Genomic DNA, 56,570 nt, shown 5'->3' with positions numbered 1-56,570 from the left:
TCGCCTTTGCCTGGTTCTGGCTCATGCCGCGTCTCAACCAGTTCAGCGCCGATCATCCGGACATCGATCTCCGGGTTCTGGCAAGCGACACGCCGGTCCTGCCGGGGCATGGCGAGGTCGACGTTGCCATCCTGTTCGGATCAGGACAGTGGGTGGGCGTCACCGCGCGGCTGCTGTTCCGGGAGCGGGTCTACCCGGTGTGCAGTGCCGCGTTCCTGAGGGAGCACCCGGGGCTGCTTGGCGCGGAGGACCTGCTCAGACAGACATTGCTGCATCTGGACATCGACCGCGCGGCCCCCGATCCGGTGGACTGGCAGAGGTGGCTGGCTAGCCAGGGCGTTGCGGGACAGCCGGTTCTTCCGGGGCTGCGCTTCAATTCATATCCCATGGTTCTGCAGGCTGCCGAGGCCGGACGTGGCGTGGCGCTGGGCTGGAGCTACATCGTCGACCCCATCGTGGCCAGCGGGCGGCTGGTCCGGCCCGTGTCGGGAAGCATGGAAACCCGCAACGGCTATTACCTCAGCACATCGAAACAGGGGGCAGCGAGCCCTGAACTCGAGGAATTCCTTCGCTGGATCGCCAATCAGGCTACGGAAGCGGCGGCCCTCGCATGAGGGAGGGGAATGCGTCGCATTCGCAAAGACGATTTGCAGTGGACCTGCGAAGCGCCTTAGCTGAGCCCCTGCTTCCCAGAGGTCGTCCATGTCCGAACTCGCCTCGCGCCGCCCCGGCCGCCGCAACCGCGACACCGCAGCGGCCAACCCCGCGGCCTCGCCGATTTCTCCCGGCATGGTCGGAGGCCGCTACAAGCCGCTCACCGACGCCGAGGTTCTCCGCGTTCATGCGCTTGCCCTTCAACTCCTTTCTGACCTCGGCCTCTCACAGGTGACGCCGAGCCTCGAAGCCCGCGCCGTCGCGGCCGGCTGCCGGGTGGATGAGGCAGGCCGCCTGAGGTTTCCTGCAGCCCTGGTGGAGGATGTGATTGCCAGGTCACGCCGCAGCTTCACCCTTCACGGGGTGGACCCCGCACACGACATCGAGATCGGCGGGCGCCGGGTTCACACCGGGACCGGGGGGGCCGCACCGACCATCATGGATTTCGAGACCGGCAGGTATCGCGAGAGCACTGTCGCCGATCTCTACGACATCGCCCGCCTTGTCGACCGGCTCGACAACATCCACTGGTATCACCGCTCGATCGTGGCGCGTGACGCGCCGACGATCCTCGACCTCGACATGAACACCACCTATGCCTGCCTGTCCGGCACGTCGAAGTCGATCGCCGTCAGCTATACCGACGGCAATTCGGTCCGGGCGGTGCAGCCGATGCTCGACGCGGTGGCGGGGGGAGAGGGCAGGCATCGGAAGCGGCCCTTCTGCACGGCGGTGTGCTGCCATGTCGTGCCGCCGATGCGCTTTGCCACGGAAAGCTGTGACGCACTGGAGGCCGCCGTGCTGGCCGGCATGCCAATCCTGCTCGTCTCGGCGGGACAGGCGGGCGCCACGGCTCCCGCCGCGCTGGCAGGAGCCGTGGCGCAGGCCTGCGCCGAAGTGCTGGCGGGCCTGGTGCTCTGCCACATCATCGATCCCGATTGCCGCGGCATCTTTGCGGCCTGGCCTTTCGTCAGCGACCTGCGGACAGGCGCCATGTCGGGCGGGTCGGGTGAACAGGCGCTGCTTTCGGCAGCCTGTGCCCAGATGGCCAATTTCTACGACCTGCCGAATTCGGTTCCCGCCGGAATGACCGACAGCAAGCTGCCCGACGCCCAGAGCGGCGGGGAGAAGGGCTACACCATTTCGCTTGCCGCGCAGGCCGGAGCGACCATGATCCATGAATGTGCGGGCATGCAGGGTTCCCTGATGGGCACCAGCTTCGAAGGCTATGTGCTCGACAACGACCTGCTCGGCGCCATCCTGCGCACGGTCAAGGGCATCGACGTCAGTGAAGATGCGCTGAGCTTCGAGGTGATCCGTGACACCGTCATGGGGCCCGGCCACTATCTCGGCCACCCGCAGACATTCGACCGGATGCGGTCCGACTACGTCTATCCGGAGATCGCCGATCGCCGCAGCATCGGTGAATGGGAGAAGGCGGGTTCCGCCGATGCGCGTGAACGCGCCCGGGAGCGCACGCGCGCCATCCTTGCGAAGCATTATCCGCGGCATGTCAGTGAGGCGACCGATGCGGCGATCCGCTCCCGCTACAACATCATTCTCCCCCGTGCGCGTATGGAAGCCGGACATGGTGCCTGGTAAGGCAGACCCCAGCCGCCGCGGGACGCTGCCGCAGGCGGAGGACCGCCGATGACTGCCACAGCACCTGGACGGCTTGCAGCGGCCAATGGCGAGCCGACGATGAAGGCCATCGTGACGCTGGGAAACGGCGGCTATGACCGTCTGCTTCACTGTGACGTCCTCCGCCCCGTGCCAGGGCCGGACGAGGTACTGATCCGGGTGCTTGCCGCTGGCGTCAACAATACCGAGATCAACACAAGGCTAGGCTGGTATTCATCCTCCGTCAGGACGGGCACGGAGGATGCGGCCGCGGCCGAGCAAGCCGCACCCACGCAGAAGGCGGATGGCGGCTGGAATGCGGCCACGCCCTTTCCCTTCATCCAGGGCACGGATTGCTGCGGCGTGGTCATCGAGGCCGGAAGGGCAGCGGACCGCCAGCTTCTTGGCCGCCGCGTGCTGGTGCGCGCCTGCATGCGGCCGGATGGGTTCTCCTCCCACGAGACCATCTGGATGGGCTCGGACTTCGACGGGGCTTTCGCGGAATTCGTCAAGGTTCCGGCCTCGGAAGCCTTTGCGGTGAACTGCGACTGGAGCGACGCCGAACTCGCCACCATTCCCTGCGCCTATGGAACGGCGGAGAACATGCTTCACCGCGCCGCTCTTCGCGCCGGGGAACGGGTGCTGGTCACGGGCGCATCGGGCGGCGTCGGCTCGGCGGCGATCCAGCTCGCCAGGCACCGGGGCGCCCGCGTCGTGGCCGTGACGAGCCACGACAAGGCCGAGGCCGTGAGGCAGCTCGGGTGCGAAACGGTTCTCGACCGCAGCGCCGATCTGCCCGCCGTGCTCGGCGAGGGCAGCATCGACCTCGTTGTCGACAATGTGGCCGGCCCGCACTTCGGTGTGATGCCGAAGCTCCTGCGGCGTGGCGGCCGCTACGTGTCCTCGGGGGCCATTGGCGGACCCATCGTCAGCTTCGACATCCGCGACGTCTACCTGAAGGACCTGACGCTCATCGGCTGCACCGCATGGGATGAGCCGGTGTTCCCGAACCTGGTCTCCTGCATCGAAGCAGGCGCCATCAGGCCGCTGCTGGCCGGTACCTTCCCCCTCGCGCGGATTGCCGATGCGCAGCGCGAATTCCTGCGCAAGCAGCATGTCGGCAACTTCGTGCTCATCCCGTGATGAAGGCCGCGGGGCATTTCAGCTCTTAGGTCCCTTCATCCGGCTTCAGAAGCCATTCTCCGGCCTGCCAGGGCCAAGGTGAGAAGCATCATTCCCGCCGCGACGATGAAGGTGAGCCGCAGGCCGGCCTCGATGGCCGGTGCCGCGGCCCGGGCAAAGTCATCCGAACCAACGCCCATGGCAAACACGGCACCCATGGCAGAGGCCCCGGCGACAAGCCCGATGTTGCGTGACAGGCTCAGCAGGCCGGAGACCGTGCCGCGCCGGTCGGGCGCGACGTCTGCCAAGGCCGCCGTGTTGTTGGCGGCCTGGAACAGCTGATAGCCCGGCGTGAGCGCGGTGACGGCGAACAGGAACCCCGCAAGGCCCATGAAGCCGGGGAGCACTGCCATGAACATTGCGCCCGAAGCCAGGAGGAGGAGGCCGAGGAGAATGACGCGGTCACTGCCCAGGCGGTCCACCAGGTGGCCGGAGGGAACGCCGCTCACCATCGAGATCACCGGGCCGACAGCCATGACGATGCCCACCACAGCGGGCTTCAGGCCCAAGGCCAGGGTGAGATAGAAGGGCCCGACGACCAGGGATGCCATCATGATGGCGGCCACCATGACATTGGCGAAGAGCGCGGGCAGCAGTACCCCGTCCAGCACCGGCCATAGGCGGACAGGGCGGCGCGCGCCACGGGCGACATCACCCGGCAGCGCCACCGCCACCAGCACGAGGGTGAGCACCGCCAGCGGCACCTGCACCCAGAACACGCCACGCCAGCCGGTGAGCGGGATCAGCACGCCCCCCAGTGTGGGGCCGAGTGCCGTACCGATGGCTGACACGGTGCCGAGCAGGCCCATGGCACGGCCCATGCCGGCGGGGCTCGCGGTCTGGCGCATCAAGGCCATGGCGAGGGTCATCAGAAAGGCAGCCCCGATGCCCTGCAAGGCGCGCGCCGCAACCAGCAGCACGAGGCTGGGGGCCAGCGCGCAGAGCAGCGAGGACAGGGAGAACAGCGCAAGGCCGGTGACCAGCATGGGCTTCAGCCCCCGGCTGTCGCCCAGCCGGCCGGCGAAGACCACCGCAGCCGTGAGGGCCGCGAGATAGGCAACGACAACCGCCTGCACCGCGTGGAAAGGTGCTTCGAAGGCCTGCGCCAGCGACGGCAGCGCGATGTTGGCGATGCTGGTTCCCAGCGCGGCCAGCAGCATGGCGAGTGAGAGGGCCAGCGTGGTGACCGGTGTCGCGGGTGTCTGATCTCGATCCTTCGGCGTCGTCATGGCGCGCTCCTCTTGCATGGAATGGAAACTGCGCGCAGGGTGCCACTTCAAGTTCACTTGAGGTCAAGCATGAAATTGCTGGATATCGGGGAGGTGGCGAAGAGGAGCGGCCTGCAACCTTCCGCCCTGCGCCACTACGAAGACGCGGGGCTGATCAGCGCCGTGACACGGCATGGCCTGCGCCGGCAGTTCGACCCGCAGGTGCTGATGCAGCTGAAGCTGATCGCCATGGGAAAATCGGCGGGATTCACGCTCGACGAGATTGCCGGGATGTTCGGGGGCGACGGGCTGCAACTGCCGCGCTCTGCCATGCACCAGCGGGCCGACGACATCGACCGGCAGATCCGGGAGCTAACGACACTCAGCATCCTGCTGCGCCACGTGGCGCAGTGCCGGGCGCCTTCGCACCTGGAGTGCCCGACCTTCAGGCGGCTGATGGAGCTTGCCGGAAGGCGCGCCAGGCGCCGGGCCAGGGTGAAGAGGCGCGGCCGCAGTCCTCCCGCTTCATGAGCCGTGATGGGGCCGATGCAGGGCGCGCCTGAGGAACGGGCTGCCGGCATTCAGCAGATAGGCATACATGCTGTAGCCGGGCGCCAAGAAGGCCAGCGCGCAGGATAGCAGCGCCGTGACGATCAGCACCGTGAGGTCGAGCCTGGCATCCAGCGGCTTCGGCTCCTGCTCCTCCTTTGCGAGGAGGTCTGCCGCGCGCATCGAGGACAGCGCGGTCAGGATGGTGTTGGCGGCATAGAGGCAGACGGCCGGCCAGAACTCGCCATAAAGGCCCACCAGCTTGGTCGAGAAGGGAATGAGCGTGACGAAGAACAGGTGGATGATCACCGCCCAGGCATAGCCGTAGCTGCACCAGGTCTCTGAGCCATGATCCTTCGCATTGCGGATCCAGCGCGCGCCGAGGACCACGAAGGAGATGACATAGACGAGGAGCGTGTCCTGCAACTGCGCAAGCAGGCCAAGGAGCTGGCCCGCATTCGTCACCTGCGCATCGGAGGGAAGGTCGAGGCTGATGACGAGAAGCGTCATGGCGAAGGCGAAGACGCCGTCGGTCAAGGCATCCAGCCTCTGCTTCGGCACGCCCTTCAACCTGTGTCCGGTCTCCACTTCGCTGGCCTCCTTGCCTCGCTCCCGCGGAGGCTAGCAGACAGCGGGGCCACGGCGCCAGCGGGTGCAGGCGCCATGGATCATCGCGGTCAGGGCTTGTAGAGCAGCGACCAGGACTTGGTCATCACCACGCCCGTCTTGAGGCCACCGTCGCCAGCGTCACACCAGCCCTGGTTCCAGACGCCGCACTCATACTCCTGTTGCGTGACACCATTGTTCAGGAGGCGGTAGGCGTAGGTATAGCCGGAGCCGGAGTTGACAAGTTCAATCCTGACGCTGTTCGCACCTGTCACCATCCATGAGTTCAAGTTGTAGGTGCAGCCTGTCACGCCGGTTGCAAAGGCACAGGTCGCGCGGAGCGTGCCATTGACATAGACGTTCAGGTTATCGTCGACATTGTAGACCTTGAGGCTCCAGTTGCTGCTCGTGTAGTCCGCCGGTCCGTTGCTGCAGAGAATGTTGCCATCGGCATAGAATCCTACGATGTTGCCGCCAGATGCACAGCGGCTGGCCTGGGATTGCGACAGGCCCGCCGGGCCGGCGGGGCCGGTGGCGCCTGCAGCGCCGGGTGAGCCCTGTGCACCCGTGGCGCCAGCAGCGCCCATGGCGCCGGCAGCGCCCGTCGCACCTGCAGGCCCCGCTGGGCCCGCCGGGCCCTGTTCGCCCGCCGGTCCCTGAGGACCTGTTGCACCCGCCGGGCCTTGCAAGCCACCCGTCGCGGATGTGCACTCGAGGATGTAGCCGCTGTTGCCGCCGCCGCCGATCGAGGAGATCGCATCGCCGTAGATGGCGGTGACATAGGGCCGGTAGTAATTGTTGATGGCGCCGCCGTGATGATCGGCGCGGGCTTCCCGGCGATAGATGGCATTGGGATCCCAGCCGGGGAAGTTGTTGCCGACGGCACTGCCATTGCGCCAGAAGACGGTGCCCTTCTCCGGGCCGAATGCCCATGACCACTCGTCGGTGGTGCCCTGCGTCTTCTCGCTTCCGATGTAGATGTTCGGAAGACTGGACACGAGCGCGCCGGACGGTGCCGTCAGGCCCTCGATGAGATCGAGTTCGGCCTGGGTCGTGATGGTGGCGAGATAGCACTGCGCGGTGGCGGTGCTCCTGGCCAGCGCGCGATTGCTGGCTTCGACCCAGCTGATGCCGGGATCATAGACATACTCATAGCTGTGCGTCACAGACACCGACGAACAGGCCAGTTCGCCGCCGGTTCCAAAGCCAGTGACGAAGGCACCGTCGCTGCAGGCCTGGCCTTCAAGACCGATGATGCCGGCTGCGCCCGTACTGCCGGCGGGACCCGTGTCCCCCGCCGGTCCCGTCATGCCCTGCGGCCCTTCCGGACCCGTGTCTCCCTGCGTGCCAGGCAGGCCCTGTGTACCCGCCGGACCGGCCGGGCCTGTGTCCCCAGCCGCTCCGGTTGCTCCGGTTGCTCCGGTGGCACCTTGGGGGCCCGTCGCCCCCTCGGGGCCCGCAGCACCAGTGACGCCCGTGGCGCCCGCCGCCCCCATGGATCCCGTTGCGCCCGCTGCACCTGTCGCGCCGGTGTCTCCCTTGGCGCCGACAGGTCCTTCTGGCCCGGTTGCACCCACTGCGCCCGTATCGCCCTTGGGACCGGCCGGACCTGCCGCACCTGCGGCACCTGCGGAGCCCGTGTCGCCTCTGGCACCGGTCGGGCCGGCCGCACCGATTGCTCCGGTTGCACCTGCTGGGCCGGTGGCGCCCGTATTGCCCTTCGCACCAGTTGCCCCTGCGGGCCCGGTCGAGCCGCCAGCCCCAGTGGGACCTACCGGGCCTGCAGCGCCCGCGGCACCGGTTGCTCCTGTCTCACCTCTGGCACCCGTCTGCCCAACTGTGCCGGCCGCACCCGTTGCCCCGGCAGGACCGGTGGCACCCGTATTTCCCTTGGCACCCGTTGCTCCTTCCGGTCCAGCAACGCCAGGGGCGCCCGTGGAGCCCATTGCGCCGGCTGCACCCGTGGCACCTGCTAGACCGGTTGCTCCGGCGTCTCCCTTGGCGCCGGTCGGCCCCGCTGGACCCGTTGCACCCGTATTGCCCTTGGGGCCTGTTGCTCCAGCGACACCGCTGGCCCCCGTCGGCCCGACCGGACCGGCAACCCCGTTCAGGCCCGTCGCGCCTGCCGGTCCGGTGTTGCCCTTGGCACCCGTCGCACCGGCGGCGCCCGTGCTGCCCGGCGCGCCCGTCGCACCCGCGGGACCCGTCGAACCCTTCGCGCCCTGGGGACCGATCATCGAGGTTCCCAGCAGCGGCCATCCGGAAGCTGTCTTGGGGCCATAGACAACCTTGCTGGTGGTATCGATCCAGAAATCGCCCACGGCACCTTGGGTCGAGAGCGGAGCTCCGGCACCGGACTTGATGGTGTTTCCGTTGGTTCCGACAAGGACCCAGTAGGCCGTCTGCACGGTCGGGTTCTGATTGATGTTGTTGGCGAGCAGTGAATAGTAGTTTTGCCCGCTATAGCTGACCACCGAGCCAACCTGATATGCCGTCGTGCCGTTCCAGGCGCCCTTGAAGTCCATGCCGTTTCGGCCGATGAGCCGCCAGGCCGGGGAATCGGGTGACGGCGGCACGTTCAGGCTGGGCGCGACCGCGTAGTAGACTTCGTTGCTTCGAATGACGACGGAGCCCTTGGCATAACTCGTCGTGCTGAGCCAAGTGTCCAGATAGTTCATCGTGGTGGCATTGGCACCGGCAACAGTAAACAGGAGAGCCGATCCGGCGAGGAGAGACCTGCAAGGCATGCGCATTTTTCAGTATCCGGCACTTACGAAGTATCGAAAGTTCATTGCACAATTTTTGAGTCAATAACCTTCGTAAATATCCTTAGTCTCACACTCTCCCATGAGGCATCGAAACGGCAACTTGCGGGTGGCCTCACGACCCGGAAGCAGGCGGCGCGAAGGGAACCGGCTCCGATCGACCTCGCCGACCCGTGCCGGGCCAGAAGCGATCCGGGCTGCAACTGCGCTCCAGGGTTTCGAAAAGCATTTGGACGCGTCCGCGGCATCTGCCATTCTGCGGTCACGTCGGATCAGCGACAGGATAGATGTGATGCGAATGTCATGCCGTGGAACCGTGAGCCGTGCGGCGGGGCCTGGCGTGTGATGCGGGTTGCCGATGGCCCATGGTATGAACTTCGCCCTGCGGGTCCTGGCCTCAGCCACATCGTGGAACGGCACGTGGCGCCCTGGATGAGGTGCAACATGTGGCTCATCCATGGCCGCGACACCAACCTGCTGATCGACACCGGCATGGGCCTGCGACCCATCAAGCCCGAGATCGCCGCGCTGGGCGAAAAGCCTGTCACCGCCGTCTGCACCCATTGCCACTTCGACCACATCGGCTGCGCGCATGAGTTCGACCACCGGCTTGGCCACGCCGCGGAAGCGATGGACTATGCCACACCGGACCTCGTGCGCAGCTGCGCCAGCAGCTGGATCGGCGCCGAACTGCTGACGGCACTTCCGCATGAAGGTTACGAGCTCAAGAATTTCCGCCTCACGCCCGCGCCCCTCACGGGACATCTGGACGAGGGAGACGTGCTGGACACCGGCGACCGGGTGTTCAGCGTGCTGCACCTGCCCGGCCATTCACCGGGCTCCATCGCACTTTACGAGAAGGCGACGCGGACCCTGTTCAGCGGCGATGTGATCTATGACGGCATGCTGATCGACAATGCCTGGCATTCCGATGCCCCAGCCTACGAGGACTCGCTGCGCCGCCTGAAGGAGCTGGCAGTGGAACAGGTTCATGCCGGCCACGAAAACTCCTTCGGGCGCGAGCGCCTGCACGAGCTGATCGACTGCTATCTCGCCGGCGGCCAGCGGCTTGGCGACCCCGCGGCCTGGGTGGCAGAACAGGCGCCCTGAGCAGGCGGCACGTTTCCTCGCGGGGTCACGCCGGCAACTGCGAATCGACGAAGCTTTCGATCGCAGCGATCGCCCTCGCAGCGTCCACGGTGTCGCCTGGCTTGGTGTGGCGCAGCCAGTAGCCATCGATCAGCACGGCGATGTAGGAGGCGATGCGCCGGGCCTCGTCACGGCTGACCAGCTGTACCAGCGCATGCAAGAGATTGCTGGCGAGGCGCGCATCGACGGCCCTCTGCATCCGGTCAAGGTCGTCGCGCCGGCCGAGTGCTGCATAATAGCTGACCCAGGCCCGGGCAATCTCGCGGGTGAAGAGATCGGGCGGGAAGTTGCCGGCGATGACGGCGCTCACCCGCTGCCGCGCCGAGCGCGCCGCACGCAGCCGCCTCGCTGTGTCCTGCATGATCAGGAAATTGGCCTTGCGCACGACGGCCGAGACCAGCTCATCCTTCGACTTGAAATAATAGTTGACGATACCGTGCGACATGCCCGCACGCTCGCCGATGCGCACCACCGTCATGCCGGTGAAGCCATGTTCCAGGAACGTCTGGTAGGCCGCCTCGATCAGGTCCTGACGGCGGATCTTTTCGATGCTGGTGCGTGTGGCGGCCACGTCAGTCACCCATGGTCAGGGTCACCTTGCCGATGGCGTCGCCGGACTCGAGGAAGGTCTGCGCCTTGCCGGCATCCGCCAGCGGGAAGCTTTCCGACAGGCGCAGCCTGAGCCGGCCTTCCGCCACCAGGGCCAGGGCCTGCGCCACGATCTCCGCCTGGTGCTGCAGGCCCGCGGCGAGCCCCTTCCACATCGGGGTGAGCATCATGACGTTGTGGAGCGTGAGGTTGAGATTATAGGCATTGAGATCGGCGTCGTCAGGTGCCACGCCCATCAGCGTGACGACGCGGCCATAGGGCGCCATGGCACGATAGGTCTTCTGCATCACCTCGGCGCCGGCATTGTCGAAGGCAACGTGGAGTCCGCCGGACCAGTGCAACGCCGCTTCGGCGAAGTCGACCTCGCGGTAATTGATGGGCAATTCGGCGCCGAGGCCAGAGACGATGTCGGCCTTCCGGGCCGAACTGACGGTGGCGGCGACGCGCGCACCACGCAAGGCGGCGAGCTGCACCGCGACATGCCCGGTGCCGCCCGCCCCGCCATGGACGAGAACGAATTCGCCGGGCTCGACCGCCGCACGCTCGTAGAGGGATTCCCAGCAGGTGATGGCGACGAGCGGAAGGGCCGCGGCCGTGACATCGTCCACCGCGTCCGGCACCCGGGCGAGCTGCCACTCGGGCACCACCGCGGCTTCGGCATAGGTGCCGTAGGTGCCGCCGATGCCGCCGTTGCAGAAGCAGACACGGTCACCCGGCTTCACCAGCGTGACCTCCGGCCCGACCGCCGTGACCACGCCCATGCCATCATGCCCCGGCACGAAGGGGAGCGGACCCGCGACGTAGCCGCCGAGTTCGCGGAAGAAGATATCGGCCGGATTGAGCGCGGCAGCGCGCAGTTCCACCAGCACGTCCCGCGGGCCCTGCGGCCAGGCGAGCTCGACCTCGGTGAGCTTGAGCACTTCGGCTCCGCCCTTTTGCGTAGCAACGACAGCCTTGATTTTCATCGGGCAACCTTTCGGAGCTGGCGCACATACCACAGCATGATGATGGTGAGGCAGGCGAAGACGGTGAGGGCGAGGATCACCGAGGCGACGGCGAGGCGCGGCGTGCCCGCCGAGCGCAGGCTCAGCCACATGAGCACCGGCAGGGTCTGCGTGTCGCGGTCGGTGAGGAACAGCGCCATGACGAATTCATTGAGCGAGATGACGAAGGCGAAGAGCAGCGACGACACGATGCCGGTCGACACCATCGGCAGCACCACTTCGAAGAAGGTGCGAAGGGGTCCGCCGCCGAGATCATGCGAGGCCTCGACAACGCGGTAGTCGAGTGTCTTGAACGTGGCCTCCATGAGCATGAAGACCAGCGGCATGGCCCACAGCGAATGCGAGATCATCACCAGCTCCCGCGAGCCGTAAAGTGCATAGCCGCCGAAGGAGATGCCGCCGAAGGCAATGGCCACACCCAGCCCCAGCACCACGCCCGGCATGAACAGCGGCATCATGATCAGGATGTACCAGCCGTCGCGGAAGGGAATGTGGAAACGCTGGAAGGCCCAGGCGCAGAGCACCCCCGCAGTGGTGGAAATGGCGGCGGTGCCGAAGGCGATGAGGATGCTGTTCTTCAGCGCATCCATCCACTGCGGGCTGCCGAGGAAATCGGCATACCAGCGCGTCGACCATGCGGTGATCGGAAAACGGATCATCGCCGCGCCGTTGAACGACATGACAACGGTGACGAGGATCGGCACCAGGATGTAGCCGATGATGAAGATGGTGAAGGCCAGCGCCAGCGCCTTCAGCAGCAGGGGTTCAGCACTGCGGGGGGCGCGCTCAGACATGGAAGGAGTTCCGCTCCGACTGCATGCTGCGCGTGAGGATCATCACCGCGGCCACTCCGGCCACCAGCACGACGGCGAGTGCCGAGGCCATTGGCCAGTTGTGCTTGCCCAGCATCTGCTCCTGGATGAGGAAGCCCATGGTCCAGAGCGTGTCGGGCCCCAGCGCCGAGGGCGTGGCATAGGTGCCCATGGTCCAGATGAAGGACTGCGAAAAGGCCACGAGAATGCCGGTCCAGGTCAGCGGCAGCATCACCTCGCGGAAGGTCCTGACGGGCGGTGCACCGAGATCGGCGCTGGCCTCCAGCAGGCGCTTGTCGATGCCGTCGAAGATCGACAGCAGGATGAAGAAGCAATATGGCAAGGTAACGTAGACGAGGCCGACGAAGGCCGCGAACTCGGTGTACATCAGGCTGACCTTGTCATGGATCAGCCCGGCGGACAGCAGGGCATAGCTGAGCAGGCCGTTCTTGGGAAAGAACATCCACCAGCCGAAGATGATGGCGATCTCGGAAATGAGCAGCGGCGCCAGCGCCAGCCCGATGAACAGCAGCCGCCAGCGCGCCGGCTTCAGCCAGACGAGAAGCGCGAAGCAATAGCCGATGGCAACGGTGGCGAGCGAGGCAACCAGCGCCAGCTTGACCGTGGTGAGGATGGCCCCGGTGAAGAGCGGGTTGGAGAACAGGTTGATGTAATGCTCGAAGGTGAAGCCCGGCACATAGAGCCGCTGGTCGAAGTGCAGGTTGAAACTCATCCGCACCATGTAGAGCGTGGGCAGGCCGAAGAAGAGCAGGACGATGATGAGTGCCGGCAGCATGAGCAGCCATGGCGCCAGCGCCTTGCGCCGCTCCTGCGCGGCGCGCTGGGCGGCGAAGGCCGCGTCATCGCTGCGCGCGGCGGCCGTCACCGGAACAGCCTCATGTCCTCGTTGCGCCAGCCGATGGCGATGACATCGCCCACGCCGTGGCCGATCGAGCCCGCATGGTCGGCGGCGAGTTCGAGGGCTCCGGCCTTGAGGTGATAGCGGTAGACGTCGCCGAGGAATTCGATGAAGTGAATGCGCGCCTCGAGGCGGTTGGGAAGCGACGCGGCCTCGCCTGCCAGCCGGAGCCGCGAGGGCCGCACATAGAGACGGCATTCGCCATCCGCCGGGCGTTCACCCAGCGCGAGCGGCACCGGGTTGCCTGCCCTGTCGCGAAGATCAGGCCCGTCGATGCGCAGCGGCAGGCAGCAGCTCTCGCCGATGAAGGTATAGACGAACTCGCTCGACGGCGCATGGAACACGGTCTCCGGCGTATCGATCTGTTCGATTGCACCGGCGTTCATGACAGCCACCCGGCTGGACATGGCCATGGCCTCGCCCTGGTCGTGGGTGACGTAGATGGCGCTGAACTTCAGCTCGTCATGCAGGCGCTTGATCTCGGCGCGCAGCTGCAGGCGGAGCGACAGGTCGAGCGCGGAGAGCGGCTCGTCGAAGAGCAGGATGGCGGGCCGCACCGCCAGCGAACGGGCCAGCGCCACGCGCTGCTTCTGCCCGCCCGACAGCTGTGCGGGGTAGCGCGCCTCGAAGCCCTTGAGCCGCACGACGTCGAGGGCTTCGGCAATGCGCCGGCCGATCTCGTCCTTCGGCACCTTGCGCATGCGCAGGCCATAGGCGACGTTCTCGGCCACCGTCTTGTGCGGAAACAGCGCGCCTGACTGGAAGATCGTCGCCGTGTCGCGGCGGTAGGCGGGCAGATGATCGATGCGCTGGCCGTCGAGCAGGATGGCGCCACCATCGAGTTCCTCGAAGCCGCCGACTAGCCGCAAGGTGGAGGTCTTGCCGGAGCCGGAGGGTCCCAGCAGCGTGACGAACTCCCCCTTGCCGACGGTGAGCGACACATTGTTGACGGCGACCACGGCACCGAAGCGCCGCACCACGTTCTGAAGCTCGAGCGCCGCCGGTGCCGTCACCCGCGAGCCCCTTGCCGATACACCTTCATGAGCCACCCATGCTGGAGAGAGGATGGCCGGGCCCGCACCAGCACGGGCCCGGCAGCGGCGATCAGCCGGCCGTTCTGGCGATCGTCTGCTTCATGCGATCGTCATAGGCCTGGTAGTTCGCATTGATCTTGTCCCAGCCATCCATGGTGATGATCTGGAACATCTTGTGATAGTCCTCGTTGGACGTCGGGTAACCATTCCAGTGGGCCGGAACGGTGACATCCTTGCGGGCCATGAAGATCAGCGACTGGGACAGGAAGCGGTCCTGGGTTTCCTTGTCCAGCATGTAGTTCATGAACAGGTCGGCGAGATCATTGTGCTTGGTGCCGCGCACCTTGAAGTACCAGTCGGCCCAGGCCGAGGCACCTTCCTTCGGCACGGCAACGGAATACTCGTCCGGGCTCTGGGTCATGAAGGTGTAGGCGTCGGAGGAATAGCTCATCGCGGCGTCGGCCTCGCCCTGGTTCAGCAGGTTCGCCTGCTCGGCGCCGTCCTTGAACCATTTGGCGACCTTGAGCTTGTCGAGTTGCGCGAACAGCGGCTCGGCGGTCTTCATGTCATACATCTCGTCGAGGCCGGGCGAGGTCTGGTCCATCACCGCCGGCACCGACAGCGTCCACCACCATGCCGCACTGTCGGCCGTCGTCTTGCCGGCCAGCCGGTCGTCCCACAGCAGGCCCCAGCTGTCGGGTGCAATGCCGAGGTTCTTGCGGATGAGCAGCATGCAGGTTCCACCGCCGAAGGGAATGCCATAATCCTTCGCCTTGTCGGGCCGGGTCTCGTAGAACCACGGGTAGACGGCATCGAGGTTCGGGATCTTCGACCGGTCGGTCTTCATGTAGAGGTTCTCGGCCAGGCCCGAGGACGAAATATATTCCTCGGCCACCGTCACGTCGAAGGGTGGATTATCCGCGGGGGCGGCCTTGATCTGGCTGACGATCTGGTCCCAGCCGCCCACCGTCTCGGCCTTGGTGTTGTATTTGGCGTTGAAGGGATTGATGACGGTTTCGCGGAAGACCTGCTCATAATTGCCGGACCACGACACGGCGATGAGGCTCTCGCCTTCGAAGGCGGCCTTGGCCGTGCTGACGCAGGCCCTGCCGATGATCGCAGGCATGGCAACGGCAAGTGCCGCTCCCTTGAGGAACCTGCGCCGCCCCTTGCTCAGTATGCTGACATTCCTGTTCATCGTTTGCTCCCTGGAGTCGTTTCTGTTCTTATGCGCCTGGCTGGTGTGGACATAATCAAACCGCTTTTCCCACCCGGTCAAGAAGATATCCGGGCCACGTGCCCGCAGTCACATTGCAAGGGGCGGCAGGGGCCAGCATAAGCACGCCATGACCATCGCAGTCCGGACATCGCAGGCGCATCTCCTGCCTGCCGTAGCGGTAGCCTTGTGCGGCGCCATGTGGGGCGTGTTCTGGGTTCCGCTCCACTGGTTCGGCTCCGCCGGGGTTGGCGGCGCCTGGGTATCGCTGCTGTTCAATGCCATGGCGGTGGCCTCCGCCCTGCCGTTCCTGCTGCGTCGCAGTGCCTGGGAAGGCTTCGCCGACCAGGCGGTGAACGGCCTGCTGCTGGGCACGGCATTCTCGCTCTACACCGTCAGCCTTGTGCTGACCGACGTCGTCCATGCGATCCTGCTGTTCTACCTCACGCCGGTATGGAGCACGCTGGCGGGGCGGCTGTTCCTGGGAGAGCGGCTGAGCGCCAGCCGGCTGCTGGCGATGGCGCTGGGCTTCGCCGGGCTCGCCGCGGTGCTTGGTGTGAAGGAGGGCATTCCGCTGCCGCGCAACTGGGGTGACGGGCTGGCGCTGATCAGCGGCATGTTGTGGGCCGCCGGCACGCTGCGCAGTTTCCACCGCCCCACCCGCAGGGTGGCGTTGCCGGTCTTCACTTTCTCCTTCGGCGGGCTTCTGTCCTCCGCCGTCATTCTCGCTGCCGCCGCAGTGCTGGGTCTGCCGCTGGCGGCGCCCGGGCAGCTGTGGGCGATGCTGCCGTGGATCATGCTGCTCGGCCTCATCATCTTCGTGCCGCCCAATTTCCTGGTGCTGTGGGCGGCACAGCGGATCGATTCGGCACGGGTCGGCATCCTGCTGATGACGGAGGTGCTGTTCGGCACGCTGTCGGCAGCATTTCTGTCAGGTCAGCCCTTCACCCTTGCCGAGGGCATCGGCACGGCATTGATCGTGAGTGCAGGCCTCATCGAGGTGCTTCGCCGCTGAGCACCGGGTGCTCATGGCGCGGATCCGGCACCAGGCCCTCGATCCGGACTCCCTTCGCTTCGAGAATGGGCCGCAGTTCATCGAACACCGGCTTGTAGCGGTAATAGGGAATGGCCGGCATCATGTGATGGATGAGGTGATAGTTCTGGCCCTGCAGGAGAAAGTTGGCCAGCGGAAACAGTGACACGCGGGTGTTGCGGTAGCGGCCCGTCTCGTGATGGTCGTGATGCGGCGTCCAGGTGAAGAAGGTGAGCATCACCGTCTGGCCGATCCACCACGGAACGAACCACAGGAACAGTACCTCGCGCCAGTAGCCAAGCGCCAGGAGCCCCAGCACGATCAGCGCATGGGCCGTGAAGCTGGCGGCAGTGAAGGCATATTCGCGGCGGGTGCAGCCGAAGCGCCGACAATCACGATATTGCTGCACGGGGTTGAAGTAGTTGATGAGCGCTAGAGGCAGGCGCAGGAACAGCCATCCCCCGAAGCTGCCACGGGCATAGATGTCCGGATCCTCGTCCTCGTTGGTGTGGGCATGGTGTGCCATGTGCTGACGTCTGTGCTGGTGGTAGTTCAGCCACAGGGGTGCGCAGGCGATGACGCCCGCCAGCGTATCGACCCAGCGCAGGTTCTTGCGGCGCGAACTGATGTTGGCGTGAACCGCCTCGTGCACCACCGTGTAGAGGGCGTAGAGAAACACGGTGTTGCCAACGGCACCCAGCCACAGCGGGATGACACCCGTGACGGCGAGGCCGGTCGACACGAAGAACAGCGCGAAGAGCTCGAGTTCGAGCAGAAGCGTGCGGCCGCCGAAATCCGGCGTGTGCCGCCGGCCTACCTCTGCTTCCTGCCGGACAGTCGATGCTGCGTGATCCATGAGACCCCACTGAAGACTTATCCAAAAAACTGGATGCTCATCAAGTTATGAATCGTGAACCGCCCTGTCAAGAACGCCGCCGGGTTGCATCGAGGTATTGCAGGAAGAGTTCACGTTCGGAGGTGATGTCGAGCTTGGTGTAGATGCTGCGCCGGTGATTTTTGACGGTGCCCCGGGCGAGCCCGAGTTTTGCAGCGATCCCGGCTGTCGGATGGCCAGCGAGGATGAGCCCGACGATGTCCCTCTCGCGGGCGCTGAGGCTTGGCCACACACGATCCTGGGCGGCGGCGCCGGGCGATTGTGCAGGATGCTGGCCGGTCACCGGAGGTTGCGCGGTGCGACGGAAGTTCGGCTGGCGCGAGCGGGTGTCGAGCCCGTGCAAGGCGGCGAGCACCGGGTACTGTGCCTCCAGGCGTGACATTTCCGCCGGACTGAACCGCCCCTTGCGCCGGTCGAGGAAGATGCCGAGGCACCAGCCCGGCCCGTCGGCGAGCAGCACGCCGAGCTCGTCGGTGATCACCGACTGCACCAGGAATTCCGACACATACTGGACCGGCGCCGCGGCCTGCAGGCGAACGACGCCAGGCCGCTGTTCCTCCCGCCACTGGCGGTAGAAGGGATCATGGGGATAGTAGCGATCCAGATAGGCCGCGATCATCGCATCTGAGTAGTTGCGGTGGGTCACGAATTCCGGCCGCTCGCTCAGCGAGTAGCGCACCACCGTCACGAGGTCGTGCGGCACGAGCCCGCCGATGACATCGACCAGCCTGTCGACGTGCGCATCGGAGCCTACGGCGTCGATCGCGGCCGCCAGAGCCTGCGCTTGCGCCGCTTCAGCAAGAGAGGACAAGGATGATCTCCTGTACCCACGGGCACATGGCAGCGGGACGCCACCTCATCTAGCGTTTTCCGTCATCAAGCAAGCACCGCGGGAACCCCATGTTCGCACTGCCGCATACTGGCCGCCCCGGCCTGCCACGGCAAGGTGGCAGCCCCGCGAAACTGATGGAGCCATTGCCATGACCTCACTCCGCGGCCGATGCGCGCTCGTCACCGGCGGCCTTACCGGCCAGGGCTATGCCATTGCCCGCGCCCTGGTGGCAGAGGGCGCGCATGTGGCCGTCGGGTCCTATGTGGGCAGCGGCGCGCGGCTGGGCGATGCCGCGGCCTATCCCGAGGAGGCAGAAGTGGCGCGGGTGAGACGGTCGCTGGAGACGGAGGCGGCACGCGTCCATGCCGGGCACCTCGACGTGCGCGACGACGACAGCATTGCCGGCTTCATCGCGGCCGCCGAGGCCCGTTGCGGCACCATCGACATTCTGGTCAATGCCGCCGGCACCACTGCCGAACAGCCGGTCGCCGGCCATTCCGACGCCTTGTGGCACAAGATCATCGACACCAACCTGACCGGCTCATTCCGCATGATCCGCGCAGTGCTGCCGGGGATGATGGCGCGCGGCTGGGGCCGCATCATCAACATCGGGTCCACCGCCGCCAGCGTCGGCTGGAAGGACAATCCCGCCTATTGCGCCTCGAAGGCCGGGTTGCTCGGACTCACCCGTTGCGTGGCGCTGGAGGGAGCGTCGCGCGGCGTCAGCTGTGTGATGATATCGCCCACCTGGGTCGAGACCGAGCTGATGCGGCGCAACGTGGCGCAGCTGGTGGCCCGCGAGGGCAAGGGCCGCACGCCGGAGGACGCCATGGCGGACATCGCGGCTGCGAACCCCCAGCAGCGCATCATCCAGCCCTCCGAGGTCGCAGCGCTCGCAGCCTACCTCTGCCGCGACGACGCACGTGGCATTACCGCGGAAAACATCCAGATCACGGGCGGCGCACTGTGGTGAGCGAGGTCACGACTTGCCAGCCCCATGCCGAAGTGATCCTATCCGGCTTTCGACCCTCAACTTGTGAAGGATCAGACCGATGACGACCAAGCTCACCAGCAAGTCCCGCAGGCGCTTTCTCGGCCAGGCAGCGATCGGCCTCGCCATGCCGGCGCTCGTCGGGCGCGCCATGGTGTCCAGCGCGCAAGCGGCGTTCGAAGGCGAGGGACTGATCGTTGTCTCATGGTCGGGCAATCACGAGCTGAGCTTCCGCCAGGCGGTGGTCGAGCCGTTCAACGCGCAGTACGGCACCAAGGTCGAAACGGTGGGCGGCTGGGACCAGATGGTGTCGCAGATCGTGGCAGCACCCGCCGACAATCCGCCCTTCGACATCACCATCGCCGACGAGTACACGACGTCGGCCGGTCTTGCCGAGAACCTGTTCCTCGAAACCGACCGCAGCAAGATCAAGGGATTTGAGGCCATATACCCGTGGTTCGATGCGACGCGCGGCGAGGCGAAGAAATATGGCGTGCCCTTCGGCGGCGGCTCGCTGTGGATGCTCACGGCAAAGAGTGCCGGGCTGGGACCCGACAGCTGGTCCCATTTCTGGGACCCTAAGGTGCGCGGCAAGACCACCATGGATGCAGCCGCCTTCTACTGGGACCTGTGCATTCCGGCGATCCTCTCCAAGACCAAGCCCGGCATCGAGGAAGTGTTTGGCACGCCTGCGGAGATGGAGCCGCTCTTCGTCGAACTCGAGAAGCTGCGCATGCCGAAATGGTACAAGGATGGCGCCGAACTCGCCAATCTCATGCTGCAGCAGGAGGCCGAGGTGGCAATGATGTATTCCGCCGACGCCTATGGCTTCATCAAGGACCATGGCGAGGAATTTTCGGCCGCCATTCCTGTCGAGGGCACGGCCTCATATACCAACTGGTTCATGAAGGTGCGCGGCACGAAGCACGCAGACCTGGCCGACCTGTTCCAGTCCTACCTGCTCGAGAAGGATACCCAGCAGCGCTTCCTCGATGTCTCCACCGACTTCATGTCGCGCTCCGACCTCGTGGCGCCGGCGCATTGGGTGAACTATCCGAAATCCAATGCCGACATGGAGCGCATGTTCAACCTGTTCAGCCTTCAGGGCTGGGCGATCTTCGGCGCCAACTGGGAGGCTCTCGACGCCCGCATGAAGAAGGTGATCGCGGTCACGACGCAGGGCTGACGGTTCAGCCCCGCGCCTGCGCGAATCCGGTGATGACATTCGCCGTGTTGACGCCCAGTTCGGCGATGGCATAGCCGCCTTCCATGACGAAGAGGGTGGGCAGGCCGAGCGCGGCAATGTCGGCCCCGATGGTCGGGAAGTCGTCACTTTCAAGTGCGAAGCCGCCCACCGGATCGCGGATGTAGCTGTCGACACCCAGCGACACGACCAGCACATCCGGCGCATGGGCGCGCACACGCGCCAGGGCAGTGGCGAGCGCCGGACGATAGGCGTCGATCCTGGTGCCGAGGGGCAGTGGCTGGTTGAAATTGAAACCTTCGCCGCGCCCCTTTCCGGTCTCCCGCGCATAGCCGAGCAGGAAGGGGTATTCGCGCTCCGGCGTGGCATGCAGCGAGGCATAGAGCACGTCATCCCGGTCGTAGAAGATGCTCTGCGTGCCGTTGCCATGGTGATAGTCGACATCGAGAATGGCGATGCGCGACGCGCCGCCATCGAGCAGCTTCTGTGCCGCCACCGCGGCATTGTTGACGTAGCAGTAGCCGCCGGCGAGATCGGCCGATGCATGGTGGCCTGGCGGCCGGCACAGGGCGAAGGCGGCGTCCGCCCCATCCGCGACGTGCTGCGCCGCCGACAGCGTGACGTCGACGGCCGACCTGATCGCAGCCCAGGTTCCGGCAACGAAGGGGACGCAGACATCGAAGGTGTAGCAGGACAGCATGGAATGGACGCTGCCGTTCGGCACCTGGTCCATGCCGCGCATGCCGAACATGTAGGCGGTGGCGAAACCCCGCGGTCCGAACTCCGCCTCCCACAGCGGCCAGCAGCGTTGCAGGAAATCGACGAAGCCCGGCGTGTGGACCCGCAGGACAGGTGCCAGATCGAAGCGGGATGCCTGCATGACGTCGCGGTGGCCCTGCTCGCGCAATGCGGCAAGGATGGTATCGATGCGGTCCGGGCTCTCGCACATGGGGATCAGCTCGTCATAGCGCATCTCCTTTGCGCCGGCATGGCCGCGGTGTTCGTCGGAATGAAAGATGCGCATGGGCCAGATCCCCCGGTAGCAGGCTAGACGAAAACGTCGACCTTCTGGAAGGTGGTCACGTCGATCAGCCCTTCGTCGGAAATGCGCAGCTCCGGAATGACGACCAGCGCCAGAAGCGAGTGCTGCATGTTGGCGTTGTTGAGGTTGCAGCCGCAAGCTTTCATGGCAGCGACCAGCCTGCCGGCCTTCTCCGCCACGATTTCGGCCCGCTCATCCGACATCAGCCCGGCGATCGGCATCTCGACACGGGCCAGTTCCTTGCCTTCCGAGACCAGCACAAGTCCTCCGCCGATATCCTTGAGGATGTTCGCGGCCTGCGCCATGTCCTCCTTGTTGGTGCCCACCACGATCATGTGATGGCTGTCATGGGCCACCGTGGAAGCCAGCGCGCAGTCCCTGGTGTAGCCGAAGCCCGAGACGAAGGCGTTCACCACCTTGCCCGTCGCCTTGTGGCGCTCGACCAGGGCGATCTGGCAGACGTCGTTTGCGCGGTCCATCTCGACCAGGCCCGACTGGACCTTCAGCGTCTTCTGCAGGGCCTTGGTGGGCGCCTGGTTCTCGATCACACCGATGACGCGGACGTCCACCTGGTTGCGCCCGGCAGGTGCTGCAAGGTCAAAGTCCTTCGCGGCGAGGTAGCGTTTCATGTTCATCGTGCGGCGGGCGGCTTCCGGATAGGTGAAGGCCGGAATATCGGCGATGAGCTTGCCGTTCTCCGCCTGGACGACCCCGCGCGCGATCACGATCTCGATCGGAAGCGTGGTGATGTCGGAGGTGAGGATCAGGTCCGCGCGCCGGCCGGGCGTGATCGATCCCAGCTCGCGCTCCAGCCCGAAATGCTGCGCAGTGTTCAGTGTCGCCATCTGGATCGCCGTGATGGGCTTCAGGCCCTGCGCGATGGCATGGCGGACGACGCGGTTCATGTGCCCGTCATTCACCAGCGTGCCGGAATGCGAATCATCCGTGCACAGAACGAAGCTGCGCGGGTCGAGCCCTTGTTCGGTGATGGCCTTCACCTGGGCCGCCACGTCGAACCAGGCGGAGCCGAGCCTGAGCATGGCGCGCATGCCCTGGCGGACGCGCGCAATCGCATCCTCGGCGCGCGTGCCCTCATGGTCGTCGGCAGGACCACCGGCCACATAGGCGTGGAAGGGAAGCCCGAGATCAGGCGAAGCGTAATGCCCGCCCACCGTCTTGCCCGCATTCTGGGTGGCGGCGATCTCCGCCAGCATCTTGTCGTCGCCGGCGATCACGCCGGGGAAGTTCATCATCTCGCCGAGCCCGATGATGTTGGGCCACTGCATGGCCTCGCGCACCTCGTCGGGTCCCAGCGTCGCTCCCGGGTTCTCGAGGCCCGGTGCACTGGGCACGCAGGAGGGCATCTGCACGAAGACGTTGACCGGCATGGCCATCGCCTCGTCATGCATCAGCCGCACGCCCGGAAGCCCCAGCACATTGGCGATCTCGTGCGGGTCGATGAACATCGAGGTGGTGCCGTGCGGCACCACGGCGCGCACGAACTCGGTGACCGTCACCATGCCGCTTTCGACATGCATGTGCGCATCGCACAGGCCCGGCACGAGATAGCGGCCATCGGCCTCGATCACCCGGGTGTCCTTGCCGATGCAGTGGCTGGCATCGGGCCCGACATAGGCGAAGCGGCCGCCGGCGATGGCGACGTCGGTCGCAGGGATGATCTCGCCCGAGTGCACGTTCACCCAGCGGCCCTTGCGGATCACCATGTCGGCCTTCTCCCGCCCCATGGCGACGGCGATCAGGCGGTGGGCGGTCTCGGGCCATGACTTCAGCATGTGGGTCTCCATCAGGACTGGAATTTCGGGAAGCTGACGACTTCGACGCAATAGCTCGGCACATAATGCTGCGAGCGGTGCTCGTAATATTCGGTGCAGAAGGTCTGGAAAGCCTCGAACTTGCGCGAGACGAAGCGGCGGCGCGGATAGAGCAGGTTCACCGGCACGGCGGGCGAGCGCCACTGTGATAGCACCGGCACAAGGTTGCCGCGCTCGCATTCGGTTTCGGTGAAGAAGCCGGGAAGATAGGCGATCCCCTCGCCCGCCACGGCGAAATACTTGATCATCCAGTAGTCATTCGCCGTGCAGCTGGAGGCGGGGAAGATGTCGGTCTGCTCTTCGCCACTCACGAGATGCCAGTTCTGCAGGCCGGTGGGCAGCCGGAAGGCGATGCCGCGGTGATCGTTCAGCTCGGCTGGGGTCCGTGGCGTGCCATGGCGCTCGAGATAGACGGGGCTGGCATAGAGGCCGAAGGAGGCGTCGGTGAGCTTCCTTGCCACGTAATCGACCAGCGAGGGCTGGCCCCAATAGAAGATGCCGTCGAAGGCCTTCAGCCGCTCCGGTGCGAAGAGGAAGCCCTCGGAGAGAAAGATCACGTCGATGCGCACCTGCGGGTAACGCTCGCGGAAGGCGAAGAGCAGCTCGGAGGTGAAGGAGGTACCGAACTCGCCCGTGGACCCGATGGTCAGCGTGCCACCCACGTCCTGGCGCATCGCGGTGACGGCCGCCTCGGCATTGTCGCAGCTTTCCTGGATGCGGTGGGCATGGGTGAGGAATTCCGCCCCTGCATCCGTCAGCACCATGTCGCGCCCCTCGCGTACGAAAAGGGCCACCGCGAGCTGGTCCTCCAGTTGGCGGATCTTGTGGCTCAGGGTCGACTTGGGCAGGCGCCAGAGCTTGGACGCCTCCGACAGCGAACGCGCCTCCGCCACCTTCACGAAACAGTCGATCGCCGCCAGATCCATTACTTGTTCCAATTCTTGGACAATCTGTCCAAGAAACAGGCAGGATTACCCGATTGATTGAACGACAATATTCTTACAGGATGAGCCCGCGCAAGAGAGAAGACGAAGGAGCCCGCCTTGCCCACGCTTCGCGACTACATCAAAGCTGGCCGCGCCGAGATCAAGGCCGACCGGGTGATCCGCAACGGCAAGCTGGTCAATGTCGCCTCGGAGGAGATCTACCCCGCAGACATCGCCATCTATGGCGAGCGCATCATGGCGCTGGGCGACGTCACCCCCTATCTCGGCAAGGACACCGAGGTGATCGACGCCGCCGGCGCCTATCTCTGCCCCGGCATGATCGATGGGCACCTCCATGTCGAATGCTCGAAGATGTCGATCACCAGCTTCGCCAAGGCGGTGGTGCCGCTGGGCACCACGGCGATCGTCTCCGGCCTCGACCAGATCCTCGTGGCGGCGGGCAACGAGGGCGCGCGCGAATTCCTCGACGAGGCGGCGAAGAGTCCGCTCAAGGTCTTCTGGGGCGCGCCCTGCAAGACGCCCTACACGTTGCCCGTTTCCAATGTCGGCCATTATTTCGGGCCTGACGATCACCGCGCCACGCACCACTGGCCGGAATGCGTGGGCATCTGGGAAACGGTGCGCGAGTTCATCCAGGAGATGGACGAGAAGGTGCTCTCCGCCCTCGAAATCGCTCAGGCAAGCCGCCTGCCCGTGCTTGGTTGCAGCCCGATGGCGCGGGGCACGAAGCTTAATTCATATCTCCAGTCCGGCGTGCGCGCCGACCATGAAAGCTACACGGCCGACGAGTTCCTCGAGAAGCTGCGGAACGGCATGCATGTGGTGATCCGCGAATCCTCGATCTCGCATTTCCTCACCGAGAACCTGCGCATCGTCACCGAAATGGGCATCAAGGCCACGCGCCGCATCAGCTTCTGCACCGATGACGTGGTGGCGAGCGACATTCTGGTTCGCGGCCACCTCGACAACATGGTGAGGATGGCCATCGGCATCGGGATTTCGCCCATGGCGGCGATCCAGATGGCTACCATCAACGCGGCCGAGGCGCTGCGCATCGATCACAAGGTGGGCCTCATCGCGCCGGGCCGCTCCGCCGACATCCTGTTCGTCGACGACCTGCGCGACTTCCGCGTGAAGCGGGTGATGACCAATGGAAAGATGGTGGCCGAGAACGGCCGCATCCTTGGTCGCCTCGATCCGCCGCCGCGCTCCGACCGGCTGATGCGCACCTTCAAGGTCGATCCGGTGAAGCCGGAGGAACTCCTGGTGCACGGCAAGGGCGAGGGCGCCAAGGCCAAGGTCATGGCCATGGCGGTGACGCCGGAAAAGATCTTCGTGCGGAAGCGCCGCGACGTGACGCTGGCCGCGAAGGACGGCATCATCCTCGCCGACCCGGCGCAGGACGTGCAGTACGTGACCGTTGTCGAGCGCTACGGCCGCACCCGCAACCGCCCGGTTGCCTTCATCTCCGGCTTCGGCCTCAGGTCAGGCGCACTCGCCACGTCCACCGCACCGGATGACAACAACATCGTCTGCGTCGGCACCAATCCGGAGGACATGGCGGTGGCCATCAACCACATCATCGCCGGGAATGGCGGCCAGGTGGTGGTGGACAAGGGCAAGGTCACGAGCTTCCTGCCGCTGCCCATCGGCGGCATCGTCTCCGACCTCGAGCCGCAGGACATGGCACAGCGCGAAACCGAACTCGACGCTGCGGCGCGCGCGCTGGGCTGCGCCCTGCCCTGGCCCTTCATGTACATGTTCGTGCTGCAGATCACCGCCATTCCGGATTATGCCATCACCGATCTCGGCGCCATCGACTGCATCGACCTCAAGGTGGTCGATCCGGTCTATGCCCCGTTCTGAACGACACACAACAAGGAGGACACCATGCCTGGCAAGTTCACGACCGCGCTGTTCGGGGGCCTTTCGGCCCTCGTCCTGATGGCTGCCGCCGCGCAAGCGGAAAACCCCACCAAGGTGAAGATCGCCGGCGTGCTCTCCGCCGGCAAGGAAGCGCCGTGGGAGACCTCCTTCATCAACTCGATGAACCGGGTGATCGCGGCGCGGCCGCATGGCCTCGACGTCGAGGTCGAGTATACCGAGAACGTCTATGACAATGCCGAGCAGGTGTTCCGCACCTATGCCGAAACCGGCGAATACGACATCATCTTCGGCGACACCGCCTATGCCGATGCGATCGAGAAGGTGAAGGGCGACTTCCCCAACATCATGTTCGTCATGTCGGGCTCGGGCAACCGCGGGCTGGGCGACAATGCCTACTGGGTTTTCGTGCACGCCCATGAGCCAGCCTTCGTGATGGGCGAGATGGCGGGCAAGCTGACCAAGTCCAATGTCGTGGGTGCTGTCTCCACCTATCCGGCGGAAGACACCAACGACCAGCTCAATGCCTTCTTCGCCGGCGCCAAGTCGGTGAACCCGAACGTCAAGCAGAAGATCACCTATATCCAGTCCTGGTATGACCCGACCAAGGCCAACGAGGCCACCTCGGCGCAGATCGCGGCGGGCGCCGACATGATCTACCAGATGTCCGGCACCTTCGAGGTCTGCGAGCAGAAGGAGATCGGCTGCTTCGGCAATTATGTCGACATGTCGGCCTTCGCGCCGAAATCCGTGGTCGCCTCGGCCACCGTGAACTGGGATCCGCAGATCGACTGGGTGATCGACCAGTGGTGGAACGCCAAGACCACGGGTGCGAAGTTCGATGCGCCGAAGGACCCGAAGTGGTTCACCTGGAAGGAAGGTTCGGGCGATGTGGTGGTCGGCCAGGGCTGGGCGGCGAAGCTCCCCGAGGACGTCAAGAAGATGATGGACGACTCGATCGCCGCCATCAAGAGCGGTGCCAAGCAGGTGGAACTCGACCTCAGCGAAGTGAAGTCGGACTGACCGGCATTGTCCGCCACGCAAGGTGAGACACCGCGACTGGAGGTGCGGGGCCTGAGCAAACGCTACGGCCCCGTGCTCGCCAACGACGATATCTCGCTTGCCGTGGCACCGGCAGAGCTGCACTGCCTTCTCGGCGAAAACGGTGCGGGCAAGTCCACGCTGTCGGCCTGCATTTATGGCCTCGCCGTATCCGATATGGGCGAGATCCTCGTCGACGGCCAGCGCCTCGACCTGCGCAGCCCGGCGGATGCGATCGCCGCCGGCATCGGCATGGTGCACCAGCATTTCGTGCTGGTGCCGCGCTTCACCGTGCTCGAGAACATCGTGGTGGGTACCGGTTCCGGCCTCCGCCTCGACCTTGCAGCGGCACGCGGCCGCATCACCGATCTCTGCGCCAGGCTCCACCTCGACATCGACCTCGACCGCCGGGTCGACAGCCTCTCGGTGGGTGAGATGCAGTGGGTGGAGATCGTCAAGTCGCTCTACCTCGGCGCAAGGCTGCTGATCCTCGATGAGCCGACGGCGGTGCTCACCCCGCAGGAGTCCGAGCGCCTCTTCGCGCTCATCGCCGAGCTCAAGGGCTCGGGCATCGCGATCATCCTGATCACCCACAAGATGAACGAGGTGATGCGCTCCGACCGGGTGAGCGTCCTTCGCAAGGGCCGCCTCGTTGCCACGCTGACCACCGCCGACACGACGCGGGACGCGCTCACGGAGCTGATGGTGGGGCGCAGCGTGGCAACAATCGAGGCGCGCCACATTGCAGCCTCACAGGGCGCAAGCCTGTCGGTGCGCGGCCTCACGCTCTCCGCCCCGCGCGGCAGCCTCATCCAGGCAATCGACCTCGACGTGGCACCGGGCGAAATCCTCGGCATCGCCGGCGTGGCGGGCAACGGCCAGGATGAACTGCTCGAAACCATCGCCGGAATCCGCGCCCCGCGCGCCGGCACCATCACGCTGCGGGGTGAACCCATGTCCAGCCTCGGCGCGGCAGAGGTTGCAGGCCGCGGCGTGGGCCATGTGCCGAGCGATCGCTTCCGCGACGGCCTGGCACGCGATTTCACCATCGCCGAGAACCTGATACTGGGCCAGCAATGGCTCCGTCGCTGGCGCAAGGGCCCGCTGCTCGACCGCGCGGCGATGGCAGCCAACGGGCAAGACGCCATCGCGCGCTACGCCATTGCCACGACAGGTCCGGAGCAGCCGAGTGGGCGCCTCTCCGGCGGCAATGCGCAGAAGGTGATCATCGCGCGCGAATTCGCCAAGGCGCAGCATTTGCTGCTGCTGAACCAGCCGACGCGTGGCGTCGATGTGGGCGCCATCGAATTCATTCACGCGGAAGTGCTGGCCAAGCGTGACCAGGGCTGCGCCGTCATTCTCGTCAGCGAGGAGCTCGACGATCTCTTTGCCTTGAGCGACCGCATCATCGTGATGTTCCGCAACGAGGTGATGGGCGAAGTCCGGCGCGGCGCCTTCGACAAGACGGCGATCGGCCGCCTGATGGCCGGGGCGCGCGCCGCATGAGGATGCTGGAGCATCTGGGCTGGCGCGTGGTGCGCGCTGATGCCAGCCCTGCCCGCACCGCAGTCTGGGTCAGCGCATCGTTGCTGCTGGCGGTGCTGCTCAGCGCCCTGCTGTTCGAGGCCGCAGGCGCCAGCCCCGCCGCTGCCTTTGCGGCCCTGCTCAAGGGCGCCTTCGGCTCCTGGCGCACGGCATCCGAAACACTGGTGGCGGCGACGCCCTTGATCTTCACCGGATTGGCGACCGCGGTGGCCTTCCGCGCCCGCATCTGGAACATCGGGGCGGAGGGCCAGGTCTTCGCCGGTGCGATGTTCGCCTACTGGTGCCAGCACGGGCTGGCGGGCTTTTCGCCCGCGATCCAGCTTCCCGTCATCGTGCTCGGCGGCCTTGCCGGCGGCGGGCTTTATGCGGGCCTCGCCGCTATCCTGAAGACGCGCTTCAACGTCGATGAGGTGATCTCCACGGTGATGCTCAACTACATCATCGTCTATGCCCTCTCGCTTCTCCTGCTGCAGGGACCGTGGAGCGAGCCCGGCGCCTTCTTCGAACAGTCGGCGAAGATGGATCCCGGCAGCCTGCTGCCGCTGCTCTCGGGTGGCTCGCGGCTTCATGCGGGCTTCCTGCTGGCAGTGGCGGCAGCGGCCGTCGTGCAGGTGATCATGACGCGCACCCCGGTGGGCTACGAGATCCGCGCCGCGGGTTCTAACCTCCGGGCGCTCAAAGTGCAGGGCACCAGCCCGGCCCGCGTCATCCTCATGGTGATGATGATTTCGGGGGCCCTTGCCGGGCTCGCCGGCGTGGCGCAGGTCTATGGCGTGCACTACCGGCTCAAGGCGGGCGCCCTGACCGGCTACGGCTATACCGGCATCATCGTCGCCATTCTCGGGCAGCTGAAGCCCTGGGGCGTCGTGGCGGCGGCCATCGTGTTCGGGGCGCTGGTCACCGGCGCCACCTTCATGCAGGTGAAGACCGGCGTGCCGTCGGCCCTCATCTATGCCGTCGAGGCGATCCTGCTGCTGTGCTATCTGGCGGGCTGGGCGGCGGCGCGCTTCCGGCTGAAACGGGTGGCCCATGCTGGCTGACCTGTTCCAGACCACCGTCATCGTCAGCCTGCTCGCCGCCACGGTGCGGATCGCGACGCCCTTGCTGCTCGCCGCCATCGGTGAACTGGTGGCGGAACGCAGTGGCGTCTACAACATGGGCCTCGAGGGCACCATGCTGATGGGCGCGCTCACCGCCTATCTCGCGGCGGACGCCAGCGGCAGCCTGTGGGTGGGCGTTTTCGCGGCGCTGACGACCGGCGCGCTGATGAGCCTGCTCTTTGCTTTCCTGGTCATCACGCTGCAGGTTGAGCAGATCGTCACCGGGCTGGCCATGAACCTGCTGGGCTCCGGCCTCTCGGTCTACTGGCTGCGCGCCGCCTTCAAGGGCCAGAGCCAGATCCCGGCCACGCCGATCTTCGACAATGTGCCGATCCCCTTCCTCAGCGAGCTCCCCGTCATCGGCCCCGTGCTGTTCGACCAGAAGGCACTCACCTATCTGGCGTTGCTTTCGGTGCCCGCGGTGTGGTGGTTCCTCTATCGCACCAGGCCCGGGCTCGACCTGCGCTGCGCCGGCGAGAACCCCAGGGCGCTGGACATCAAGGGCCTGTCCATCGCCGCCCGGCAATATGGCGCGGTGGTGTTCGGCGGTGCCATGGCGGCGCTGGGCGGCGCCTTCCTCACGGTGGCCTCGGCCTCGCGCTTCGCGCCGGAAATGACCAATGGCCGCGGCTGGCTCGCGATCGTCATCGTCATCGCCGGCATGTGGCGGCCGGTACCCATCCTCGTCGCCACGCTGGTCTTCTCCTTCCTCGATGCGCTGCAGCTGCAGATCCAGGGCATCGGCATCGCCATCCCCTACCAGCTCATGCTGGCGCTCCCCTATGTGGTGGCGATCCTGGCGCTGGCCGTGCGCCGCCGCCATGCCGGGGCGCCAGCGATGCTCGGCGTCAGTTACAGGCGCGAGTGACCCAGCTTCCGAAATGCAAGACGGCCGCCCCGGGGGAGCGGCCGCCTCGTCATGCAGGTTTCAGCGTTACTTGCTGGCGAGATAGTCGACCGGGATCGGCTCCGAAATCGTCCACTCGTCCACCACCTTGGCCTTGCCGTTGTCAACCTCGGTGATCAGGTAGCGGCCCTTGTTCTGGTGGTGCAGGTCGGCGGTGAAGGTGCGCGGCCCGAAGAGTGTCGGCTCGTCCTTCATCTTCTCGAGCTCGGCCACGACCGCATCGGCATCGGTCGAGCCGGCGCGCTCCACGGCCTTGGCCCAGACGTCGATCATCACGTAGCCGGGATAGACATACTGGCTCGAGGGATCGCCACCGGTCGCGGCCTTGTACTTGGCGTTGAACTCGTTGACCTTCGGGTTCGGGTCATCGCCATGCACCGAGCCCTGGTCAGGCACGAAGAAGTTGGAGAGTTCCGGCGTGGCCGAGAGCCAGTAGCTGCCGGACATGCCGGAGCCGTTGAGGATCATCGACTTGATGCCGGCAGCCCGGATCTGCTTCACGGCCGAGACGCCGCCCGGCATCATGGTGCAGAGCATGATGGCGTCCGGCTCCTGCGGCAGGCTCTTGATGCGGGTGATCTGCGCGGCGATCGAGGCATCGTCGTTCTTGAACGTGTCCTCGCCGACGAGCTTCGCGTCCTTCAGCTTCGGCAACTCCCAGTCGAAGCCGTCGCAGATGCCCTTGTTGTACTCGGTCCAGGTGTCGAGCAGGCGATAGAAGGTGCGGGCGTTCTTCTTGGTATAGGCCCATTCCGCCATGGTGGCGCCCTGCACGGCCGCCAAGACCGAGGCCGAGAAGGAATGCGGACCCACGCCCTGGATGCCGGCCTTGATCGACTCGGCGCAGAGGAAGAAGGACACCTTGCCCGCCGCTTCCGCGGCAAGCGCCGCCGGTGCGCCGAAGTCGTAGTCGCAGGACACGACCACCAGGTCGGCGCCCTTGTCGATCACCTCGAGACCGGCCTTGGCGCCCTCGGCGCGGTCGGTCTTGGTGTCGGCGGCGACAAACTCGATCTGCTTGCCGAGCAGGCCACCGGCCTTGTTGATCTCGTCGATGCGGATCTTGGCCGCATCCTCGGCCGGCTTGTCATAGGCCTGCATGAAGCCAGACTGGGCCGTGGCGAAGCCGACGATGATCTTGTCGTCATCCGCCATGGCCATTGGCGCTGCGAGCATCAGCGCGCCGAGCGCTGCGCCCATTCCTACTTGCAGAAAGCTCTTCATTGACGTCCTCCTCTTGAGTTTATGCAGTCTTCCCATCCGCCGGGGCAGCTGGCCTGCCCTTCGGCGAAAGCTTGCGCGACGGCCACACCAGCTCACGGTTCTTGGTGAGGCCGGAGGGCCGGTACATCAGGATCACGATCATGACGACACCGATGGCGATTTCCTGCACGCCCAGCGGCAGGGCGAAGCTGGTGCCGCCGACGTCAACCCCCTTCTCCATCCAGCGCAGGAGCTGGATGATGATGGAGAGGATAACGACACCCAGCACCGCGCCGGACAGCGAATTCATGCCGCCGACCACGAGCATCGACAGGGTGATGAAGGTGAGACCGAGATAGAAGGTGTCGGGTGTCACGACGCCGACGGAGTGCGCGAAGAGCGCGCCGCCCAACCCCATGATGCCGCCCGAAATCGTGAAGGCGATGAGCCGCTCGCGCGGAATGTTGACGCCCGAGGCGGCCGCTGCCGTCGCCTCGTCGCGTGCTGCCCGCAGGGCGAGGCCGGAGCGCGAGATCTGGTGGGCATAGGCCACCAGCACGACCACGATTGCGCAGAGGAAATAGGGCCAGACCACGCGCACGATGGGAATGCCGACGACCGAGCTTTGCGCGCCCGTCACGCTGTCCCAGTTGGAATAGACCTGGATGATGACGGCCAGCACCGCGAAGGTGGCGATCGACGCCGCGATGCCGGACAGCCGCATCAGCACCTTGCCGACGATGTAGGCGGCAAGCGCTGCGAAGATCACCGCCGCCAGCAGGCCCCAGCCATAGGCCAACTTGTTGTTGAGGATGATGTCCGGCAGGCCCTTGAGCTTCGACTTCTTGATGGCGGGCAGCATGGTGAGCCAGGCCGTCATGTAGGCACCCAGGCAGGTGAAGCCGATATGGCCGAAGCTGATGACGCCGGAGTTGCCGATGAAGACGTAGAGACCCACCACCAGCACGACACGGATGAAGATCTCGATGATGGTCTGGTTGAAAGGCCCGGAGCCGACGGCCAGGGCCGCGACCTGCAAGGCAGCGAGAATGACGATCAGGATGACCGGAGTGGACCAGGTGCGGGCGAGGATCGAGGGGCGGTCGGCCATGATCACACCCTCTGTTTCGCGGCCTTGGAGGCGAACAATCCGTTCGGCCGCCAGATGAGCATGGCGATGACCGCGCCATAGACGAAGGCATCGCGGAAAGGCCGCGCGTCGGGCGGCAGCACCACCTGCATGATGACGGTGGCGGCGCCAATGAGATAGCCCGCCAGCACCGCGCCCGGCAGGCTGCCCAGGCCGCCGATGACGGTGGCGACGAAGGCCACCAGCATGAGGTTGGCACCCATGTTGATGTCGACCGTGCCGGTCTGGGTGACGAGGATGAGGCCGACGGCGGCCGCCAGCATGCCCGACACCGCGAAGGCCAGCATGATGACGCGGTTGGCGCGCACGCCCAGCATGCGCGCCATGGTGAAGTTCTCCGCCGCTGCCCGCATCTCGAGGCCAAAGCGCGTGCGCTTCAGGAAGGCTGTGAGGGCGATCAGGATGACGATGGTGACGCCGATGGTGATGACCTGCAGCGGCGGGATGCGCGCCCCCGCGATCTCGATCTGCTGGGTGAGGTTGGACCACAGGTCGATGGACTTCGGCCGGCTCGAATAGAGCATCAGCAGGAAATACTTGATGACGAAGCCCAGTGCGAAGGAGGCGATCATCATGGTGGCCGGATTGGCATTGCGGAAGCGGCGAAACACCACGATTTCGGAGAGCACCGACAGCCCCGCCCCCACAGCGAGGATGAAGGGGATGAGGAGGTAGGTAGGCAGGTTGCCCGCAAAGACGATGGCCGCCGCGTCGATTGACGGCCACAGCATGGCGAAGACGCAGAAGGCGATGTAGTCGCCATGGGCGAAGTTGACGAGCCGCATGACGCCGAAGATCAGTGCGATGCCAAGCGCGCCCAGCGCATAGAGGCTGCCGAGGCTGAGTGCATCGAAGAGGACCTGCAGCAGCGCCGTCATCTCAATGCTCCCCATAGCCGAAATAGGCCTGGCGTAGTGCCTCGCCCTTGACCAGCTCGCGCGCGTCGCCTTCGAGCGCCACCTCGCCGGAGCGCATCAGCACCATGCGCCCGCCGGTGAGGCTGGCCCGCGTCGCACTCTGCTCGACGATCAGCAGCGTGAGGCCGCGGCTGTCGCGCAGGCGGATCAAGGTTGCATAGACGTCGTCGATCACCTTGGGCGCCAGGCCCAGCGACGGTTCGTCGATGGCGATGAGGCGCGGCCCGGCCATCAGCGCACGGCCGATGACCAGCATCTGCTGCTGGCCGCCCGACAGGACGCCCGCCTGCTGGTCCTTGCGGTCCTTGAGGATCGGGAAAACGGCGTAGACCTGCTCGAGGTCCTTCGCCACCTGGTCCTTGTCAGCGCGCATGCCGGTGCCCAGCCGCAGGTTCTCCTCGATGGTGAGGCCGCCAAACACCTCGCGGCCTTCCGGCACCATGGAAAAGCCGAGGCGCGCGATATCCTCGGGCGCCCTGCCGGCGATGTGCTGGCCGGCGAACTGGATGAAGCCCTCGCGCGGCGTGACGACGCCGGCGATGGCCTTGAGCAGCGTCGACTTGCCCGCACCATTGGGGCCGGTGACGAACAGCGTCTCGCCCTCGTCCACCTTGATCGAGGCCTTGCGCAGTGCGGTGAGCTGGCCGTAGCGCACGGAAATATTCTCGACGGCGAGGAGGCTCACAGCACCGCTCCTTCCGCCTCGGCCTGGGTGCCCATGTAGGCATGGCGCACGCGCTCCGAGGCCTTGATGGCGGCGGGTGGACCCACCTCGATCACCTCGCCCGAATCGAGCACGTGGATATGGTCGCAGATGGTGAGCACCAGCCCGATATTGTGTTCGATGAGCAGCACGCCGCATTTCACCTCTGCGATGATGCTGCGGATCAGCTGGGCGAGGTCATTCGCCTCCTCCGCCGACATGCCGGCTGCGGGCTCGTCGAGCAGGAGGTATTTCGGTTCCAGCATCAGGGCGCGGCCGATGGCGACGCGGCGCTCATCCGTATAGGGGAGCCCACCCGCGGTGCGCTCGGCCAAATGCGAGATGCCGATCCAGTCCAGCATCTCGTCGGCCTTCTTCGCGGCCTCGCGGCGGGAAAGGCCGAGGCCCACACCCGTCACTTCCAGATTGTCGAGCACCGAGAGGTCGGAGAACAGCCGGCCCGACTGGAAGGTGCGGGCGATCCCCTTCTGCCGGACCTTGTAGGGCGGTACGCCGGCGATGCTCTCGCCGTCGAGGCTCACCGTGCCATCGGTCGGCTTCTGGAAGCCGGTCAATACATTGACCAGCGTGGTCTTGCCCGCGCCATTGGGGCCGATCAGGCCCGTCACCGTCTCGCGCGGCACGTCGAGGGTCACATGCGAGAGGGCGCGCAGCCCCTCGAAGGCGACCGAGACATCCGTTGCTGAAAGCGACTGGGCCATGACCCTCCGTTATCTTTTCTTGCGCGTGATGACGTAGGAGCCGCTGGCATCGAGCGTCGCGGTCCAGCCCGGCTCGATGACGATGGTGGTCGTCACCTCCTCGATGATGGCAGGGCCGGCGATGCTCGCGCCCGCCCCCAGTCTGGCACCATCATAGATCGGAGTCTTGGTCGATTTTCCGGAGGCCTCGAAGATCGCCTTGCGATGGCCCTTCAGCGCCTTGGAGACCGGAATGCCCTTCTTCAGCTTCGGCGCCTTCGGCTTGTCGATACGGCCATAAAGCGTGGACTCGATATTGACGACCTCCACCGCATTGTGGCGCTCGGAGTATGTGTAGAGTTCCTCGTGGCGGCGGTGGAAGGCATCCTTCACCTTCTCGATGGTCTTCTCGTTGATCGGGAAGGTGCCGATGTCGACCGTGCATTCATGCACCTGGCCGACATAGCGCATGTCGAGGCTGCGCTTCACGTCGATCTGGCCCTGCTTGAAGCCGTCGGTCTTGAGATGCGCCACGCCCTGCTTCTCGATCTCGCCGAACAGCGTGTCGATGCGCTTGTAGGCCGCGGCATTGTCGAGCCGCAAAGGAGCGGTGGCCATGTAGTTGTATTTCACGTCGGAGATGATCTGGCCGAAGGCGCAGAGTCCGGAGGCGAGCTTGGGGAGGATGATGGTGTCGATCCCCATCTCACGCGCGAGTGCGGTGATGTGGGCCGCGGTGGCGCCGCCCGCCCCCACCAGCACGAAGTCACGCGGGTCATAGCCGCGCTCCACCGAGACGCGGCGGATGCCGTTCACCATGTTGTTGTTGACGATGGTGTACATGCCATAGGCCGCGCGCTCGACCGAGATGCCGAGCTTGTCCGCAACCCTGGTCTTGATGGCCTTCTTCGCCTTCTCGAGGTCGAGCGGCAGCTTGCCGCCCAGCAGGCCATCGGGATTGAGATAGCCCAGCACGAGGTTCGCGTCCGACGTCGTCGGCTCCGTGCCGCCCTGGCCGTAGCAGGCGGGGCCGGGCTCGGAGCCTGCCGACTGCGGGCCAACCTGGATGAGGCCCAGCGAGTCGATCCAGCCGATTGACCCGCCGCCCGCGCCCAGCGTCTCCACCTGGATCATCGGCACGCCGATGCGATAGCGCAGGAAGTCGATGTTCTTGTTGAGGTTAGTCTGGCCGTCCTTGGTCAGCGTGATGTCGAAGGAGGTGCCGCCCATGTCCACCGTGATCACGTTCTTCTTCTTGAACGGGGCGGAGACATAGAGGCCCGCCTGCGGCGCCGAGGCAGGGCCTGAGTTGATGGCATAGACCGAACGGTCCGTCATCGCCTGGCCGATGGCAAGGCCGCCATTGGACTGGAAGTAGCGCACCGGCTGCTTCGCACCCAGCGAGCGGAAATAGGCATCCACCGCCTTCACGTATTTCCGCATCACGGGAGCCAGATAGGCATTCACCACTGCCGTCGAGGTGCGGGTATACTCGCGCACCTGCGGATAGAGCTCCGAGCCCACGGTGAGGATCGCATCGGGCAGCATCTTGCGCACGATCTCCGCCGCGCGCCGTTCATGCTCCGGGTTCAGCACCGACCAGACGAAAGAGATGGCAACCGTTTCAACGCCTTCCTTGGCGAAGAGCTCGCAGGCGGCGCGGACATCCGCCTCCTCCATCCTGACGCGCACCGAGCCATCTGACAGCACGCGCTCGCGCACGCCCTTGCGGAGGTAGCGCGGCACCAACATGGTTGCGGCGGGATATTCCGGGTCATAGCGGAAGCCGTCTTCCTTGTGGCCGTTGCGGATCTCGATCGAGTCCTCGTGGCCCGCGGTGCAGATCAGACCCGTCTTGCCGCCGCGGTGCGTGATCAGCGCATTGAGGCCCACGGTGGTGCCGTTGATGCAGAGATCACAGTCGGAGACGAGGTCGGCCGGCGTGATGCCGAAATCATCCGCGATCAGCTTCAAGCCATTCTCGATGGCCTTGGTGGGGTCAGACGGCGTCGAGAGTGCCTTGAACAGCTTGACGTCGCCCGTGTTGCGGTTGGCGACGACGAAATCGGTGAAGGTGCCGCCGGCATCGATGCCGAGACGATAGGTGGTGCGCATGTCCGTTCTCCCTCTCTCGCTTACGCCGCCGACCGCAGCCGCCGGGTGGCGGCCACGTCGACATCGAGGGTTTCGGGGTTCGAGATCACCACGCCATAGTCATCCCTGGCGCCCTTGATCGAGACGAGGCCGTTCTTGACGTCCCACACCACCTTTTCGATGGGGCGTTCATAGGGGTTGCCGTAACCGCCGCCTCCCGGGTTCATGTTGGTGACGGTTTCGCCCGGCTTGATGGTCTCCATGATGTTGGTGCGCTTGACTTCCGCCTTGCCGCCGCGCGTCAGCTTCACGCGGCCGACCTTGGAATCGACGTCCGTCGACTTGGCCCCTGCCGCTCCCATGGCCGGAATGCGGCGGCCCTCGCCGAAGCCGATGCAGAGCATTTCCTTGTCCAGGGGCTCCACCTCCCAGGCCGTGCCGGAGCCGCCGCGGAACTTTCCCGCACCGCCCGAGTCGGTCATCAATGAGTATTTGTGGATGATGATCGGGTAGGAATATTCGAGCAGCTCGACGTCACCCGAAGTCAGCGCGCCGAAGCAGCATTCGGGGCCGACCGCATGCCAGCCATCCTGCTGCGGCGTGGCGCCGCCGCCCGAGATGATGGTGGCCAGTACCATGGTCACGAATTCCTCGTTGGTGCGCGAGTCCCAGCCGGCGATGTTGAGGCCATTGGCATGGCCCCAGCTGGCCGCCACCTTGGAGGGCATGGCCTTCTCGAAGGCAAGGCGCACCGCGTCGGTCAAGGTTTCCATCGGCGTCGTGGTGCAGTTCATGTGCGGGGCCGGCTCCTGCGCATTGCAGATCGTGCCCTTGGGGCCGAAATCGACCGAGACGCAGCGGTAGAGACCCTCGTTGTAGGGTGGCGGCAGGGCCGCGAACATCATGAGGCCGAGATAGACGCCGGAATGCGAATTGCCCTCGTAGGAATTGATGAAATAGGGAATCTGCGGCGGCGACGTGATGGCGATGTGGCAGGAATCGCCCTTGATCGTCACCTTGGCTTTGATCTCGAAATCGCCGAAGCCGTGGCCCGCATCCTCGAGGATGGCAACGCCTTCATAGGTGCCGTCGGGAACGGTCTTGATCAGGCCGCGCATGTGGCGGTCGGCCATGTCGAGAAGCTCGTTGATGCAGGCATCGACGGTGGGCTGGCCATATTTGTCGAGCATGGCGATGAGGTTGCGCTCGCCCACCTGGCAGGCGCCGATCAGGGCGTTGAAGTCGCCCTCCTGGTCGCGCCGCGCGCGCATGTTGGTGAGGATCATGTTGAGCACGTCGTGGCGCGGCTTGCCGCGATCCCAGATCTTCACCGGCGGAATGCGCAGGCACTCGGCATAGATCTCCTTGGCATTGGGATTGTAACCTGCGGGCACCGGGCCGCCGATGTCGGTCAGGTGGCCCTTGCAGACCGTCCAGTAGACGAGCTTGCCCTTGTAGAAGACCGGCTTGTACATGCAGGTGTCGATGGCATGGCTGCCGCCGAAGGCCGGGTCGTTGTGGAGGATCAGGTCGCCCTCGTGGATGTCGCCCTCGAAGAACTTGGCGACCGACTTCATGGCGGGGATGAGCGAGCCGAGATGGATCGGAATGTCCTGGCCCTGCAGGATCATCTCCGGCTTCGCGTTGAACAGCGCCGTCGAATAGTCATGCGCCAGGTTGAACACCGAGGAGCGCGCTGTCTTTTCGAGCGACAGGGTCATCTCGCGCTGGGTCGTCTCCAGCACGCCGCGGACCACCGAGAGGGTGATGGGGTCCACCTTCACCGCCCTGCGCGCGGGCTTCCTTGCCGGCTTCTTCGCTGCCTTTTTCGCTGCCTTTTTCGCTACCTGGGCCATCATGCTGTCCTCGCTGTTGCGGGGAGCGCAAGATTGCGCGCAAGGGGCAGCGGACCCTGACCGAGCCTGACCCTCCCCTTTGCGGTGTCTTGCGCACCTTTCCGAGCTTGGACCTTATGTGGCTTTCCGGCCTCCCGTCTTTGCAGGGCCGGAACGCTCATTTGATTTCTGGCGCACAGGCTGCGGAACCGGTTGCGCAGGCTGCGCCCTGTGCCTAAGCTTCGTGCACCTGACGGGACGCGACCATGAAGACGACGATCACCACGTCCGAAACGCCTGCCCATGACCGCAGCCGCCACTGGCATGACGCCATTGCGACGGCCTATTTCCCGCTCGACCTGCAATTCAAGAACCCCGACCACTTCGCGGGAGACCTGACGCTGTGGACGTTGGGGGATGTCTCGCTCTCCCGCCTCACCTCGGAGGCGCTGCAGTACCGCCGCCTGCCGCAGCACTTCAAGGTGGAGCGCGAGGAGCATTTTCTCGTCACCGTCCCGGCCCGCTCGGAGGTCTTCTTCTCGCAATGCGGCAAGGACGTGCGCTGCAATCCCGGCGGCTTCATCCTCGAGCGCAGCCACGAGCCCTATGAGTTCAGCCATGCCGAGGCGGCGGACCTGTGGGTGATGAAGGTCGAGGCCAAGGCGCTGGGTGGCCGCATCCGCCAGCCGGACCGCTTCTGCTCGCTGCAGTTCAATGCGACGGAAGGTGCGGGCGGGTTGTTCACCGACATGCTGCACCTGATCCCCAACCGCTTCGACGCCATGAGCCCGGAAACCCGCGCCACGGTGGGCCAGCAGCTGGTCGACCTGCTGGTGCTGGCGCTCAAGGCCGACGAGCGCACGCTCACCACCGGCAATTCCACCGTTCGCACGGCGCACCTCACGCGCATCGAAGCCTTCGTCCGCCGCAACATGGGTGACCCGGAGCTCGACCCCGAGGCCATTGCGCGCGGTTGCGGCATCTCCACCCGTTATCTGCACGAACTGTTCCGCGACACCAACCAGACGCTGGGCAGCTGGATCCGCGACCAGCGGCTCGAAGCCTGCCGCGAGGCGTTGCGCGACGGCTCCAACCGCCAGACGGTGGCCGAGATCGCCTATCGCTGGGGTTTCAGCGACCAGGCGCAGTTCTCGCGGGCCTTCAAGGCGCATTTCGGTGTTCCGCCCAAGGAGTACCGTGAGCAGGCCAGACTGAAGTCTCCTGCCCACGGCTAGTGCCATCAGCGTGTCGCCTGCTTCCAGGCGGCGGTGAGAATGGCCGTGCCCAGGGCGAGCTTCAGGATTTCCGCCGGGATGAAGGGCACGAGGCCCGCCGCCATGGCCTTCGGCGCGCCGATCAGCAGCGAGAGCCAGCCGAGGCCCAGCGCATAGATCGCGACCAGACCCACCAGAAGCATGGCGAGCGCCGAGACAACCGTGCGGCCATGGCCTCTGTCGGCGAGATAGCCGACCACCAGTGCCGCCAGCAGGAAGCCTGCGAGATAGCCACCCGTCGGGCCGGCCATATAGGCAAGGCCGGCACCAGTGGCGAAGACGGGCGCACCAACGGCGCCGAGGCCCAGCCAGGCGAGCACCGTGCCTCCGCCGAGGCGCATGCCCGCGGTGGCGCCGATCATCAGCACGGCCAGGGTCTGCAGCGTCATCGGCACCGGCCAGAAGGGCACCTGCACCTTGGAGGCCAGCGTGAGGATGACGACGCCGAGCCCCACGGCCGCCGCCTTGTGCAGCGCCTGGGATTTCGGGAAGGCGGTCGAGAACAGGTTTGTGTTCATCTGCATGATCCTCACAGAGATGCCTTCAGCTTGTCGTAGAGCTTCGCCTGGTCCTTCCGGGCCTTCAGCGCCTGCGCCATGGTCACTTCCACGAAGCGGGCCGGCGTGTGGGGCTGCAACTGCCCGATCAGGTCCATGTCGGCGGAGATCACGGTGCCGACCATGAAATAGCCGCCGCCCGACACCGCATCGCGATGCAGCACGATCGGCTCCGTGCCACCCGGCACCTGGATGGAGCCGTAAGGATAGCAGGCATCGACGATGTTGGAGGGGTCCGAGCCAGCACCGAAGGGCTGCTCGCGCGGAACGAAGTCCAGCGGGCGCCCGCCGCGGAAGCGATAGCCGATGCGGTCCGCCTCCGGCGCCACCTTCCAGGTGTCGGCGAAGAAGTGCTTGCCTGCATCCGCCGTGATGCGGTGCCAGTAGAGGCCCGGCAGCATGCGCAGTTCAGCCGGCGCGCCGGGCGCGCGGCGCAGCTTCTCGGGGATGGTGCGGCCTTCCCTGGCCCCCCTGCCCTTGCCGACGGGCAGCTTGTCGCCCGCCTCGAGCTTGCGGCCCTTGAAGCCGCCGAGCGCTCCCAGCGTGTAGGTGGAGCGCGAGCCCAGCACGAGCGGAACATCGATGCCGCCCGAGACGGCGATATAGGCGCGCGCGCCCTTCTTCAGGAAGTCGAAGGACAGCGTCTGGCCCTTCTTCACCTTGAAGGAGGTCCAGGTGTCGCGCGGGTCACCGTCGACACGCGGCGGAAGCTCGGCACCCGTCACGGCCACCGTCGCATCCTCGGTGAACTTGAGCTCAGGCCCCATGAACACGGCCTCCAGAACGGCAGCACCTTCCTTGTTGCCGACCAGCAGGTTGGCGGCCTTCAGCGCATAGCGGTCCATGCCGCCCGACAGCGGGATGCCGATATTGTAGTAGCCGGGCCGGCCCAAGTCCTGCACCGTGGTGGAAAGGCCGGGCTTGATGACGTTAACGGCCATTGAGCGCCCCCATCAGCTTGGCGTTGTAACCATCCATGTCCTTCTTGAATTCGGACAGGTCGAAGGTCACGTCCTTCATTTTCAGATTGAACTTGCCCTTCTCCACCGCAGCGACCGTGGCGTCATATTCCGCGCGGTCGATGGGCTTCCACTTGACGATATCGCCCGGCCGGAACAGGCACATGAAGTCCTTCAGGTGCTTGATCTTCTGGTTGGGGTCATAAATTGGCACCGGCGTGATGCCGAACATCTGGTAGCCGCCCGCACCCCGCACCGAATAGATGCAGCCGAAGCAGCCGCCATGGCCCACGGTGAGCTTGGGCGTATCCGTCCGTGGGCGGAGATATTTGGGTGACTGGATCTGCCGCTTGCGGTCCACCATCTGGTAGAGGAAGGGCAGCCCCGCCACGAAGCCCACCATGGAAACGAACCAGGGTGCGCCCGAATGCGCCTTGATGAAGCCGTCCACGCCATCGAGATTGTTGATGCGCGCGGTATATTCGATGTCGGTCGATTTCGGGTCCTGGTGGCGTTCGCGGAAGCGCATCAGCGTCTCGTGCGTCCACGGATCGTTGTAGAGCACCGGGATCTCGATGATGCGCGACTTGATGACGGGCTTGGCCTTGGCCGCCGCCTTCTCGATCGCCTTCAGCTCCTTCAGCATGTCGGCGGGCTTGATGACGTCCGGATCGAACTTCACCTGCATCGAGGCGTTGGCCGGGCAGATCTCGGTTACGCCCTTGATCTTCGCCTTCTTGATCGCCGTCGCCATGGACAGCGACTTGAAGAAGGCTTCGAGTGACATTTCCTCGTCGCACTCGACGAAGATGTGCTCGTCGCCTCCATAGGAATACCGCGTCTTCATTGCTGCGCCATCCTCCTCATGAATTCAGTCTGTGGGCATTGGCCTCGAGCCAGGGCTCGAGCCAGCGCGTGTGGAAATCCGCCTTCGCGACACTCTCGTCCTGCGCCAGCAACTGGTGCAGCGGCTTGGTGGTGGACAGGCCCTCGACCGCGAGTTCATCGAGGGCCCGCGCCATGCGGGCGATGGCGCCCGCGCGCGTCGTGTCCCAGACGATCAGCTTGCCCAGAAGCGAATCATAGAAGGGCGGCACCTGGTAGCCCTGGTAGAGCATGGTGTCGAAGCGCGTGCCGGGCCCGCCGGGAACGCGCAGCGCCGTCACCGTGCCGGGGGCGGGCTGGAAGTTCTTCGCCGGGTCCTCGGCATTGATGCGCACCTCGATGGCGTGGCCGTTGATCCGCACGTCTTCCTGTCGGATCGACAGGGGCTCGCCACCGGCAATACGGATCATCTCGCGCACCAGGTCGATGCCGGTGATCATCTCGGTGACCGGATGCTCCACCTGGATGCGGGTGTTCATCTCGATGAAGTAGAAGTGATGCGTCACGTCGTCATAGAGATATTCGAGCGTGCCGGCGCCGCGGTAGTTCACCGCCTCAGCCAGTGCCACGGCAGACTCGCAGAGCTTCTCGCGCACCGTCTGCGGCAGCACGGCGGAGGGTGCTTCTTCCCACACCTTCTGGCGGCGGCGCTGCAGCGAGCATTCGCGCTCGAAGCAGTGGATGGCGCGCTGGCCGTCGCCGAGGATCTGCACCTCGATGTGGCGCGCCCGCTCGATCACCTTCTCGATGTAGAGACCGCCGTCACCGAAGGCCGCCTTGGCCTCGGCGGAGGCCTGCGGCATCAGCGTCTCGAATTCCGCCATGTCATGGGCGATGCGGATGCCGCGCCCGCCACCGCCCGCCGCGGCCTTGATCATGACCGGAAAGCCGATCGCCATGGCGATGTGCCTGGCGTGTTCCGGGTCATCCACGCGGCCGTCGGAGCCGGGAACCACGGGAACACCCGCCGCCTCCGCCGCGACCCGCGCCGCCACCTTGTCGCCCATGACGCGGATGGAATCGCCCTTGGGTCCGACGAAGACCAGCCCCGCAGCCTCCACCGCATCGGCAAAGCCCGCATTTTCGGCAAGGAAGCCATAGCCGGGGTGCACGGCGTCGGCGCCCGTCTCCTTCGCGGCCTTCAGGATGTTTTCGATGTTGAGATAGGATTTGGCGGCATGTGGCGGGCCGATGTTCACCGCCTCGTCGGCCATCTTCACCGCCAGCATCTCGGCGTCCGCCGCCGAATGCACCTGCACGGTCCTGAGCCCGAGCTCCCGCGCCGCGCGGATGATGCGCACCGCGATCTCGCCGCGATTGGCGATGAGGAGCTTCCGGATGGCCATGCTCAGCCTATCTCCGCCAGCGGTTGCCCGGCCATCACCGGCTCCTCGTTGTCGGCCACGAACTTGATCTTGCCGGCGGCATCGGCCTTCACCTCGGTGAAGGACTTCATCACCTCGATCAGCCCGATGACGTCGCCCTTGGCGACCTTGTCGCCGTCATTCTTGTAGGCGGGCTTGTCGGGCGCCGGCTTCCTGTAGAAGGTTCCGGGGAGGGGCGAGAGAAGCTGGGCCATTGTCTGTCCTCGTTTCTGTAAAAATGTCAGGCGGCGTCGATATAGGGCTTCACGGCGTCGCGCACGGCCTGCGCAATAGCGACCGCATTGGGCGTATCGGAGTGGACGCAGATCGCATCGGCGCGCACCGTGACGTCACCGCCGCCCACGCCCCTCACCTTGCCCTCGCGAATGGCGCGCAGGCAGAGTGCGGCCGCATGGGCCGGGTCCTTCGCCTCATGCTCGCGGGTGATGATGAGGGAGCCATCGTCGCGGTAGTCGAGATCGGCATAGAATTCGGCGATGAATTTGTGGCCGCGCGCGGTGTAGACCTTCTCGTGGAAGGTGTTGATCATGCCCATCAGCGGCACCTTGAAGACGTCAGCCGCATCGGCCACGGCCTGCGCCACCTCCTCCATCCGCGCCGCCATGCCGTAGAGCGAGCCATGGGGCTTGATGTGGTTGAGGGTCATGCCCTCGGCCTCGAGGAAGCCCTTGAGCGCCCCCACCTGGTAGATGATGCAGTTGGTGAGCTCGTCGCGTCCCATCTTCATCTCGCGCCGGCCGAAGCCCTGCAGGTCAGGGAGCGAGGGATGCGCGCCCACCTTCACGCCATGCTTCCTGGCGAGCTGCACGGTGGTGCGCATGTGGTTGAAGTCGGAGCCATGGAAGCCGCAGGCCACGTTGGCCACGTCGATCAGCGGCATCAATCCCGCATCGTCGCCCATCTTGTAGAGGCCGAACGCCTCGCCCATGTCACAGTTGATGACTGTCACCTGAACCTCCTGCCCTGTGCGTCCTGCGCTTAAGCGCCATCTTGTCCCAAGAGCTTGCGGGACAACGCAAATATTGTAAAATCAGAAAAACTGCATCCCGCTATCGGAAAATCAGATATGCCACTTTCGCTCAAGCAGGTCCGCTATTTCATCGCCACGGCGGATGCGGGCCAGGTGAGCCAGGCGGCAATCGAGCTCAACGTCTCGCAGTCAGCCGTGACGGCGGCGATCAAGCAGCTGGAGGACGACACGGGCGTCGCCCTGTTCAAGCGGCTGCCCACGGGGGTCTCCCTCACCGCCGAGGGGGCGCGCTTCCTGCAGCACGCCCGCAACATCATGGCCGCGGTGAATGCAGCGCAGCATGCCCCCCTCACCGAGGACACCGCCATCACCGGCACGGTGCGGATCGGGGTGTCCTACACGGTCGCGGGTTATTTCCTGCCGCGCCACTACACCCGCTTCGCGCGGAGCTACCCGCGCATCCGGGCCGAGCTCTATGAACTTCCCCGCAACGCCATCGAAGGCGGGTTGAAGGATGGCTCGCTGGACCTCGCCGTGATGCTCGTCTCAAACCTGCAGGACCGCAAACGCCTGGCCTATGAGACGCTCATCCGCTCCCGACGCCGGTTGTGGCTTCCCGTGGAGCATCGGTTGCTCGCCGCCGACACCATCACGCTCGAGGACGTGGCGGCGGAACCCTATGTGATGCTGACGGTGGACGAAGCCCACCAGACGGCGGGGCGCTACTGGAAGCCGACGGGGCTGCGGCCCGGCGTCATCTTCACCACCTCCTCGGTCGAGGCGGTGCGTTCCATGGTGGCTGACGGCATGGGGGTGACCATCCTCTCGGACATGGTCTACCGCCCGTGGTCGCTGGAGGGGCAGCGCATCGAGCTGCGCAACATCGTGGCGGATATCCCCACCATGGACGTTGGACTGGCCTGGAACCCCTCGCGGGACCAGAGCCCGGCCGCCCGCACCTTCCACGAGTTCATGAGCCTGTCCTTCGGGGGTGCCGGAAATTGAGCCTCATGCCCCCTCCCGCCGCATTGCCTGAGGGCCGAACAGCGGCTAGCAATGCAGGCGAGGCTGCGCCGTGAAACATGTGCCTGCAGACATGCCCCGCATTTCCGCCCGCCGGCTGACGGCACGCGAGGTCGCGGCGCGCGCCGGTGTTTCCGTATCGGCCGTGTCGCGCACCTTCACCGCCGGCGCCAGCGTGTCGCCGGCCACCCGCCAGCGCGTGCTTGCGGCAGCGCGCGAGCTGGGCTACCGGCCCAACCTGCTGGCCCAGAGCCTGATGACCGGGCGGACGAAGCTCATCGGGCTGGTGTCCAACAACTTCGACAATCCCGCCTTCATGGAGATCTTCGATCACTTCACGCGCCTGCTGCAGCAGCGGGGGCTTCGTCCCCTGCTTGCCAATCTTTCCGGGCAGACGGAGTCCGCCGCGGCCCTCGACATGCTGCTGCAATACAATGTCGACGGGGTCATCATCGCCTCGTCCACGTTACCGCAGTCATTCCTCGAGGGCTGTCGCGCCGCCGGCCTTCCGGTCGTCCACGCCTTCGGCCGGGCGCGGACGGCTCGGGGCATTGCGGTGGCGGGCGTGGACAACCGGGCCGGCGGCAAGCTCGCCGCCCGGACACTGGTCGAGCGCGGCTACCGGCGGATCGCCTTTCTCGGCGGCCCGGAAGCGGCCTCCTCGACGGTCGACAGGCTCTCCGGGCTGTGTGCCGGTCTTGCCGAACATGGACTCGCGCCCTGCGAGGCCATGTTCGGCGCATCCTACTCCCATGAGACAGGACAGGCTCTGATGCAGCAGCTTCTTGGCCGTGGGAGTTTCGATGCGGTGTTCTGCGGCGATGACATTCTCGCCATCGGCGCACTCGATGCCTGTGTCGCGAAAGGCATCGAGGTTCCGCGCCGGATCGGCATCCTCGGCTTCAACGACATCGCCATGGCGGGGTGGACATCCTATGGCCTCACCACCATCCGCCAGCCCCTGGCCGAGATCATCGGCGCCGCTGTGGAAATGATCTCCGGCATGGTCGAGGACGGCAGGCCTGCCGTGTCTCGGCGGTTTGCCTGTTCGCTGGTGGAGCGCACGTCGCTCAGGCGGAAGCGCTAGTCCGGCCCAAGGTTTGTGATCACGTCACGGGCCGCGGCGCGCAGGCCGGGAATCGTCGCCGACAATATCTCGTTTCGGTCGAAGCGTTCGGGATGCTCCGCCAGCACCTGACGCAAGGCGCCGCCGAAGGCCTGCCGGAGTTCCGTGCCGATGTTGAACTTCGCCACGCGGTACTGGCGTGCGAGCAACCGCCGCGTCACGGGGTCGATGCCGCTGCCGCCATGCAGCACCAGCGGAACCTGCGTCACCGCCGCGATGGCACCCAGCGCGGCCATGTCGATGCCCCGCGTCTTCTCGGTCTGCAGGTGCACATTGCCGACGGACACCGCCAGGGCGTCGACCTCCGTCTCGGCCGCGAAGCGCACGGCATCGTCTGGCGCGGTGAAGGCAGAGGCCGGGCCACCCGCATAGCCCACGTAGCCGACCTCGCCCTCGACCGAGACACCGGAAGCCCGCGCGGCCTCGACCACGCGGCGGGTGAGCGCAATGTTCTCGGCAAGCGGCAGGGACGATCCGTCGATCATCACAGAGGTGAACCCCGCCTCGATGCCCCGGAGGCACTCGTCCAGCGTTGTCGCATGATCGATGTGGCAGGCAACCGGGACCCGCGCATTTTCCGCGACGTGGCGGAACATCGCCCCGAGCACGGCTACGGGCGTGTGGCGGCGCGCACCCGGCCCGGCCTGCAGCACGATGGGAAGGCCCGTTTCGTCCGCCGCCTCGGCGAAGGCCCGGGCATCCTCCCAGCCGAGCACCACGAGCCCAGCCACGCCGAAGCTACCGGCCCGGGCGACATCCAGAATCTCGCGCAGCGTTGCGACCGTCATTTGAACTTCGCGATCATGTCCTTGATGCCGGGGATGGTCTCGACCTGGTAGGCGTGTTCGGGCTGGAAGAACTGCACCAGCGGGCGCTGGCTCAAGCCCCCGAGGATGGTGAAGTAGTACATCTCGTAGCCCGGCGCCGCGACGCAAGGGTGATAGCCCCGGTCGAGGACGACCGTGGAGCCATCGATGATATGATAGGCATCGCCCACCTTGCCGTCCTCCCGCTGCACCAGCTGCAGGCCGAAGCCGTGCGCCGGGCGGAAACGGAAGTTGTAGGTCTCGTCATGGCGGGTCTCGTCCGGCAGCCGGTCGGTATCATGCTTGTGCGGCGGAAAGCCGGACCAGCCGCCCGCCCCCACCGTGAAGAGCTCCGACACCAGCAGGCGGCCCACCCGGTCGCGGTACTTGGCGCCGAGGATGTGCTTGATCTTGCGGTGCGTCTTGGTGTCGTCGGAGCCATATTGCACCACGTCGATGTCGGCGCTGCGCACCGCGAAGGGTTCGCCGCCGCCATCGAAGCGAGCGCCGGCGATGAACACTTCGGCCGTCTCGGAGAGGCAGGTGAAGCGCGCCCTCGTGCCCGGCGGCACGAACACGCCCTCCGGTTCGCCATCCCACACGTCGAGGCCGCGGTTGCCGATGGCGGCGAAGCGCTCGCCCCCGGCGTCGACGTCGAGCGTGCCCGTGGCAGGCACCACCGCCGTCTCGTAGCCGGGCACGCGATACTCGAAGGACACGCCGCGGCCGAGCTTGACGATGTTGAAGTAGTTGAGCGGCACGCGCGCATCGTCGATGCCGACGATCGGCGCGTTGCGATTGTTGAAGGGTGGAATGTGCATGCTGTCCTCAGGGCGCGTGGCGCGAGATGAAGGCGTCGAGTTCGGCGGCGGCGGGCGAGGCGGGGGCACAGCCCACGCGGGTGACGGTGATGGCGGCGGCAGCCGTGCCACGCCGCACGGCGGCGGGCAGGCCAAGGCCCTGCGCCAGGCCGGTGACGAGGCCCGCCATGAAGGCATCGCCCGCTCCGGTGGGCTTCAGTGCCGCAACGGGGAAGATGGGTGTTTCGAAACTGTCGTCGCCGGAGAAGGTGACGGAACCCCTCTCGCCCATCTTGTAGATGACGGCGGTGCAGTCTCCTGCCAGATGCCGTGCATGGTCTAGCCCGCCGGGTCCACCGGCGAGCACGTCGAATTCCAGGTCGTTGCCCACGACCACGTCACTCAACCCCGCGGCATCGGCACAGATGGCGGCGGCCTCGGCAGGGTTCGCCCAGGAATAGGGGCGGTAGTCGATGTCGAGGATGACGGGCCGCCCGGCGGCACGCGCCATGCGCATGGCAAGGAAGGTGGCGGCGCGCGAGGGTTCGACGGCGAGGGCAGTGCCGGTGACGATGAGGGCCCCATGGTCTGCGAAGCCGATCGCCGCCACGTCCTCGGGCCGCAGGGCGAAGTCCGCCGCGCCGTTGCGGTAGATGACCGACTGGCAATCGGCGAGGCGGGTTTCCACCACCGCGAGTGACGTCCGTGCTTCGCCGCCCGCGCCGAGCACGTGCTGCAGGCCCACGCCATACTGCGCCAGTTCGTTGCGCACGAAGCGGCCCACCGCATCCTCCGACAGGGTTGTGACGAGCGCCGCCGTGCCGCCGAGCTTGACGATGCCCGCCGCGATGTTGGCGGCAGAGCCACCCAATGCAGCCGTGAAGTTCCGTGCCGCTTCGGCGCGCGTGCCCGGCGGATCGGCATAGAGGTCCATGCCGGCGCGGCCCAGCACGAGAAAATCATTGGCGGCGATCTGTGCCATATGGGAGCGTGGCGTGCGGTTCATGCATCCGCCTGTTCTTGACGGGTGAGGATAGGTGGTGTGTAGTTTCGTTGCAAGCGCTTGCAAGGCGAGGTGTTTTCACGTGTCGCGCATCGGAATCGGCATCGTCGGCGGCGGCTACATGGGCAAGGCGCATGCGGTGGCCATGTCTGCCGTGGGCCCCGTGTTCGACACGGCACTCCGTCCGTCGCTCGAGGTCATCTGCACCACCACGCCCGAGGGTGCGGCGGAGAAGGCCCGGCAGTTTGGCTTCGCCCGCGCCACCGCCGACTGGCGCGAGCTCGTTGCCGACCCCAGGGTCGATGCGGTGGTGATCGCCAGCCCGCAGCACACGCACCGGGAGATTGCGCTGGCAGCGCTGGCCGCCGGCAAACACGTGTTCTGCGAGAAGCCCCTAGGCCTCGGCGTGGCCGAGAGTTCCGAGATGCTGGCAGCGGCCGAGGCCAGCGGCTGCATCCACATGACGGGCTTCAACTACATCCGCACGCCCGCCTCGCAGCTCGCGCGGCAGATCCTGGCCAATGGCGAGATCGGCGCGGTGACATGGTTCCGCGCCGAGCACACCGAGGATTTCTGCGCCGACCCGGCGCAACCCGCCTCGTGGCGCACGCGCGGCCGCGCCAACGGCAACATGGGCGATCTCTCGCCGCACATCATCAATGCGGCACTGGCCTTCATGGGCCCGATCGCCAGCCTCTGCGCCGAGATCGAGACGGTGCATGCCACGCGGCCATCGCCTGCCGGGCCGGAGGCCGTCACCAATGACGACCAGGCGCAGATCATGTGCCGCTTCGCCTCCGGCGCCATGGGGCACCTGTTCATCAGCCGCGTCGCGACCGGCCGCAAGATGGGCTATGCCTATGAGCTGCATGGCACCCGGGGGGCCATCCGCTTCGACCAGGAGGACCAGAATGCGCTATGGCTCTACAAGGCCGAAGGGCCAGAGGGGCGGCGCGGCTTCAGCAGGATCCTGACCGGCCCCGAGCACCCGGACTACAAGGCCTTCTGCCTTGGTCCGGGCCATGGCACCGGCTACCAGGACCAGATCATCATCGAGGCGCGCGACTTCCTTGCCGCCATTTCTGAAGGCCGCCCGCGCTGGCCGAGCTTCGCCGACGGGCACCGGGTGAACCAGGTGATCGCGGCAGCATGGCTGTCGCATGAGCGGCGCGGCTGGGTGGATGTGGCATGAACAGACGGGGCACGGCATGACACGACTGAACTGGGGCATGATCGGCGGCGGCGACGGGAGCCAGATCGGCCCCGTGCACCGCATCAGCGCCACCATGGACGGGTTCTTCACGCTCAGGGCGGGTGCCCTCGACGCCGACCCGGAGAAGGGCCGCGCCTTCGCGCAGCAGATCGGCATCGCGCCCGATCGCGCCTATGGCGACTGGCGCGAGATGCTGGCAGGCGAACGCAACCGCCCGGACCGGGTCGACCTCGTCACAGTGGCCACCCCCAATGCCACGCATTACGAGATCACCAGGGCCTTCCTCGAGGCCGGCATCCACGTGCTGTGCGAGAAGCCGATGACGGTGACGGTGGCAGAGGCCGAGGACATTGCCGCCACTTCGGCGCGCACCGGCGCCATCTGCGCGGTGAATTACGGCTATACCGGCTATCCGCTGGTGCGCCACATGCGGGCCATGGTGGCGCGCGGCGAGCTTGGCCGCATCCGGCTCTGCGTCGTCGAGTTCTCCCACGGCTTCCACGCCGATGCCGCGGATGCCGAGAACCCGCGGATGCGCTGGCGCTATGACCCCGCCCAGGCCGGGCTTTCGGGCCAGTTCGCCGATTGCGGCATCCATGCCCTCAACATGGCGAGCTTCGTCACCGGCGAGAATGCACGCGAACTCTCGGCCGACTTCCTCTCCGCCATCGCCAGCCGCAAGCTGGAGGACGATGCCATGGTGAACATCCGCATGGATGGCGGCACCCGGGTCCGGCTGTGGACGAGTTCCGTCGCGGTTGGCAGCTTCCATGGCCTCAACATCCGCGTCTTCGGCGAACAGGGTGGGTTGCGCTGGGCCCAGCAATGGCCCGACCAGCTGCACTGGACGCCGCTCAACGGCCGCACCCAGGTGATCGAGCGCGGGGCGGCGGACTCTGCCGACGCAGCGCGCGCCACGCGCATCGCCACCGGGCACTCGGAAGGCATGCTGGTGGCCTTCGCCAACATCTATGCCGACCTCGCGGAAGCGATCCATGCCAGGCGCGAGGGCCGCGCCCCCGACCCTGCGGCCTGCCATTATCCGACAGCGGTGGATGGCCTGCGCTCGATCGCGGCGATCAGGGCTGCGGTCGACAGCGCCGCGCAGGGCGGCGACTGGGTGGATGCCCGGCCGCCATCGCTGCGGCCATAGACACTACAGCTCGCCACCCAGATAGAGCGCCCTCACGCGGTCGTCCGCCAGCAGCTCCGCCGAATTGCCGGAGAGCGCCACGCTGCCGGTGGTCAGTGCATAGGCGCGCTGCGAGATGCGCAGCGCCATGCGGGAATTCTGCTCGACCAGCAGCACGCTCACCTTTTCGTCCCTGTTGATGGCGACGATCGAACGGGCGATGTCCTGCACCAGCTTGGGCGCGATGCCGAGCGAGGGCTCATCCAGCAGCAGCAGCCGCGGCTTCGCCATCAGGGCACGGCCGATCACCATCATCTGCTGTTCGCCGCCGCTCATGGTGCCCGCGGCCTGCGTGTAGCGTTCCTTGAGGCGGGGAAACCGCGTCAGCACGCTCTCCAGCGTGCGGGCGATGTCGGCCTTGTCGGTGCGGGTAAAGGCGCCCATGAGCAGGTTGTCCTTGACGCTCATGTAGGGGAACACGCGCCGCCCCTCCGGCACCATGGCGATACCGGACTTGACGAGGTCCGCCGGGTCCTTCCCGTCGATGCGCTGGCCCGCGTAGAAGATTTCGCCCTTGCGGATCTTGCGGAGCCCCGTGATGGCGCGCAGGATCGAGGACTTGCCGGCACCATTGGCGCCGATGAGCGCCACCGTCTCGCCCTCGTTGACGCTCAGCGACACGTCACGCAGCGCATGGACGTGGTCGTAAAAGAGGTCGACGTTGCGGAAGTCGAGGATCTGGCTCATCGTCTAAAGTCCGATCGCTTCGTCCTCGACGCCCAGATAGGCCTCGATGACGCGCTGGTTGTTCTGGATCTCGGAAGGCGTGCCCTCGGCAATTTTCTCGCCGAAATTCAGCACCACGATGCGGTCGGAGATCTTCATCACCGCCGGCATGTCATGCTCGACCAGCAGCACGGTGAGGCCGCGCTCGCGCAGCTTGCGCACCATGGCCACGGCCTTCATCGTCTCGTCATGGTTCATGCCCGCGAATGGCTCATCGAGCAGCAGCACCGTGGGGTTGGTGGCAAGCCCGATGGCGATGCCAAGGGCGCGAAGGTGGCCATGCGGCAGGTTGCGGGCCAGTTCATTGCCGATGCCGTCGAGGCCGAGGAAGGCGAGGATCTCGTCCGCAGATTCAGCAAAGCGCGCTTCATCACGCCGCGCCTCCGCCGAGCCCATGAAGAAGCCGAGCAGCGAGGCCCTGGCGCGCAGTTGATGCGCCACGATGACGTTGTCGCGCACACTCATGTTGCGGAAGATCGTCGTTTCCTGGAAGGTGCGCACCACGCCCTTGCGCGCCGCGATGTGCGGCGCCTGGTTGGAAATGCGCTCGCCGCGGAATGTCACCTCGCCCGTCGTCGGCTTGAGGAAGGACGAGATCAGCTTGAACAGCGTCGACTTGCCCGCACCATTGGGACCGATGACCGAGAGGATCTCCTTCTCGTTCACCGCGAAACTCACGTCATTGACGGCGGTGAGGCCGCCGAAGCGCTTGGTCAGTCCCCTGACTTCGAGAATCTGTCCCATGCCTCAGCCCTTCCGCTTCGCGCCGAGGCTGAGGAGCCCGTTGGGCAACACCAGCATCAGCACGATCATGGCGGTGGAGTAGATCAGCAGCTGGTACTTCTCCATCGAGAACAGCAGGTTCCAGCCAAGATAGAGCACCAGTGTGCCCAGCATCGGCCCGAAGACGTAGCCAAGCCCGCCGAGGAAGCAGTTGAGCATGAAGTTCACGCTGTCGGTCACCGTGAAGCTGGAGGGATAGATCGACTGCGTGGCGCCGATGAATACCGCGCCCGCAATGCCGCCGAGGAAGGAGGAAATCGCATAGGCCATGACGCGCAGTGCCGCGATGTTGACGCCGATCGAGGAGGCCAGCTCCTCGTTCTGCTGCAGCGACATGCAGATGTGGCCAATGCGCGAGTGCACGAGGCGATACATCAGCGCGAAGCACATGATCATCAAGACCATGGAGAGGTAGTAGAAGGCGATGCGCGGGTTCTCGAGCGTTGCGAAGTCAGGCACCAGGGTGAGGCCGAAAAGCGAGATCGGCCCCGGCGGCGGGATGGAAGTGATGCCCTTGGCGCCATTGGTGATCGGCACGGCCAGCGCGAGCAGCCGCATGACCTCGGTGAGGATCAGCGTCACCATCGCGAAATAGACGCCGCGCAGGCGCAGGATCGGCACGCCGATCAGGATCGAGGCCACGGCGCAGAACAGGCCGGCCACCGGCAGCGTCAGCCAGAAGGACCAGCCGTAATACATGATGAGGATGGCCGACACATATCCACCCATCAGCGCATAGGCACCCTGCCCGATGTTGATGCGGCCGATGAAGAAGGTGAGCCACACGCCCGCACTGGCGATCGACAGCAGCCCGATCGAGGTGAAGACGTAATAGAGGTCCGTCCGCCCCGTCGCCGCGATGAGCCACGGCACAAGGATGAAGACGGTGATCAGGAAGAGGACGAGCCCGGTGAGTTTCTTGGTCATGGCGCTCAACCCCAGGGCTTGCCCATCAGGCCGTTGGGCCTGATCGAGAGGAAGACCATCAATGCCGCGAAGATGACGAGATAGGTGACGTCGCCATATTCGCGCAGCACGGTGAGGCCCACCGACTCCATCATGCCGAGGATGAAGCCGCCGGCGATGGCACCGCCGACCACACCGGCACCGCCGATCATGATCATCATGAAGGCCTTGACCGATATCGGTCCGCCGATCCCCGAATTCACGCCGGTGATGGAAACGAGCAGCCCGCCAACCACGCCCGCCAGCATGGCGCCCATGGCAAAGCCGATCATGGTGTAGCGGTCGACCTGAACGCCCATCAGCTGGGCCGCCACGCGGTCCTGCGCCAGGGCCCGCATGGCGCGGCCGGTCCTGGTGTATTTCATGAAGGCGATGAAGGACAGGATCATCGCGGCGGCGACGACACCCACCACGATGCGGTCATAGGGCAGGATGATGCCATAGTCGTTGAACACGCCCTTGACGATCTTCGGCACGCCGCGCTGCTTCTCACCGAAGATCAGCAGCATCACCGCATCGAAGAAGAAGGCAGTGGCGGCGGCGAGCAGCATGGTGCTCTCCTCGCGATGGCTGCGCCGGATCACGGTGCGGAACAGGTAGCGCTCCATGAAGCCACCGATGACGGCCAGCGTCAGGCCGGAGCAGATGACGGCAACGGCAAAGGGCAGGCCCAGCTGGCCATAGACCGTGTAGGTGATGAAGCCGCCCAGGACATACATCTGGCCATGGGCGAAGTTCAGCACGTTCATCAAGCCGAAGATGAGGGTGAGCCCAAGCGCGATCAGGGCATATTGCGCCCCGAGATAGAGACCGTTTGCGATGACCTGTTCCATCCGCCGCCCGCAAGTTTCGTGAAATGGCTGAGGGGCCCGGCAAGGCCGGACCCCCTGTGTCGTGTCGTGTCAGGCGAGCATCAGTCGACGGTGCCGACGAAAAGCGTCTCGAACTTGCCGTCCTTGTACTCGTTCACCACCATCGGCACCGCCACCTGGCGCTTCTGGCCGAAGGAGGTGGAGCCGACATATTTCAGCTTGGCGTTCGGGTCCTTCAGGTAGGGGTTCGCCGCCTCGAAGCTGTCGATGGTCTTCTTGAACTCCTCGACATTGTCGATCGCGGCCGGGTTGGCCTTGATGGTCTCGAGGATGTAGTCGAGCGCATAGACCTTGGTGTTGGACTCGTCGTTGTATTCACCGAACTTCTTGGTGTAGCGGTCCACGAACTCCTTCATGTGGTCCGACGCGATCTCGGGTGTCGAGGCGCCGCCGACCGAGATGAAGCCGTTGGCGAGCTCGCCCGCACCTTCCTCGATCACCTTGGCGTCCTGCGCCGTCTCGGTGGAGATCAGGCCCTCATAGCCCAGTTCGCGCGCCGCACGGATGAGCAGCGGCGCATTGGCGGGAGCGACACCCGAGAGCACCAGCAGGTCCGGCTTCAGTGCCACGATGGGGGTGAGAACGGGCGTGAAGTCGCGCGTGTCGTTCTGGTAGGTGTCCTTGTCGGCGACGACCTCGAGGCCCAGCGCCTTGGCGGCGGCGACCCCTGAGTCACGCTGGCTTAGGGGATCGGACTCGTTGGCGGCGACGAAGGCCACCTTCTTCACACCCTTGTTGTCCATCAGGTACTTGTAGATGGCGGGGCCCGACTGGTAGTTGGCGATCATGCCGAGGACGGCGTTCGACGCCGGTGCGGTGTAGAGTTCCTTCGGGAAGGCATAGGGGA

At 65.7% G+C, this 56,570-nt stretch carries 53 protein-coding genes (2 of these 53 running past the window's edge); 18 read left to right on the top strand and 35 right to left on the bottom strand.

From position 1 onward, the window contains the following. From DK847_RS09710 to DK847_RS09700, 3 genes are all read left to right on the top strand, one after another. Window positions 1–614: the 3' portion of a LysR substrate-binding domain-containing protein gene (locus tag DK847_RS09710; RefSeq protein WP_161957216.1), read on the top strand. Its footprint begins 307 nt before the window's first position; the window shows 614 of its 921 coding nt (coding positions 308–921); the start codon falls outside the window, past its left edge; its stop codon occupies window positions 612–614. 88 nt (window positions 615–702) lie between these two features. Continuing rightward, complete coding sequence (locus tag DK847_RS09705; RefSeq protein WP_111198109.1) at window positions 703–2,256, top strand: trimethylamine methyltransferase family protein; 1,554 nt, start codon at window positions 703–705, stop codon at window positions 2,254–2,256. Window positions 2,257–2,304: 48 nt separating this feature from the next. Then, complete coding sequence (locus DK847_RS09700) at window positions 2,305–3,417, top strand: alcohol dehydrogenase family protein (RefSeq protein ID WP_204508290.1); 1,113 nt, start codon at window positions 2,305–2,307, stop codon at window positions 3,415–3,417. A gap of 35 nt (window positions 3,418–3,452) precedes the next feature. On the opposite strand, the gene DK847_RS09695 is transcribed toward DK847_RS09700, so the two are convergent. Further along, window positions 3,453–4,685, bottom strand: coding sequence for an MFS transporter (locus DK847_RS09695; RefSeq protein ID WP_111198185.1), 1,233 nt, complete (start codon window positions 4,683–4,685; stop codon window positions 3,453–3,455). A 69-nt stretch (window positions 4,686–4,754) separates the two neighbouring features. Here DK847_RS09695 and DK847_RS09690 point away from each other — a divergent pair, with 69 nt between their 5' ends. Next, entirely contained in the window at window positions 4,755–5,195 is a 441-nt protein-coding gene (locus tag DK847_RS09690; RefSeq protein WP_111198105.1) for a helix-turn-helix domain-containing protein, read from the top strand. Here DK847_RS09690 and DK847_RS09685 read toward each other — a convergent pair. Both DK847_RS09685 and DK847_RS21005 read right to left on the bottom strand, forming a co-directional pair. Further along, complete coding sequence (locus DK847_RS09685; protein ID WP_146256092.1) at window positions 5,190–5,801, bottom strand: TMEM175 family protein; 612 nt, start codon at window positions 5,799–5,801, stop codon at window positions 5,190–5,192. The genes DK847_RS09690 and DK847_RS09685 overlap by 6 nt on opposite strands. Window positions 5,802–5,890: 89 nt before the next feature. Further along, window positions 5,891–8,572 (bottom strand): hypothetical protein, encoded by a 2,682-nt coding sequence (locus tag DK847_RS21005; RefSeq protein ID WP_111198102.1) that lies wholly within the window; start codon window positions 8,570–8,572, stop codon window positions 5,891–5,893. Window positions 8,573–8,887: 315 nt separating this feature from the next. On the opposite strand from DK847_RS21005, the gene DK847_RS09675 reads away from it, so the two are divergent. Next, a complete protein-coding gene (locus tag DK847_RS09675; RefSeq protein WP_342634754.1) occupies window positions 8,888–9,694 on the top strand; it encodes an MBL fold metallo-hydrolase in 807 nt (268 codons plus the stop codon). A 25-nt stretch (window positions 9,695–9,719) separates the two neighbouring features. On the opposite strand, the gene betI is transcribed toward DK847_RS09675, so the two are convergent. The 6 genes from betI to DK847_RS09645 form a co-directional block, all read right to left on the bottom strand. Then, entirely contained in the window at window positions 9,720–10,304 is a 585-nt protein-coding gene (gene betI / locus DK847_RS09670) for a transcriptional regulator BetI (protein ID WP_161957215.1), read from the bottom strand. A gap of 1 nt (window position 10,305) precedes the next feature. After that, a complete protein-coding gene (locus tag DK847_RS09665) occupies window positions 10,306–11,307 on the bottom strand; it encodes a zinc-binding dehydrogenase (RefSeq protein ID WP_111198098.1) in 1,002 nt (333 codons plus the stop codon). Next, the gene (locus tag DK847_RS09660; RefSeq protein WP_111198096.1) at window positions 11,304–12,140 is read right to left on the bottom strand and encodes an ABC transporter permease; all 837 of its coding nucleotides are present in this window, start codon (window positions 12,138–12,140) and stop codon (window positions 11,304–11,306) included. Before DK847_RS09660 ends, DK847_RS09665 begins: the two co-directional genes overlap by 4 nt. Further along, window positions 12,133–13,044, bottom strand: coding sequence for an ABC transporter permease (locus tag DK847_RS09655; protein WP_111198095.1), 912 nt, complete (start codon window positions 13,042–13,044; stop codon window positions 12,133–12,135). The genes DK847_RS09660 and DK847_RS09655 overlap by 8 nt, the downstream gene beginning before the upstream one ends. Next, on the bottom strand, window positions 13,041–14,090 hold the full coding sequence (locus DK847_RS09650; protein WP_146256091.1) for an ABC transporter ATP-binding protein: 1,050 nt from the start codon (window positions 14,088–14,090) through the stop codon (window positions 13,041–13,043). Before DK847_RS09650 ends, DK847_RS09655 begins: the two co-directional genes overlap by 4 nt. A 91-nt stretch (window positions 14,091–14,181) precedes the next feature. Continuing rightward, entirely contained in the window at window positions 14,182–15,309 is a 1,128-nt protein-coding gene (locus DK847_RS09645; RefSeq protein WP_111198091.1) for an ABC transporter substrate-binding protein, read from the bottom strand. Window positions 15,310–15,457: 148 nt separating this feature from the next. On the opposite strand from DK847_RS09645, the gene DK847_RS09640 reads away from it, so the two are divergent. After that, complete coding sequence (locus tag DK847_RS09640; RefSeq protein WP_111198089.1) at window positions 15,458–16,342, top strand: DMT family transporter; 885 nt, start codon at window positions 15,458–15,460, stop codon at window positions 16,340–16,342. Here the strand turns inward: DK847_RS09640 and DK847_RS09635 are convergent. Both DK847_RS09635 and DK847_RS09630 read right to left on the bottom strand, forming a co-directional pair. Continuing rightward, window positions 16,320–17,216: a fatty acid desaturase gene (locus DK847_RS09635; RefSeq protein WP_111198087.1), complete on the bottom strand. Its 897-nt coding sequence runs from the start codon at window positions 17,214–17,216 to the stop codon at window positions 16,320–16,322. The two genes, DK847_RS09640 and DK847_RS09635, sit on opposite strands and share 23 nt — an antisense overlap. A 67-nt stretch (window positions 17,217–17,283) precedes the next feature. Then, window positions 17,284–18,066 (bottom strand): helix-turn-helix transcriptional regulator, encoded by a 783-nt coding sequence (locus DK847_RS09630; protein WP_111198085.1) that lies wholly within the window; start codon window positions 18,064–18,066, stop codon window positions 17,284–17,286. A 169-nt stretch (window positions 18,067–18,235) separates the two neighbouring features. On the opposite strand from DK847_RS09630, the gene DK847_RS09625 reads away from it, so the two are divergent. Next, on the top strand, window positions 18,236–19,060 hold the full coding sequence (locus DK847_RS09625; RefSeq protein WP_111198084.1) for an SDR family NAD(P)-dependent oxidoreductase: 825 nt from the start codon (window positions 18,236–18,238) through the stop codon (window positions 19,058–19,060). A 79-nt stretch (window positions 19,061–19,139) separates the two neighbouring features. After that, the gene (locus DK847_RS09620; RefSeq protein WP_111198082.1) at window positions 19,140–20,264 is read left to right on the top strand and encodes an ABC transporter substrate-binding protein; all 1,125 of its coding nucleotides are present in this window, start codon (window positions 19,140–19,142) and stop codon (window positions 20,262–20,264) included. Window positions 20,265–20,268: 4 nt separating this feature from the next. Here DK847_RS09620 and DK847_RS09615 read toward each other — a convergent pair whose 3' ends face one another. Genes DK847_RS09615 through DK847_RS09605 form a run of 3 tightly spaced genes read right to left on the bottom strand, consistent with a single transcriptional unit; the run spans window position 20,269 to window position 24,082 of the window. Then, window positions 20,269–21,306: a histone deacetylase family protein gene (locus DK847_RS09615; RefSeq protein ID WP_111198080.1), complete on the bottom strand. Its 1,038-nt coding sequence runs from the start codon at window positions 21,304–21,306 to the stop codon at window positions 20,269–20,271. A gap of 23 nt (window positions 21,307–21,329) precedes the next feature. Continuing rightward, the gene (gene ade / locus DK847_RS09610) at window positions 21,330–23,117 is read right to left on the bottom strand and encodes an adenine deaminase (RefSeq protein ID WP_111198182.1); all 1,788 of its coding nucleotides are present in this window, start codon (window positions 23,115–23,117) and stop codon (window positions 21,330–21,332) included. 11 nt (window positions 23,118–23,128) lie between these two features. Then, a complete protein-coding gene (locus DK847_RS09605; RefSeq protein ID WP_111198078.1) occupies window positions 23,129–24,082 on the bottom strand; it encodes a LysR family transcriptional regulator in 954 nt (317 codons plus the stop codon). 117 nt (window positions 24,083–24,199) lie between these two features. Between DK847_RS09605 and DK847_RS09600 the strand changes: the two genes are divergently transcribed. From DK847_RS09600 to DK847_RS09580, 5 genes are read left to right on the top strand one after another with little or no spacing between them, the layout of a single operon-like run. Continuing rightward, entirely contained in the window at window positions 24,200–25,969 is a 1,770-nt protein-coding gene (locus DK847_RS09600; protein WP_111198077.1) for an adenine deaminase, read from the top strand. Window positions 25,970–25,993: 24 nt separating this feature from the next. Next, a complete protein-coding gene (locus tag DK847_RS09595) occupies window positions 25,994–27,010 on the top strand; it encodes a BMP family ABC transporter substrate-binding protein (RefSeq protein ID WP_111198075.1) in 1,017 nt (338 codons plus the stop codon). Between the two features lie 6 nt (window positions 27,011–27,016). Beyond that, the gene (locus DK847_RS09590) at window positions 27,017–28,534 is read left to right on the top strand and encodes an ABC transporter ATP-binding protein (RefSeq protein WP_111198074.1); all 1,518 of its coding nucleotides are present in this window, start codon (window positions 27,017–27,019) and stop codon (window positions 28,532–28,534) included. Then, entirely contained in the window at window positions 28,531–29,613 is a 1,083-nt protein-coding gene (locus DK847_RS09585) for an ABC transporter permease (RefSeq protein ID WP_111198072.1), read from the top strand. Before DK847_RS09590 ends, DK847_RS09585 begins: the two co-directional genes overlap by 4 nt. Further along, entirely contained in the window at window positions 29,603–30,541 is a 939-nt protein-coding gene (locus DK847_RS09580) for an ABC transporter permease (RefSeq protein WP_204508289.1), read from the top strand. The genes DK847_RS09585 and DK847_RS09580 overlap by 11 nt, the downstream gene beginning before the upstream one ends. A 66-nt stretch (window positions 30,542–30,607) precedes the next feature. On the opposite strand, the gene DK847_RS09575 is transcribed toward DK847_RS09580, so the two are convergent. The 7 genes from DK847_RS09575 to capB are packed head-to-tail and all read right to left on the bottom strand — an operon-like array spanning window position 30,608 to window position 39,207. Then, complete coding sequence (locus DK847_RS09575; RefSeq protein ID WP_245414574.1) at window positions 30,608–31,804, bottom strand: ABC transporter substrate-binding protein; 1,197 nt, start codon at window positions 31,802–31,804, stop codon at window positions 30,608–30,610. A gap of 19 nt (window positions 31,805–31,823) precedes the next feature. Continuing rightward, window positions 31,824–32,894, bottom strand: coding sequence for a branched-chain amino acid ABC transporter permease (locus DK847_RS09570; RefSeq protein ID WP_111198068.1), 1,071 nt, complete (start codon window positions 32,892–32,894; stop codon window positions 31,824–31,826). A gap of 2 nt (window positions 32,895–32,896) precedes the next feature. Further along, window positions 32,897–33,811: a branched-chain amino acid ABC transporter permease gene (locus DK847_RS09565; RefSeq protein ID WP_161957214.1), complete on the bottom strand. Its 915-nt coding sequence runs from the start codon at window positions 33,809–33,811 to the stop codon at window positions 32,897–32,899. A 1-nt stretch (window position 33,812) separates the two neighbouring features. After that, window positions 33,813–34,535 (bottom strand): ABC transporter ATP-binding protein, encoded by a 723-nt coding sequence (locus DK847_RS09560; RefSeq protein WP_111198067.1) that lies wholly within the window; start codon window positions 34,533–34,535, stop codon window positions 33,813–33,815. Further along, window positions 34,532–35,275, bottom strand: coding sequence for an ABC transporter ATP-binding protein (locus DK847_RS09555; RefSeq protein WP_111198065.1), 744 nt, complete (start codon window positions 35,273–35,275; stop codon window positions 34,532–34,534). Before DK847_RS09555 ends, DK847_RS09560 begins: the two co-directional genes overlap by 4 nt. A gap of 9 nt (window positions 35,276–35,284) precedes the next feature. Then, window positions 35,285–37,369, bottom strand: a complete 2,085-nt coding sequence (gene capA, locus DK847_RS09550) for a caprolactamase subunit alpha (RefSeq protein WP_111198063.1) — start codon at window positions 37,367–37,369, stop codon at window positions 35,285–35,287. A 20-nt stretch (window positions 37,370–37,389) separates the two neighbouring features. Beyond that, entirely contained in the window at window positions 37,390–39,207 is a 1,818-nt protein-coding gene (gene capB, locus DK847_RS09545) for a caprolactamase subunit beta (RefSeq protein ID WP_245414573.1), read from the bottom strand. Between the two features lie 242 nt (window positions 39,208–39,449). Between capB and DK847_RS09540 the strand changes: the two genes are divergently transcribed. After that, the gene (locus DK847_RS09540; RefSeq protein WP_111198062.1) at window positions 39,450–40,418 is read left to right on the top strand and encodes an AraC-like ligand-binding domain-containing protein; all 969 of its coding nucleotides are present in this window, start codon (window positions 39,450–39,452) and stop codon (window positions 40,416–40,418) included. Window positions 40,419–40,423: 5 nt separating this feature from the next. Here DK847_RS09540 and DK847_RS09535 read toward each other — a convergent pair whose 3' ends face one another. From DK847_RS09535 to pxpA, 6 genes are read right to left on the bottom strand one after another with little or no spacing between them, the layout of a single operon-like run. Beyond that, window positions 40,424–40,975, bottom strand: coding sequence for a biotin transporter BioY (locus DK847_RS09535; RefSeq protein WP_111198175.1), 552 nt, complete (start codon window positions 40,973–40,975; stop codon window positions 40,424–40,426). 11 nt (window positions 40,976–40,986) lie between these two features. Beyond that, window positions 40,987–41,955 carry a 5-oxoprolinase subunit C family protein gene (locus DK847_RS09530; RefSeq protein WP_111198060.1) on the bottom strand — a complete coding sequence of 323 codons (969 nt, stop codon included), beginning with the start codon at window positions 41,953–41,955 and terminating at the stop codon, window positions 40,987–40,989. Then, window positions 41,945–42,820: a 5-oxoprolinase subunit B family protein gene (locus DK847_RS09525; RefSeq protein WP_111198058.1), complete on the bottom strand. Its 876-nt coding sequence runs from the start codon at window positions 42,818–42,820 to the stop codon at window positions 41,945–41,947. The genes DK847_RS09530 and DK847_RS09525 overlap by 11 nt, the downstream gene beginning before the upstream one ends. A 16-nt stretch (window positions 42,821–42,836) precedes the next feature. Then, on the bottom strand, window positions 42,837–44,204 hold the full coding sequence (locus tag DK847_RS09520; RefSeq protein WP_111198056.1) for an acetyl-CoA carboxylase biotin carboxylase subunit: 1,368 nt from the start codon (window positions 44,202–44,204) through the stop codon (window positions 42,837–42,839). A 2-nt stretch (window positions 44,205–44,206) separates the two neighbouring features. After that, window positions 44,207–44,437 carry an acetyl-CoA carboxylase gene (locus tag DK847_RS09515; RefSeq protein WP_111198055.1) on the bottom strand — a complete coding sequence of 77 codons (231 nt, stop codon included), beginning with the start codon at window positions 44,435–44,437 and terminating at the stop codon, window positions 44,207–44,209. A gap of 26 nt (window positions 44,438–44,463) precedes the next feature. Next, window positions 44,464–45,192 carry a 5-oxoprolinase subunit PxpA gene (gene pxpA / locus DK847_RS09510; RefSeq protein ID WP_245414572.1) on the bottom strand — a complete coding sequence of 243 codons (729 nt, stop codon included), beginning with the start codon at window positions 45,190–45,192 and terminating at the stop codon, window positions 44,464–44,466. 117 nt (window positions 45,193–45,309) lie between these two features. Here pxpA and DK847_RS09505 point away from each other — a divergent pair, with 117 nt between their 5' ends. Together DK847_RS09505 and DK847_RS09500 are read left to right on the top strand one after the other, a co-directional pair. Then, window positions 45,310–46,218: a LysR family transcriptional regulator gene (locus tag DK847_RS09505; protein ID WP_111198052.1), complete on the top strand. Its 909-nt coding sequence runs from the start codon at window positions 45,310–45,312 to the stop codon at window positions 46,216–46,218. A 91-nt stretch (window positions 46,219–46,309) separates the two neighbouring features. Beyond that, entirely contained in the window at window positions 46,310–47,323 is a 1,014-nt protein-coding gene (locus tag DK847_RS09500; protein ID WP_111198050.1) for a LacI family DNA-binding transcriptional regulator, read from the top strand. Here the strand turns inward: DK847_RS09500 and DK847_RS09495 are convergent. From DK847_RS09495 to iolC, 3 genes are read right to left on the bottom strand one after another with little or no spacing between them, the layout of a single operon-like run. Beyond that, window positions 47,320–48,150: a class II fructose-bisphosphate aldolase gene (locus DK847_RS09495; protein WP_111198049.1), complete on the bottom strand. Its 831-nt coding sequence runs from the start codon at window positions 48,148–48,150 to the stop codon at window positions 47,320–47,322. The genes DK847_RS09500 and DK847_RS09495 overlap by 4 nt on opposite strands. Next, a complete protein-coding gene (locus tag DK847_RS09490; RefSeq protein ID WP_111198047.1) occupies window positions 48,147–48,989 on the bottom strand; it encodes a 5-deoxy-glucuronate isomerase in 843 nt (280 codons plus the stop codon). The genes DK847_RS09495 and DK847_RS09490 overlap by 4 nt, the downstream gene beginning before the upstream one ends. A 7-nt stretch (window positions 48,990–48,996) precedes the next feature. Beyond that, window positions 48,997–49,974, bottom strand: coding sequence for a 5-dehydro-2-deoxygluconokinase (gene iolC, locus DK847_RS09485; protein WP_245414571.1), 978 nt, complete (start codon window positions 49,972–49,974; stop codon window positions 48,997–48,999). A 79-nt stretch (window positions 49,975–50,053) separates the two neighbouring features. On the opposite strand from iolC, the gene DK847_RS09480 reads away from it, so the two are divergent. Both DK847_RS09480 and DK847_RS09475 read left to right on the top strand, forming a co-directional pair. After that, the gene (locus DK847_RS09480) at window positions 50,054–51,163 is read left to right on the top strand and encodes a Gfo/Idh/MocA family protein (protein ID WP_111198044.1); all 1,110 of its coding nucleotides are present in this window, start codon (window positions 50,054–50,056) and stop codon (window positions 51,161–51,163) included. Between the two features lie 16 nt (window positions 51,164–51,179). Then, a complete protein-coding gene (locus tag DK847_RS09475; protein WP_111198173.1) occupies window positions 51,180–52,337 on the top strand; it encodes a Gfo/Idh/MocA family protein in 1,158 nt (385 codons plus the stop codon). 3 nt (window positions 52,338–52,340) lie between these two features. On the opposite strand, the gene DK847_RS09470 is transcribed toward DK847_RS09475, so the two are convergent. The 5 genes from DK847_RS09470 to DK847_RS09450 all read right to left on the bottom strand — a co-directional run. Beyond that, complete coding sequence (locus DK847_RS09470) at window positions 52,341–53,063, bottom strand: ABC transporter ATP-binding protein (RefSeq protein WP_111198042.1); 723 nt, start codon at window positions 53,061–53,063, stop codon at window positions 52,341–52,343. A gap of 3 nt (window positions 53,064–53,066) precedes the next feature. Next, window positions 53,067–53,846 carry an ABC transporter ATP-binding protein gene (locus DK847_RS09465; RefSeq protein WP_111198040.1) on the bottom strand — a complete coding sequence of 260 codons (780 nt, stop codon included), beginning with the start codon at window positions 53,844–53,846 and terminating at the stop codon, window positions 53,067–53,069. Window positions 53,847–53,849: 3 nt separating this feature from the next. Next, the gene (locus DK847_RS09460) at window positions 53,850–54,812 is read right to left on the bottom strand and encodes a branched-chain amino acid ABC transporter permease (RefSeq protein ID WP_111198038.1); all 963 of its coding nucleotides are present in this window, start codon (window positions 54,810–54,812) and stop codon (window positions 53,850–53,852) included. 5 nt (window positions 54,813–54,817) lie between these two features. Beyond that, window positions 54,818–55,684, bottom strand: a complete 867-nt coding sequence (locus DK847_RS09455) for a branched-chain amino acid ABC transporter permease (RefSeq protein WP_111198036.1) — start codon at window positions 55,682–55,684, stop codon at window positions 54,818–54,820. An 80-nt stretch (window positions 55,685–55,764) separates the two neighbouring features. Next, a protein-coding gene (locus tag DK847_RS09450) for an ABC transporter substrate-binding protein (RefSeq protein WP_111198035.1) crosses the window boundary here: on the bottom strand, window positions 55,765–56,570 show its 3' portion. 382 nt of this gene lie beyond the right edge of the window; the window shows 806 of its 1,188 coding nt (coding positions 383–1,188); its start codon lies beyond the right edge, outside the window — the gene reads right to left on this strand; its stop codon occupies window positions 55,765–55,767.

It is taken from the genome of Aestuariivirga litoralis (assembly GCF_003234965.1).
Taxonomy (GTDB): domain Bacteria; phylum Pseudomonadota; class Alphaproteobacteria; order Rhizobiales; family Aestuariivirgaceae; genus Aestuariivirga; species Aestuariivirga litoralis.
Note: the sequence above shows the minus strand (reverse complement) of the source record. Positions and strands in the feature narration are given on the sequence as shown.

What these genes read in the sequence shown, in the direction of transcription:
- DK847_RS09460 (WP_111198038.1), bottom strand. Translation starts at nt 54,812, where the DNA reads ATGACCAAGAAACTCACCGGGCTCGTCCTCTTCCTGATCACCGTCTTC.
- ade (WP_111198182.1), bottom strand. Translation starts at nt 23,117, where the DNA reads ATGCTGAAGTCATGGCCCGAGACCGCCCACCGCCTGATCGCCGTCGCC.
- DK847_RS09660 (WP_111198096.1), bottom strand. Translation starts at nt 12,140, where the DNA reads ATGTCTGAGCGCGCCCCCCGCAGTGCTGAACCCCTGCTGCTGAAGGCG.
- DK847_RS09530 (WP_111198060.1), bottom strand. Translation starts at nt 41,955, where the DNA reads ATGGCCGTTAACGTCATCAAGCCCGGCCTTTCCACCACGGTGCAGGAC.
- DK847_RS09605 (WP_111198078.1), bottom strand. Translation starts at nt 24,082, where the DNA reads ATGGATCTGGCGGCGATCGACTGTTTCGTGAAGGTGGCGGAGGCGCGT.
- DK847_RS09690 (WP_111198105.1), top strand. Translation starts at nt 4,755, where the DNA reads ATGAAATTGCTGGATATCGGGGAGGTGGCGAAGAGGAGCGGCCTGCAA.
- DK847_RS09455 (WP_111198036.1), bottom strand. Translation starts at nt 55,684, where the DNA reads ATGGAACAGGTCATCGCAAACGGTCTCTATCTCGGGGCGCAATATGCC.
- DK847_RS09675 (WP_342634754.1), top strand. Translation starts at nt 8,888, where the DNA reads ATGCCGTGGAACCGTGAGCCGTGCGGCGGGGCCTGGCGTGTGATGCGG.
- DK847_RS09520 (WP_111198056.1), bottom strand. Translation starts at nt 44,204, where the DNA reads ATGGCCATCCGGAAGCTCCTCATCGCCAATCGCGGCGAGATCGCGGTG.
- DK847_RS09575 (WP_245414574.1), bottom strand. Translation starts at nt 31,804, where the DNA reads ATGAAGAGCTTTCTGCAAGTAGGAATGGGCGCAGCGCTCGGCGCGCTG.
- iolC (WP_245414571.1), bottom strand. Translation starts at nt 49,974, where the DNA reads ATGAACCGCACGCCACGCTCCCATATGGCACAGATCGCCGCCAATGAT.
- DK847_RS09495 (WP_111198049.1), bottom strand. Translation starts at nt 48,150, where the DNA reads ATGACGGTCGCAACGCTGCGCGAGATTCTGGATGTCGCCCGGGCCGGT.
- DK847_RS09620 (WP_111198082.1), top strand. Translation starts at nt 19,140, where the DNA reads ATGACGACCAAGCTCACCAGCAAGTCCCGCAGGCGCTTTCTCGGCCAG.
- DK847_RS09585 (WP_111198072.1), top strand. Translation starts at nt 28,531, where the DNA reads ATGAGGATGCTGGAGCATCTGGGCTGGCGCGTGGTGCGCGCTGATGCC.
- DK847_RS09645 (WP_111198091.1), bottom strand. Translation starts at nt 15,309, where the DNA reads ATGAACAGGAATGTCAGCATACTGAGCAAGGGGCGGCGCAGGTTCCTC.
- DK847_RS09515 (WP_111198055.1), bottom strand. Translation starts at nt 44,437, where the DNA reads ATGGCCCAGCTTCTCTCGCCCCTCCCCGGAACCTTCTACAGGAAGCCG.
- DK847_RS09625 (WP_111198084.1), top strand. Translation starts at nt 18,236, where the DNA reads ATGACCTCACTCCGCGGCCGATGCGCGCTCGTCACCGGCGGCCTTACC.
- DK847_RS09465 (WP_111198040.1), bottom strand. Translation starts at nt 53,846, where the DNA reads ATGGGACAGATTCTCGAAGTCAGGGGACTGACCAAGCGCTTCGGCGGC.
- DK847_RS09665 (WP_111198098.1), bottom strand. Translation starts at nt 11,307, where the DNA reads ATGAAAATCAAGGCTGTCGTTGCTACGCAAAAGGGCGGAGCCGAAGTG.
- DK847_RS09475 (WP_111198173.1), top strand. Translation starts at nt 51,180, where the DNA reads ATGACACGACTGAACTGGGGCATGATCGGCGGCGGCGACGGGAGCCAG.
- DK847_RS09595 (WP_111198075.1), top strand. Translation starts at nt 25,994, where the DNA reads ATGCCTGGCAAGTTCACGACCGCGCTGTTCGGGGGCCTTTCGGCCCTC.
- DK847_RS09615 (WP_111198080.1), bottom strand. Translation starts at nt 21,306, where the DNA reads ATGCGCATCTTTCATTCCGACGAACACCGCGGCCATGCCGGCGCAAAG.
- DK847_RS09635 (WP_111198087.1), bottom strand. Translation starts at nt 17,216, where the DNA reads ATGGATCACGCAGCATCGACTGTCCGGCAGGAAGCAGAGGTAGGCCGG.
- DK847_RS21005 (WP_111198102.1), bottom strand. Translation starts at nt 8,572, where the DNA reads ATGCGCATGCCTTGCAGGTCTCTCCTCGCCGGATCGGCTCTCCTGTTT.
- capB (WP_245414573.1), bottom strand. Translation starts at nt 39,207, where the DNA reads ATGATGGCCCAGGTAGCGAAAAAGGCAGCGAAAAAGGCAGCGAAGAAG.
- DK847_RS09525 (WP_111198058.1), bottom strand. Translation starts at nt 42,820, where the DNA reads ATGAAGACGCGGTATTCCTATGGAGGCGACGAGCACATCTTCGTCGAG.
- DK847_RS09535 (WP_111198175.1), bottom strand. Translation starts at nt 40,975, where the DNA reads ATGAACACAAACCTGTTCTCGACCGCCTTCCCGAAATCCCAGGCGCTG.
- DK847_RS09505 (WP_111198052.1), top strand. Translation starts at nt 45,310, where the DNA reads ATGCCACTTTCGCTCAAGCAGGTCCGCTATTTCATCGCCACGGCGGAT.
- DK847_RS09565 (WP_161957214.1), bottom strand. Translation starts at nt 33,811, where the DNA reads ATGACGGCGCTGCTGCAGGTCCTCTTCGATGCACTCAGCCTCGGCAGC.
- DK847_RS09695 (WP_111198185.1), bottom strand. Translation starts at nt 4,685, where the DNA reads ATGACGACGCCGAAGGATCGAGATCAGACACCCGCGACACCGGTCACC.
- DK847_RS09540 (WP_111198062.1), top strand. Translation starts at nt 39,450, where the DNA reads ATGAAGACGACGATCACCACGTCCGAAACGCCTGCCCATGACCGCAGC.
- DK847_RS09470 (WP_111198042.1), bottom strand. Translation starts at nt 53,063, where the DNA reads ATGAGCCAGATCCTCGACTTCCGCAACGTCGACCTCTTTTACGACCAC.
- DK847_RS09555 (WP_111198065.1), bottom strand. Translation starts at nt 35,275, where the DNA reads ATGGCCCAGTCGCTTTCAGCAACGGATGTCTCGGTCGCCTTCGAGGGG.
- capA (WP_111198063.1), bottom strand. Translation starts at nt 37,369, where the DNA reads ATGCGCACCACCTATCGTCTCGGCATCGATGCCGGCGGCACCTTCACC.
- DK847_RS09500 (WP_111198050.1), top strand. Translation starts at nt 46,310, where the DNA reads ATGCCCCGCATTTCCGCCCGCCGGCTGACGGCACGCGAGGTCGCGGCG.
- DK847_RS09580 (WP_204508289.1), top strand. Translation starts at nt 29,603, where the DNA reads ATGCTGGCTGACCTGTTCCAGACCACCGTCATCGTCAGCCTGCTCGCC.
- DK847_RS09640 (WP_111198089.1), top strand. Translation starts at nt 15,458, where the DNA reads ATGACCATCGCAGTCCGGACATCGCAGGCGCATCTCCTGCCTGCCGTA.
- DK847_RS09570 (WP_111198068.1), bottom strand. Translation starts at nt 32,894, where the DNA reads ATGGCCGACCGCCCCTCGATCCTCGCCCGCACCTGGTCCACTCCGGTC.
- DK847_RS09700 (WP_204508290.1), top strand. Translation starts at nt 2,305, where the DNA reads ATGACTGCCACAGCACCTGGACGGCTTGCAGCGGCCAATGGCGAGCCG.
- DK847_RS09705 (WP_111198109.1), top strand. Translation starts at nt 703, where the DNA reads ATGTCCGAACTCGCCTCGCGCCGCCCCGGCCGCCGCAACCGCGACACC.
- DK847_RS09490 (WP_111198047.1), bottom strand. Translation starts at nt 48,989, where the DNA reads ATGCACATTCCACCCTTCAACAATCGCAACGCGCCGATCGTCGGCATC.